Source organism: Streptomyces sp. NPDC059989 (assembly GCF_042736975.1).
Taxonomy (GTDB): Bacteria; Actinomycetota; Actinomycetes; order Streptomycetales; family Streptomycetaceae; genus Streptomyces.
This window is the reverse complement of record NZ_JBHWUO010000011.1, coordinates 46,407-101,204: the sequence shown is the minus strand read 5'-3', so window position 1 is coordinate 101,204 and position 54,798 is coordinate 46,407. Positions and strand designations below refer to the sequence as shown.

51 protein-coding genes, 4 tRNA genes and 2 pseudogenes (1 of these 57 cut by a window edge) are annotated in these 54,798 nt (G+C 73.0%); 25 read left to right on the top strand and 32 right to left on the bottom strand.

Annotation, left to right across the window (positions count from 1 at the left end):
• Both ACFWBN_RS12540 and ACFWBN_RS12535 read right to left on the bottom strand, forming a co-directional pair.
• Positions 1–253 carry the start of a hypothetical protein gene (locus ACFWBN_RS12540; protein ID WP_385174880.1) on the bottom strand. 272 nt of this gene lie to the left of the window's left edge, so only the first 253 of its 525 coding nucleotides appear in the window; it begins with the start codon at positions 251–253; the stop codon falls past the left edge of the window.
• A 60-nt stretch (positions 254–313) separates the two neighbouring features.
• Positions 314–1,909: a beta-N-acetylhexosaminidase gene (locus ACFWBN_RS12535; RefSeq protein ID WP_385174877.1), complete on the bottom strand. Its 1,596-nt coding sequence runs from the start codon at positions 1,907–1,909 to the stop codon at positions 314–316.
• A 221-nt stretch (positions 1,910–2,130) separates the two neighbouring features.
• On the opposite strand from ACFWBN_RS12535, the gene ACFWBN_RS12530 reads away from it, so the two are divergent.
• Positions 2,131–2,406: a hypothetical protein gene (locus tag ACFWBN_RS12530; protein WP_385174874.1), complete on the top strand. Its 276-nt coding sequence runs from the start codon at positions 2,131–2,133 to the stop codon at positions 2,404–2,406.
• A 36-nt stretch (positions 2,407–2,442) separates the two neighbouring features.
• Positions 2,443–4,260: a glutamine--fructose-6-phosphate transaminase (isomerizing) gene (gene glmS / locus ACFWBN_RS12525; protein ID WP_385174871.1), complete on the top strand. Its 1,818-nt coding sequence runs from the start codon at positions 2,443–2,445 to the stop codon at positions 4,258–4,260.
• Positions 4,261–4,332: 72 nt separating this feature from the next.
• Here glmS and ACFWBN_RS12520 read toward each other — a convergent pair whose 3' ends face one another.
• Entirely contained in the window at positions 4,333–4,899 is a 567-nt protein-coding gene (locus ACFWBN_RS12520) for an acetate uptake transporter (RefSeq protein ID WP_385174868.1), read from the bottom strand.
• A gap of 98 nt (positions 4,900–4,997) precedes the next feature.
• Positions 4,998–5,531 carry a universal stress protein gene (locus ACFWBN_RS12515; RefSeq protein WP_385174865.1) on the bottom strand — a complete coding sequence of 178 codons (534 nt, stop codon included), beginning with the start codon at positions 5,529–5,531 and terminating at the stop codon, positions 4,998–5,000.
• Between the two features lie 437 nt (positions 5,532–5,968).
• Here ACFWBN_RS12515 and ACFWBN_RS12510 point away from each other — a divergent pair, with 437 nt between their 5' ends.
• The 4 genes from ACFWBN_RS12510 to ACFWBN_RS12495 all read left to right on the top strand — a co-directional run bounded on the left by ACFWBN_RS12510 (position 5,969) and on the right by ACFWBN_RS12495 (position 8,737).
• The gene (locus tag ACFWBN_RS12510; protein WP_385174862.1) at positions 5,969–6,289 is read left to right on the top strand and encodes a hypothetical protein; all 321 of its coding nucleotides are present in this window, start codon (positions 5,969–5,971) and stop codon (positions 6,287–6,289) included.
• Between the two features lie 376 nt (positions 6,290–6,665).
• Positions 6,666–7,838 carry a helix-turn-helix domain-containing protein gene (locus tag ACFWBN_RS12505; protein WP_385174859.1) on the top strand — a complete coding sequence of 391 codons (1,173 nt, stop codon included), beginning with the start codon at positions 6,666–6,668 and terminating at the stop codon, positions 7,836–7,838.
• Between the two features lie 105 nt (positions 7,839–7,943).
• Positions 7,944–8,546 (top strand): oligoribonuclease, encoded by a 603-nt coding sequence (orn, locus tag ACFWBN_RS12500; protein WP_385174856.1) that lies wholly within the window; start codon positions 7,944–7,946, stop codon positions 8,544–8,546.
• Positions 8,547–8,664: 118 nt separating this feature from the next.
• A tRNA-His gene (locus ACFWBN_RS12495) sits at positions 8,665–8,737 on the top strand.
• Positions 8,738–8,786: 49 nt separating this feature from the next.
• On the opposite strand, the gene ACFWBN_RS12490 is transcribed toward ACFWBN_RS12495, so the two are convergent.
• Positions 8,787–9,824 carry a LacI family DNA-binding transcriptional regulator gene (locus tag ACFWBN_RS12490; protein ID WP_385174853.1) on the bottom strand — a complete coding sequence of 346 codons (1,038 nt, stop codon included), beginning with the start codon at positions 9,822–9,824 and terminating at the stop codon, positions 8,787–8,789.
• A 102-nt stretch (positions 9,825–9,926) separates the two neighbouring features.
• On the opposite strand from ACFWBN_RS12490, the gene ACFWBN_RS12485 reads away from it, so the two are divergent.
• The 5 genes from ACFWBN_RS12485 to ACFWBN_RS12465 are packed head-to-tail and all read left to right on the top strand — an operon-like array spanning position 9,927 to position 15,362.
• Positions 9,927–11,252, top strand: coding sequence for an extracellular solute-binding protein (locus ACFWBN_RS12485; RefSeq protein ID WP_385174850.1), 1,326 nt, complete (start codon positions 9,927–9,929; stop codon positions 11,250–11,252).
• Between the two features lie 16 nt (positions 11,253–11,268).
• Positions 11,269–12,255, top strand: a complete 987-nt coding sequence (locus ACFWBN_RS12480) for a carbohydrate ABC transporter permease (RefSeq protein ID WP_385174847.1) — start codon at positions 11,269–11,271, stop codon at positions 12,253–12,255.
• On the top strand, positions 12,252–13,076 hold the full coding sequence (locus ACFWBN_RS12475; RefSeq protein ID WP_385174844.1) for a carbohydrate ABC transporter permease: 825 nt from the start codon (positions 12,252–12,254) through the stop codon (positions 13,074–13,076). Before ACFWBN_RS12480 ends, ACFWBN_RS12475 begins: the two co-directional genes overlap by 4 nt.
• Positions 13,073–14,458: a GH1 family beta-glucosidase gene (locus ACFWBN_RS12470; RefSeq protein ID WP_385174841.1), complete on the top strand. Its 1,386-nt coding sequence runs from the start codon at positions 13,073–13,075 to the stop codon at positions 14,456–14,458. The genes ACFWBN_RS12475 and ACFWBN_RS12470 overlap by 4 nt, the downstream gene beginning before the upstream one ends.
• A 10-nt stretch (positions 14,459–14,468) precedes the next feature.
• Positions 14,469–15,362, top strand: coding sequence for a hypothetical protein (locus tag ACFWBN_RS12465; protein ID WP_385174838.1), 894 nt, complete (start codon positions 14,469–14,471; stop codon positions 15,360–15,362).
• An 11-nt stretch (positions 15,363–15,373) separates the two neighbouring features.
• Here ACFWBN_RS12465 and ACFWBN_RS12460 read toward each other — a convergent pair whose 3' ends face one another.
• Together ACFWBN_RS12460 and ACFWBN_RS12455 are read right to left on the bottom strand one after the other, a co-directional pair.
• A complete protein-coding gene (locus tag ACFWBN_RS12460) occupies positions 15,374–16,237 on the bottom strand; it encodes a haloalkane dehalogenase (protein WP_385174836.1) in 864 nt (287 codons plus the stop codon).
• A gap of 35 nt (positions 16,238–16,272) precedes the next feature.
• Entirely contained in the window at positions 16,273–17,088 is an 816-nt protein-coding gene (locus tag ACFWBN_RS12455) for an SDR family oxidoreductase (protein ID WP_385174833.1), read from the bottom strand.
• Between the two features lie 84 nt (positions 17,089–17,172).
• Here ACFWBN_RS12455 and ACFWBN_RS12450 point away from each other — a divergent pair, with 84 nt between their 5' ends.
• Both ACFWBN_RS12450 and ACFWBN_RS12445 read left to right on the top strand, forming a co-directional pair.
• Positions 17,173–17,751, top strand: a complete 579-nt coding sequence (locus tag ACFWBN_RS12450; RefSeq protein WP_385174829.1) for a TetR/AcrR family transcriptional regulator — start codon at positions 17,173–17,175, stop codon at positions 17,749–17,751.
• Positions 17,752–17,835: 84 nt separating this feature from the next.
• Positions 17,836–18,420 (top strand): hypothetical protein, encoded by a 585-nt coding sequence (locus ACFWBN_RS12445; protein WP_385174826.1) that lies wholly within the window; start codon positions 17,836–17,838, stop codon positions 18,418–18,420.
• Here ACFWBN_RS12445 and ACFWBN_RS12440 read toward each other — a convergent pair.
• A complete protein-coding gene (locus tag ACFWBN_RS12440; RefSeq protein WP_385174823.1) occupies positions 18,417–19,238 on the bottom strand; it encodes an NAD(P)H-binding protein in 822 nt (273 codons plus the stop codon). The genes ACFWBN_RS12445 and ACFWBN_RS12440 overlap by 4 nt on opposite strands.
• A gap of 123 nt (positions 19,239–19,361) precedes the next feature.
• Here ACFWBN_RS12440 and ACFWBN_RS12435 point away from each other — a divergent pair, with 123 nt between their 5' ends.
• The gene (locus ACFWBN_RS12435; RefSeq protein ID WP_385174821.1) at positions 19,362–19,862 is read left to right on the top strand and encodes a MarR family winged helix-turn-helix transcriptional regulator; all 501 of its coding nucleotides are present in this window, start codon (positions 19,362–19,364) and stop codon (positions 19,860–19,862) included.
• A 107-nt stretch (positions 19,863–19,969) separates the two neighbouring features.
• Here ACFWBN_RS12435 and ACFWBN_RS12430 read toward each other — a convergent pair whose 3' ends face one another.
• From ACFWBN_RS12430 to ACFWBN_RS12405, 6 genes are all read right to left on the bottom strand, one after another.
• On the bottom strand, positions 19,970–20,266 hold the full coding sequence (locus ACFWBN_RS12430) for a DUF3303 family protein (protein ID WP_385174818.1): 297 nt from the start codon (positions 20,264–20,266) through the stop codon (positions 19,970–19,972).
• A gap of 105 nt (positions 20,267–20,371) precedes the next feature.
• A complete protein-coding gene (locus tag ACFWBN_RS12425) occupies positions 20,372–21,034 on the bottom strand; it encodes an NADPH-dependent F420 reductase (RefSeq protein ID WP_385174815.1) in 663 nt (220 codons plus the stop codon).
• A gap of 33 nt (positions 21,035–21,067) precedes the next feature.
• Positions 21,068–21,709: a disulfide bond formation protein B gene (locus tag ACFWBN_RS12420; protein ID WP_385174812.1), complete on the bottom strand. Its 642-nt coding sequence runs from the start codon at positions 21,707–21,709 to the stop codon at positions 21,068–21,070.
• Positions 21,710–21,720: 11 nt separating this feature from the next.
• A complete protein-coding gene (locus ACFWBN_RS12415; protein ID WP_385174809.1) occupies positions 21,721–21,885 on the bottom strand; it encodes a DUF5993 family protein in 165 nt (54 codons plus the stop codon).
• A gap of 68 nt (positions 21,886–21,953) precedes the next feature.
• Positions 21,954–23,342, bottom strand: coding sequence for a sensor histidine kinase (locus tag ACFWBN_RS12410; RefSeq protein ID WP_385174807.1), 1,389 nt, complete (start codon positions 23,340–23,342; stop codon positions 21,954–21,956).
• A 109-nt stretch (positions 23,343–23,451) separates the two neighbouring features.
• A complete protein-coding gene (locus tag ACFWBN_RS12405; protein WP_385174804.1) occupies positions 23,452–24,138 on the bottom strand; it encodes a response regulator transcription factor in 687 nt (228 codons plus the stop codon).
• A 79-nt stretch (positions 24,139–24,217) separates the two neighbouring features.
• Between ACFWBN_RS12405 and ACFWBN_RS12400 the strand changes: the two genes are divergently transcribed.
• Positions 24,218–24,748, top strand: a complete 531-nt coding sequence (locus ACFWBN_RS12400) for a hypothetical protein (RefSeq protein ID WP_385174801.1) — start codon at positions 24,218–24,220, stop codon at positions 24,746–24,748.
• A gap of 10 nt (positions 24,749–24,758) precedes the next feature.
• Here ACFWBN_RS12400 and ACFWBN_RS12395 read toward each other — a convergent pair whose 3' ends face one another.
• The 3 genes from ACFWBN_RS12395 to ACFWBN_RS12385 all read right to left on the bottom strand — a co-directional run bounded on the left by ACFWBN_RS12395 (position 24,759) and on the right by ACFWBN_RS12385 (position 26,867).
• Complete coding sequence (locus tag ACFWBN_RS12395) at positions 24,759–25,391, bottom strand: class I SAM-dependent methyltransferase (RefSeq protein ID WP_385174798.1); 633 nt, start codon at positions 25,389–25,391, stop codon at positions 24,759–24,761.
• Between the two features lie 139 nt (positions 25,392–25,530).
• The gene (locus ACFWBN_RS12390; RefSeq protein WP_385174795.1) at positions 25,531–26,418 is read right to left on the bottom strand and encodes a spermidine synthase; all 888 of its coding nucleotides are present in this window, start codon (positions 26,416–26,418) and stop codon (positions 25,531–25,533) included.
• Positions 26,419–26,453: 35 nt separating this feature from the next.
• Positions 26,454–26,867 (bottom strand): hypothetical protein, encoded by a 414-nt coding sequence (locus tag ACFWBN_RS12385; RefSeq protein WP_385174792.1) that lies wholly within the window; start codon positions 26,865–26,867, stop codon positions 26,454–26,456.
• A gap of 255 nt (positions 26,868–27,122) precedes the next feature.
• Here ACFWBN_RS12385 and ACFWBN_RS12380 point away from each other — a divergent pair, with 255 nt between their 5' ends.
• Positions 27,123–28,430 (top strand): tetratricopeptide repeat protein, encoded by a 1,308-nt coding sequence (locus tag ACFWBN_RS12380; RefSeq protein WP_385174789.1) that lies wholly within the window; start codon positions 27,123–27,125, stop codon positions 28,428–28,430.
• Positions 28,431–28,646: 216 nt separating this feature from the next.
• On the opposite strand, the gene ACFWBN_RS12375 is transcribed toward ACFWBN_RS12380, so the two are convergent.
• Positions 28,647–29,243, bottom strand: coding sequence for a histidine phosphatase family protein (locus ACFWBN_RS12375; RefSeq protein ID WP_385174786.1), 597 nt, complete (start codon positions 29,241–29,243; stop codon positions 28,647–28,649).
• A 147-nt stretch (positions 29,244–29,390) separates the two neighbouring features.
• On the opposite strand from ACFWBN_RS12375, the gene ACFWBN_RS12370 reads away from it, so the two are divergent.
• From ACFWBN_RS12370 to ACFWBN_RS12345, 6 genes and pseudogenes are all read left to right on the top strand, one after another.
• On the top strand, positions 29,391–30,560 hold the full coding sequence (locus tag ACFWBN_RS12370) for a hypothetical protein (protein ID WP_385174782.1): 1,170 nt from the start codon (positions 29,391–29,393) through the stop codon (positions 30,558–30,560).
• Positions 30,548–32,119 (top strand): hypothetical protein, encoded by a 1,572-nt coding sequence (locus ACFWBN_RS12365; protein ID WP_385174779.1) that lies wholly within the window; start codon positions 30,548–30,550, stop codon positions 32,117–32,119. The genes ACFWBN_RS12370 and ACFWBN_RS12365 overlap by 13 nt, the downstream gene beginning before the upstream one ends.
• A complete protein-coding gene (locus tag ACFWBN_RS12360; RefSeq protein ID WP_385174776.1) occupies positions 32,116–33,450 on the top strand; it encodes an AAA domain-containing protein in 1,335 nt (444 codons plus the stop codon). The genes ACFWBN_RS12365 and ACFWBN_RS12360 overlap by 4 nt, the downstream gene beginning before the upstream one ends.
• Positions 33,451–33,564: 114 nt before the next feature.
• On the top strand, positions 33,565–33,903 hold the full coding sequence (locus ACFWBN_RS12355; protein ID WP_385174773.1) for a hypothetical protein: 339 nt from the start codon (positions 33,565–33,567) through the stop codon (positions 33,901–33,903).
• 429 nt (positions 33,904–34,332) lie between these two features.
• A pseudogene (locus ACFWBN_RS12350) lies at positions 34,333–34,906 on the top strand (bifunctional DNA primase/polymerase).
• Positions 34,897–34,970, top strand: a tRNA-Lys gene (locus tag ACFWBN_RS12345). Before ACFWBN_RS12350 ends, ACFWBN_RS12345 begins: the two are co-directional and overlap by 10 nt.
• A gap of 77 nt (positions 34,971–35,047) precedes the next feature.
• On the opposite strand, the gene ACFWBN_RS12340 is transcribed toward ACFWBN_RS12345, so the two are convergent.
• Positions 35,048–36,283: a M6 family metalloprotease domain-containing protein gene (locus ACFWBN_RS12340; RefSeq protein WP_385174770.1), complete on the bottom strand. Its 1,236-nt coding sequence runs from the start codon at positions 36,281–36,283 to the stop codon at positions 35,048–35,050.
• Between the two features lie 346 nt (positions 36,284–36,629).
• Here ACFWBN_RS12340 and ACFWBN_RS12335 point away from each other — a divergent pair, with 346 nt between their 5' ends.
• Complete coding sequence (locus ACFWBN_RS12335) at positions 36,630–38,570, top strand: putative bifunctional diguanylate cyclase/phosphodiesterase (protein ID WP_385174767.1); 1,941 nt, start codon at positions 36,630–36,632, stop codon at positions 38,568–38,570.
• Between the two features lie 68 nt (positions 38,571–38,638).
• On the opposite strand, the gene ACFWBN_RS12330 is transcribed toward ACFWBN_RS12335, so the two are convergent.
• Positions 38,639–40,336, bottom strand: a complete 1,698-nt coding sequence (locus tag ACFWBN_RS12330; RefSeq protein ID WP_385174764.1) for a glycosyl hydrolase family 18 protein — start codon at positions 40,334–40,336, stop codon at positions 38,639–38,641.
• Positions 40,337–40,591: 255 nt separating this feature from the next.
• A complete protein-coding gene (locus ACFWBN_RS12325) occupies positions 40,592–41,704 on the bottom strand; it encodes an LLM class flavin-dependent oxidoreductase (RefSeq protein ID WP_385174761.1) in 1,113 nt (370 codons plus the stop codon).
• 228 nt (positions 41,705–41,932) lie between these two features.
• On the opposite strand from ACFWBN_RS12325, the pseudogene ACFWBN_RS12320 reads away from it, so the two are divergent.
• Positions 41,933–42,690 (top strand): annotated as a pseudogene (locus ACFWBN_RS12320) (IclR family transcriptional regulator).
• Between the two features lie 67 nt (positions 42,691–42,757).
• Here ACFWBN_RS12320 and ACFWBN_RS12315 read toward each other — a convergent pair.
• The 8 genes from ACFWBN_RS12315 to ACFWBN_RS12280 all read right to left on the bottom strand — a co-directional run bounded on the left by ACFWBN_RS12315 (position 42,758) and on the right by ACFWBN_RS12280 (position 52,119).
• Positions 42,758–42,831: transfer RNA gene (locus tag ACFWBN_RS12315), tRNA-Lys, on the bottom strand.
• A 48-nt stretch (positions 42,832–42,879) separates the two neighbouring features.
• Entirely contained in the window at positions 42,880–43,536 is a 657-nt protein-coding gene (locus tag ACFWBN_RS12310; protein ID WP_385174758.1) for a LuxR C-terminal-related transcriptional regulator, read from the bottom strand.
• The gene (locus ACFWBN_RS12305) at positions 43,518–44,807 is read right to left on the bottom strand and encodes a sensor histidine kinase (protein WP_385174754.1); all 1,290 of its coding nucleotides are present in this window, start codon (positions 44,805–44,807) and stop codon (positions 43,518–43,520) included. Before ACFWBN_RS12305 ends, ACFWBN_RS12310 begins: the two co-directional genes overlap by 19 nt.
• Before the next feature lie 98 nt (positions 44,808–44,905).
• The gene (locus ACFWBN_RS12300; protein ID WP_385174751.1) at positions 44,906–45,463 is read right to left on the bottom strand and encodes a hypothetical protein; all 558 of its coding nucleotides are present in this window, start codon (positions 45,461–45,463) and stop codon (positions 44,906–44,908) included.
• A gap of 87 nt (positions 45,464–45,550) precedes the next feature.
• A complete protein-coding gene (locus ACFWBN_RS12295) occupies positions 45,551–47,230 on the bottom strand; it encodes an AMP-binding protein (RefSeq protein ID WP_385174749.1) in 1,680 nt (559 codons plus the stop codon).
• Positions 47,231–47,256: 26 nt separating this feature from the next.
• Complete coding sequence (locus tag ACFWBN_RS12290; RefSeq protein ID WP_385175126.1) at positions 47,257–47,850, bottom strand: lytic polysaccharide monooxygenase; 594 nt, start codon at positions 47,848–47,850, stop codon at positions 47,257–47,259.
• Positions 47,851–48,025: 175 nt separating this feature from the next.
• On the bottom strand, positions 48,026–50,764 hold the full coding sequence (locus tag ACFWBN_RS12285) for an SPFH domain-containing protein (RefSeq protein WP_385174746.1): 2,739 nt from the start codon (positions 50,762–50,764) through the stop codon (positions 48,026–48,028).
• An 11-nt stretch (positions 50,765–50,775) separates the two neighbouring features.
• Positions 50,776–52,119 (bottom strand): peptidoglycan-binding protein, encoded by a 1,344-nt coding sequence (locus tag ACFWBN_RS12280; protein ID WP_385175123.1) that lies wholly within the window; start codon positions 52,117–52,119, stop codon positions 50,776–50,778.
• Positions 52,120–52,334: 215 nt separating this feature from the next.
• On the opposite strand from ACFWBN_RS12280, the gene ACFWBN_RS12275 reads away from it, so the two are divergent.
• Positions 52,335–52,408 (top strand) — tRNA-Lys (locus tag ACFWBN_RS12275).
• Between the two features lie 87 nt (positions 52,409–52,495).
• Here the strand turns inward: ACFWBN_RS12275 and ACFWBN_RS12270 are convergent.
• The 3 genes from ACFWBN_RS12270 to ACFWBN_RS12260 all read right to left on the bottom strand — a co-directional run bounded on the left by ACFWBN_RS12270 (position 52,496) and on the right by ACFWBN_RS12260 (position 54,621).
• Positions 52,496–53,152 carry a class F sortase gene (locus ACFWBN_RS12270; RefSeq protein ID WP_385174743.1) on the bottom strand — a complete coding sequence of 219 codons (657 nt, stop codon included), beginning with the start codon at positions 53,150–53,152 and terminating at the stop codon, positions 52,496–52,498.
• Entirely contained in the window at positions 53,145–53,759 is a 615-nt protein-coding gene (locus ACFWBN_RS12265) for a hypothetical protein (RefSeq protein ID WP_385174740.1), read from the bottom strand. The genes ACFWBN_RS12270 and ACFWBN_RS12265 overlap by 8 nt, the downstream gene beginning before the upstream one ends.
• Before the next feature lie 82 nt (positions 53,760–53,841).
• Positions 53,842–54,621, bottom strand: a complete 780-nt coding sequence (locus tag ACFWBN_RS12260) for an HAD-IIA family hydrolase (RefSeq protein WP_257556193.1) — start codon at positions 54,619–54,621, stop codon at positions 53,842–53,844.
• Between the last annotated feature and the right edge of the window lie 177 nt (positions 54,622–54,798).

Below are 54,798 nucleotides of genomic sequence, written 5' to 3'. Positions count from 1 at the left end.
GCCGACCCGTGCCCGCGGTGAGCTGCTCGTGGACGTACACCGCGCATTCGGCGCCCATCCCGGCCAGCCGTTCGCGCACCGTCCCGCGCTCCAGCAGGCTGGCCGACGCGATCGAGCCGACCGGGTCCGGCCGCGGGAAGCGGAACGCCCAGACCGCCTCCGGCACGGTCCACCGGGTGCGCGCCTCGGCGCACGCCCGGCGGAAGGCGTCCTCGTGGATCCGCTGGAAGAAGTGCTCTTCGCCACCCGTCATGCGTCAAGTGTGGGCCGTAGGACAGCAGTTGTGGAGGCTATTTCTAGAAAGGTTTTCTAGTTAGCGCTGCCAGGGCACCTCCGGGTCCCGGAAGTAGGCGATGTCCTGCGCGTCCAGCCGGGCGCCCTGCGCGGCCAGCCGCTCCCGGTACGCGTCCCAGCCGAGCGCCCCCGCGGGGGACCAGCCGAGCTCCGCCAGGCCCAGGACCCGCGGGAACGCCATCAGCTCCCAGTCGCCCCGGTTCGCGATCGTCTCCGTCCACAGCGGGGCCTCGACGCCCAGGACCGAGGACTCCGGCACGCCGGACAGGTAGGCCCCCGGGTCCCAGGAGTACGCGCGCCGCACCGGGACGTAGCCCGCCCAGGCCAGCCCCGGCTTGGTCGCGCGGTCGTACTTCATGTCCAGATACAGTCGGTCGGCCGGCGACAGGATCACCGGGTGCCCGGCCTTCGCGGCCGCCGCCACGGCCGCCTTCTCCGCCGCGGCCGTGCGGTCGTGGCCCCAGTACTGGAGCACCGCGCCCGCCGCCGGCCGCGCCGACGCCAGCTGGTGCCAGGCGACCACCGTCTTCCCGTGCCGGCCCACCACCGCCTGCGCCCGGTCCATGAAGGCCGCGTAGTCCGCCGCCGGGGTCGAGTTGGCCTCGTCGCCGCCGATGTGCAGGTAGCGGCCCGGCGTCAGCTCCGCCAGCTCGCCGAGCACCTCGTCGATGAACTCGTACGTCCGCTCCCTGCCGACGCACAGCGAGCTGAAGCCGACCTTGATGCCGGTGTAGCGGTCCGGGGCCTTGCCGTCGCAGTTCAGTTCCGCGTAGGAGGCGAGCGCCGCGTTCGTGTGCCCGGGCATGTCGATCTCCGGGACCACGTCCACGTACCGGTCCGCCGCGTAGGCCACCAGCTCCCGGTACTGGTCCTTGGTCCAGTGGCCGCCCGGTCCGCCGCCGACCTCGCTGCCGCCCCCGTAGGCGGCGAGCCGCGGCCAGGAGTCCACCGCCAGGCGCCACCCCTGGTCGTCGGTCAGGTGCAGGTGCAGCGTGTTGACCTTGTACTGGGCGAGCTGGTCCACGTACCTCTTCACCTGTTCCACCGTGAAGAAGTGCCGTGCGATGTCCACCATCGCCCCCCGGTAGGCGAAGCGCGGCCTGTCGGTGACCGTCCCGCCCGGCACCGCGCCCGGTCCCGCCACCGGCACCAGCTGCCGCAGGGTCTGCCCCGCGTGGAACAGCCCGGCCGGGGTCCGCGCGGTGAGGGTGACCCCGGTCGGGCCGGATTCCAGCCGGTACCCCTCGTCCCCGGTCCCCTCGGCCTCCTCGTCGATCCGGAGCCGGATGCCGTCCCCCTCCGCCCCGTCGACCACCGGCAGCGGCAGCCCGCTCGGGCCGCGCAGCTGCTCGGCGAGGAGCTCGCCGACCTTGCGGACCTCCTCGTCGTGTCCCGGTCCGGTACGGATGACCGTGCCCGCCCCGAAGGCGTACCCGGGACCTTCGGCGCGTGCGGAGGCCGGCGCCGGCAGGAGCCGTTCGAAGGGGGCCGGGGCGGCTCGGGGCGCATCGCCGGGTCTGGCGTCGTCACCCCGGGCGGTGGTGCAGGCCGTGACGAGGGCCGGGCCCGCGCAGAGGAGCAGGAGGGTGCCGAGCGTGCGTCGCAGGACTCTCATGCGCCCAGGTATAGGCCAAGTGGGCCGTCCTGGACCCCGCATGGACGGCCGGGGGGCGGAAATCATCCGGAAGGACGGCACACGGACCGCCGGCGAGCGCGCCGTGCATTTGTCCCGATTCTGACCGGATCCCACCATTCCGCTGGTCCAGACCAGGCGGATCCTGCCCGGATTCGGGCAGGATCTTTGCGTTCGGCGGCCTGACCCGTCAGTATCTACGGGTGCTCGACCGCCGCCCGTCGCATGACGATCTTGTCGACCACCTGGTGCGCAGCACCTCGCTCCAGCGGGGCGAGGCCGCCCGGGTGGTGCTCGACGTGCTCGCGTACTTCGACGAGACGACCGAGGACTTCGTCCGCCGCCGCCACCGCGAACTGCAGTCCGGCGGCGCCGTGAACGCGGAGATCTTCGAGCGGATCGCGGCGGAACTGCCGCACCGCGCCGTGGCGCCCCCGGAGCTCTCGCTCCGGCAGCTGCGCCGCATCGTCTACGGCTGAGAGAGACACCGGAACTTCAGGAGGGGTAACACTTTTATGTGCGGAATCGTCGGTTACATCGGTAAGCGTGACGTGGCACCGCTGCTGCTGGAGGGTCTGCAGCGGCTCGAATACCGCGGATACGACTCCGCGGGCATCGTCGTGAACAGCCCGAAGGCCGCCGCCCTCAAGGTGGTCAAGGCCAAGGGCCGGGTCCGTGAACTGGAGTCCCGCGTCCCCAAGCGCTTCGCCGGCACCACCGGCATCGCCCACACCCGCTGGGCCACGCACGGCGCCCCGAGCGACATCAACTCGCACCCGCACCTCGACGCCGACAACAAGGTCGCGGTCGTCCACAACGGCATCGTGGACAACGCCTCCGAGCTGCGCGCCAAGCTCGAGGCCGACGGCGTCGTCTTCGTGTCGGAGACCGACACCGAGGTCATCGTCCACCTGATCGCCCGCTCCGAGGCCGAGACCCTGGAGGACAAGGTCCGCGAGGCGGTCCAGGCGATCGAGGGCACCTACGGCATCGCCGTCATGCACGCCGACTTCGCCGACCGCATCGTCGTCGCCCGCAACGGCTCCCCGGTGGTCCTCGGCATCGGCGAGAAGGAGATGTTCGTCGCCTCGGACGTCGCCGCGCTGGTCGCCCACACCCGCCAGGTCGTCACCCTCGACGACGGCGAAATGGCCACCCTGAAGGCCGACGACTTCCGCACCTACACCACCAGCGGTGCCACCACCACCGCCACCCCGGAGACCGTGGAGTGGGAGGCCGCCTCGTACGACATGGGCGGCCACGACACCTACATGCACAAGGAGATCTCCGAGCAGCCCGACGCGGTCGACCGCGTGCTGCGCGGCCGGATCGACGACCGCTTCAACACCGTGCACCTGGGCGGCCTGAACCTGGACCCGCGCGAGGCGCGAGGCATCCGCCGCGTCAAGATCCTGGGCTGCGGCACCTCGTACCACGCCGGCATGATCGGCGCCGGCCTCATCGAGGGCATGGCCCGCATCCCCGCCGACGCCGAGCCGGCCTCCGAGTTCCGCTACCGCAACCCGGTCGTGGACCCCGACACCCTCTACATCGCGGTCTCCCAGTCCGGTGAGACGTACGACGTGCTCGCGGCGGTGCAGGAGCTCAAGCGCAAGGGCGCCCGCGTCCTCGGCGTGGTCAACGTGGTCGGCTCCGCGATCGCCCGCGAGGCCGACGGCGGCGTGTACGTGCACGCCGGCCCCGAGGTCTGCGTCGTCTCCACCAAGTGCTTCACCAACACGGTCGTGGCCTTCGCGCTGCTGGCCGTGCACCTGGGCCGCATCCGCGACCTGTCCGTCACCGACGGCAAGCGGATCATCGAGGGCCTGCGCCGGCTGCCCGCCCAGATCGAGGAGATCCTCAAGGGCGAGGAGGACATCAAGAAGCTGGCGGCCGAGTACGCCGAGGCCAAGTCGATGATGTTCATCGGCCGCGTGCGGGGCTACCCGGTGGCGCTCGAGGCCTCCCTCAAGCTCAAGGAGATCTCCTACATCCACGCCGAGGCCTACCCGGCCTCCGAGCTCAAGCACGGTCCGCTCGCGCTCATCGAGCCCTCGCTGCCGACGGTCGCGATCGTCCCGGACGACGACCTGCTGGAGAAGAACCGCGCGGCGCTGGAGGAGATCAAGGCCCGCAGCGGCCGGATCCTCGCGGTCGCCCACCGCGAGCAGGAGAAGGCCGACCACACCATCGTGGTGCCGAAGAACGAGGACGAGCTGGACCCGATCCTGATGGGCATCCCGCTCCAGCTGTTCGCCTACCACACGGCCCTGGCCATGGGCCGGGACATCGACAAGCCGCGCAACCTGGCGAAGTCGGTCACCGTCGAGTAGTCCACGGACGACACGAAGACCCCCGTGCACCCTGCGCACGGGGGTCTTCGTGTCGTCGCGCCGATCCGCCACTCAGCCCGCGGCGACCGCGCCCCGACCGGCCTTGCCCACGGCCATCGGCCAGTGCGCGAGGGTTGCGGTGGCCCCGTACCAGGCCAGCAGGCCGGACACGGCGGCGACCCAGCCGCCGGCCTTGGCGAGACCGCCGCTGTCGGCGAAGGCGCCTATCGCGAGCAGGAGGAGGGACAGGGTCAGCAGGGCGTAGACGCCCTGGCTGAACAGACCGCTCGCCGCGGCGACCGTGAGGGTCAGTGCGAGCATCGCGAAGAGGACAAGAAACGTTCCGGCTGCTTCGTCGGAGACCGAAGCTCCGGCGCCCTTGGCCCACGTGAACCAGAAGATGCCGAGGCCCGCGAAGGCGGTGCCGTTGAACCCGTTCCCGCCGCGGTACTCGAGGAGCCCGAGGAGGAACAGGGCCGCGCCGCCGACGTACATCGCGAGCGACACGGAATTGGCGGCGGACACTCCGTCGATGACACCGGTGTGGCCGATACCGAATGCGAGAAGGGTGAGACCCAGGGCGATGTTCCCCAGGGTCGAAGTCGAGGCCGTGCTTCCCGCAGAGACACCATTGTCCACGGCGGGCTCCCTTCGATCTGCAGTTGTTTGCTGCGTCCCAGCAGCATTTATCTACCCTTTACACGGGTGCACAACCGCACAATCGGCTTAACAGGCGGTCACGGAATGACAACGACCGGTCGCTGTGCGCGCTTGGCGAGCCGGCCCGCCACGGAGCCGAAGACCCGGCCGATGATTCCGTGCGTGGAGCCGACCACGATGGCGTCGGCCGAATACTCACGGCCGACCTCCTCCAGCTCATGGCAGATGTCACCACCGCGCTCGACCAGGATCCACGGCACTTCGGCCAGGTAGTCCGCGCAGGCGAGCTCCAGTCCGAGCACCTCGGTGCGGTGGTCCGGCACGTCCACGAAGACGGGCGGCTCGCAGCCGGCCCACACGGTGGTGGGCAGGCGATTGGCGACATGGACGATGATCAGACCGGATCCGGAGCGACGGGCCATGCCGATCGCGTACGCGAGCGCGCGCTCGCTGGAGGTGGATCCGTCGAATCCCACAACGACCCCGTGCCGGAAGGCCGGATCGCAGGGCAGGCGTGTCTGTTCCACCGCGCGCAGATCGGCGGCCGACGCGGGGTCGGCGAGGCGTTTGCGCTTGCGGTCCGCGGGTTCGGAGAATTCGTGACCGGCCATGGGTGTCTCGGCGAAGAGGTCCTTGGAGGAAGCAACAGGGGCGAAATTCGGCGACGCTGTGTTACGGAGCTCTGTCCGGGAAGCATCTTCCCAAGCCCATACCCACCAGGGTACGGCGACACTCCTGTCCTGCACAGGGCTTGCCGCCCTTGGAGAGCGTCCCAGGGAGCATGCCGGAGCGAGCCCGCCTTGGCAATGGCCGCTGCCCCCTACAGCCAGTGACGATCCGGCCGGGCGCCACCCGTGCGCGCAGTGACCGAGCCCCGCCGAGCGGCGTTGGGCATGAGTCCGACCGTCCAGGAAGAGCCCGCAGGGAGCACGCCGTGCCCGGCCATCCGGTTCACCCCGTCCAGCCAGCTCAGCCGACGCAGTCCGTCCACTACGCCGACACCATTCCGCACTTCGCCCCTTCCCCCCGCACTCCCCTTCACTCGTCCGTGCAACCCGCGAGACACCACCAGGACGACCCCGCGGGTGACGTCGTCCGGTGGGCCGCCTTCAGCTGCCTACTCGTTCCCGTGGTCCTCGTCGTCTACGGAACCTCCTTCGGCGGGGCCGCCGTGGCCACCCTCGGCCTGTTCGCCGTCACGGCCGCCTGCCGGGTGCTGCTGCGCTATTCGGAGCGGACGGAGCGGGCCGCCGCCCGGGTGCGGGCGGAGGAGCGGATTCCGTCCGGCCACCGCGGCCGGCACTCCCGCGGCGGGCCCGGGAACCACCGCGGCTGCGGCGGCTCGGACCCCGTCTCCCCGCACGACTGACTGGTTCGCACACCCACACCCGCATGTTTTCAGCCAACTTCCCGGCAAGGTGCCCTCCTTGCCGGAATGTCCCCCCAACCCCCCTACCACCAGCGACGACAGACCTCGGGGGGCGCCGCGACCCTATGGGTACTGGCCACAGGCGGACGGAACGCTTCCCACCCCGGTAGCGGAGTGGAACGCTTCCTGATCGAATGCTTTTCGCCAAGTTGAGAAGTCGACATAGCGCTGCGTGCTGAACTTGTCACGCCGACACCACGGGACGCAGTAGATTCGATCATGTATTTACGGCGGGGGATCCACGTGCAAGGCCGAGGGGAAACGTGCAGGTGCGACCAGACCAAGGAGTCGCGACACCCAAGGGGGGCTTAGCGCCATGAGCCAGGATTCCACCGCCGTCGTCGCGGACGCCGGCCGGAAGCTCGCGGGGCGTCGCCGCAGGGAGATCGTCGCGGTGCTGCTCTTCAGCGGCGGGCCGATCTTCGAGAGCTCCATTCCACTTTCCGTGTTCGGCATTGACCGGCAGGACGCGGGAGTTCCACGCTACCGACTACTCGTGTGCGCCGGTGAGGACGGTCCGCTCAGGACCACCGGCGGACTCGAACTGACCGCGCCATACGGGTTGGAGGCGATCGCCCGGGCAGGCACGGTCGTCGTGCCCGCCTGGCGTTCCATCACCTCACCGCCGCCTCCGGAGGCGCTCGACGCACTGCGTCTGGCGCACGAGGAGGGGGCCCGGATCGTCGGACTGTGCACGGGAGCCTTCGTGCTCGCCGCCGCAGGCCTGCTCGACGGCCGGCCCGCGACGACGCACTGGATGTACGCGCCGACGCTGGCCAAGCGGTACCCGTCCGTCCACGTCGATCCGCGCGAGCTGTTCGTCGACGACGGCGACGTGCTCACGTCCGCGGGCACCGCGGCCGGAATCGACCTGTGCCTGCACATCGTGCGCACGGACCACGGCAGCGAGGCGGCCGGGGCCCTGGCCCGCAGGCTCGTCGTCCCGCCGCGCCGCACCGGCGGCCAGGAGCGCTATCTCGACCGGTCGCTGCCGGAGGAGATCGGCGCCGATCCGCTGGCCGAGGTCGTCGCCTGGGCGCTGGAACACCTCCACGAGCAGTTCGACGTGGAGACCCTGGCGGCCCGTGCGTACATGAGCCGGCGCACCTTCGACCGGCGGTTCCGCTCGCTGACCGGCAGCGCGCCGCTCCAGTGGCTGATCACCCAGCGGGTGCTCCAGGCACAGCGGCTGCTGGAGACCTCCGACTACTCGGTCGACGAGGTCGCCGGGCGCTGCGGGTTCCGCTCGCCGGTCGCGCTGCGCGGGCACTTCCGGCGGCAGCTGGGGTCCTCCCCGGCCGCCTACCGCTCGGCCTACCGGGCGCGCCGACCGCAGGGCGACGTGGCGCAGGTCTCCGAGCTCTCGGGGTCTCCGGTGCCGCACCAGCGCACTCCGCAGCCCCAGCGGGCGGCGGCGGCCCTGGCCGCGTCCGGCCCGTCGGTGACCGAGCTGTACTCACCCGGGCGGGTCCTGCGGGAACACGCGTAACCCTCACAACGGGTACGGCACGGAAGGTCCTCCATCGGTCACCACCGATGGGGGACCTTCCGCTTATGCGGTCCGCTCCCGGGGCTACCGCATAAGGTGGGACACATGAACGATCGCATGGTGTGGATCGACTGCGAGATGACCGGGCTCTCGTTGACGGACGACGCACTTATCGAGGTGGCCGCACTGGTCACCGACTCGGAGCTCAACGTGCTCGGCGAAGGCGTGGACATCGTGATCCGCCCGCCGGACGCGGCCCTGGAGACCATGCCCGACGTGGTGCGCGAGATGCACACCGCCTCCGGTCTGCTCGACGAGCTGGCCGGCGGGACCACCCTCGCGGATGCCGAGGCGCAGGTCCTGGCGTACGTACGGGAACACGTGAAGGAGCCCCGCAAGGCGCCGCTCTGCGGGAACACGGTCGGCACCGACCGCGGCTTCCTGCTGCGCGACATGGCCGCACTGGAGGGCTACCTGCACTACCGGATCGTGGACGTGTCCTCGATCAAGGAGCTGGCCCGCCGCTGGTACCCGCGGGCGTACTTCAACAGCCCGCCGAAGAACGGCAACCACCGGGCGCTCGCGGACATCAAGGAGTCCATCGCCGAGCTGCGCTACTACCGGGAGGCGGTCTTCGTTCCGCAGCCCGGCCCCGACTCGGACACGGCGCGGACCATCGCCGCCAAGCACGTCGTGCCCGCCGAGTAGCACCGCCGGAGACGGGCGCGGGAGGACCGGGGAGGGGGGCGGGAGAGAAGGGGGGAGCGAGCACCCTCCCGGACCCTGTACCCTTTTCTTCGGCCGGTCGGTTTTCCGACCGGACATGGTGGGTGTAGCTCAGTTGGTAGAGCACCTGGTTGTGGTCCAGGTGGCCGCGGGTTCAAGTCCCGTCACTCACCCTGATGAGAAGGCCCCGGTTCGCGAAAGCGGACCGGGGCCTTCTGCGTTTTACGAGGATTCCCGGACCACCAGGCGGTTGGGCAGGACGACGGCAGCCTCGCCCGGCTCCGCCGCGCTCCCCTGGCGGATCCTGTCCAGCAGCAGCCGCGCCATGGTGCGGCCCATCTCCTCGATCGGCTGCCGGACGCTGGTCAGCGGCGGGTCCATGTGCCGGGCCACGACCGAGTCGTCGAAGCCGACCAGCGCCACGTCCTGCGGTATCCGCCGCCCGGCCGTGCGCAGCTCCAGCCGGGCGCCCGCCGCCATGACGTCGGAGGCGGCGAAGACGGCGTCGAGCGCGGGGCGGCGCTCCAGCAGCTCGCGCATGGCCCGGCGGCCGCCCTCCTCGGTGAAGTCGCCGACCGCGATCAGCTGCTCGTCGACGGGGTGTCCGGCGGCCGCCAGGGCCTGCCGGTAGCCGTCCAGGCGGCACTGGGCGCCGTAGACGTCCAGCGGTCCGGTGATCGTGGCGATCGCGCGCCGGCCCCGGCCGAGGAGGTGGCGTACGGCCTCGGCCGCGCCGGCCAGGTTGTCGGAGTCCACGCTGGGCAGGGTCTCCGCCGCGGAGCGGCGGCCGCTGATCACCGTCGGGATGCCGAGCTCGGCCAGCAGGTCCGGCAGCGGGTCCCCGGCGTGGACGGAGACGAGGAGCACCCCGTCGACGCGGTGCCCGGACAGGTACTGGGAGAGGCGGCGGCGCTCGCGGTCGCTGCCCGCCAGGGTGAGGACGAGCTGGACGTCGGTCTCGGCGAGGGCGGCGCCGACCCCGCGGACCACGTCGGAGAAGTACGGCTCGGCGAAGAAGCGGGCCTCCGGCTCGGGGATCACGAGGGCGATGGCGTCGGTGCGGTTGGCGGCCAGCGCCCGGGCGGCCCGGTTGGGCACGTACCCCAGCTCGGCGACGGCCGCCTCGACGGCGGCCCTGGTGTGCTCGCTGACCTTGGAGGACCCGTTGATCACCCGGGAGACGGTGCCGCGCCCGACTCCGGCGCGCGCCGCGACCTCCTCCAGGGTCGGCCGTCCCCCGCCGCGCCCTTGACCGTTCATGGCTTCCTCCCGGTTGTGAATCTACCTCTTGACGACGATGGGAGCGCTCCCACACTGTGTCACACGACACCCGGCACGTTCCGTCCCTCAGGGAGGACTCAGATGCGAGCCCGAAGAAAACTCGTCACCACGGCCGGTCTGCTCGGCGCGACGGCCCTGCTGCTCGCGGGGTGCGCACAGGATCCGGCCGAGTCCCCCGAGAAGGGCGCCCCCGCGGACGGGAAGGCGCAGACCACCCTCACCGTCGGGGTCTTCGGGGCCTTCGGCCTCCAGGAGGCCGGGCTCTACGACGAGTACATGGTGCAGAATCCCGGGATCCGGATCGAGCAGACCTCCATCGAGCGGAACGAGAACTACTACCCCCAGCTCCTCACCCACCTGGGCACCGGCAGCGGGCTCGCCGACATCCAGGCCGTCGAGGTCAACAACATCGCCGAGATCACCGCCACCCAGGCCGACAAGCTGGTCGACCTGGGCAAGGCGCCGGGCGTGGACAAGGCCGCCTACCTGCCCTGGAAGTGGGCGCAGGGCACGGCGAGCGTGGCGAAGGGCGGGGCCACGGTCGGTCTCGGCACCGACATCGGGCCGCAGGGCATCTGCTACCGCAAGGACCTCTTCGAGGCGGCCGGGCTGCCCACCGACCGGGCGGCGGTCGGGGCGCTGTGGGCGGGCGACTGGAACAAGTACCTGGAGGCGGGCAAGGCGTACAAGGCGAAGGCGGGCGAGGGGAAGGCCTTCGTGGACTCCGCGTCGGGTGTGATGGCGGCGGTGACCGGGAGCAGCGCCCAGCGGTTCTACGACGAGCGGGGCGAGGTCGTCTACAAGACCAACCCGGCGGTGCGCGGGGCCTTCGACCTTGCGGCCTCCTTCGCCGGCGAGGGGCTGAGCGCCAGGCTCCAGCAGTTCACCCCGGCCTGGGACCAGGGCTTCGCCAACGGCTCGTTCGCGACGGTCTCCTGCCCGGCCTGGATGCTCGGCTACATCCAGGACAAGGCGGGCCCGTCGGGCAAGGACAAGTGGGACGTGGCGCAGGCGCCGAAGCCGAGCAACTGGGGCGGCTCCTTCCTGGTGGTGCCGAAGGCGGGCAAGCACGCGGAGGAGGCGGCGAAGCTGGCCGCCTGGCTGACGGCGCCGGCGCAGCAGGCGAAGCTCTTCGAGAAGCGGGGCAGCTTCCCGAGCGCGAGCGCCGCGTACAAGCTGCCGTCGGTCTCGGGCGCGAAGCACGACTACTTCGGCGGGGCCCCGATCGGCGAGATCTTCGCGAAGGCCGCGGAGGGCGTGCCGGTGACGGTGGTCGGCCCGAAGGACCTGGTGATCGCGCAGAACCTGGCGGACATCGGGATGCTCCAGGTCGACCAGAAGGGCCGTACGCCGCAGGAGGGCTGGGACGCCGCGGTGAAGGCGATCGACAACGCCCTGGACCGGTGAGGGCCGGTGCTCGCCGATGACTGACGAGACGGCCGTCCTGTCCCCCTCCGCCGCCGGCGCGCAACGGCCTGCGGCGGAGGGGGGCGGCCGGCGCCAGGTGTGGCGCTCCCGCCGCTACCGGTGGGACCTGCGCTGGAGCCCGTACGCCTTCGTGGCGCCCTTCTTCCTCTTCTTCGCCGCTTTCGGGCTGTTCCCGCTGCTGTACACGGGCTGGGCGGCGCTGCACCAGGTGGAGCTGACCGATCCGGACTCCATGACGTGGGTGGGGCTGAGGAACTTCACCCGGCTGTGGGACGACGCGTTCTTCTGGAACGCGCTGCGCAACACCGTGACGATCGGGCTGCTGTCCACGGTGCCGCAGCTGGCGATCGCGCTGGGCCTGGCCCATCTGCTGAACTACAAGGTGCGCGGCTCCGCCTTCTTCCGGGTCGCGGTGCTCACCCCGTACGCGACCTCGGTGGCGGCCGCCACGCTCGTCTTCGTACTGCTCTTCGGCCGGGACTACGGGATGGTCAACTGGGCCCTGTCGGCGGTCGGCTTCGACGCGGTGGACTGGCAGAACGGCACCTTCGCCTCGCAGTTGGCGGTGTCCACCATCGTGATCTGGCGGTGGACGGGCTACAACGCGCTGATCTACCTGGCGGCCATGCAGGCGGTGCCGGGCGAGCTGTACGAGTCCGCGGCGCTGGACGGGGCCTCGCGGTGGCAGCAGTTCCGGCACGTGACCGTGCCCTCGCTGCGGCCGACGATCTTCTTCACCTGCGTGGTGTCGACGATCGGGGCGACGCAGCTGTTCGGCGAGCCGCTGCTGTTCAACGGCGGGGCGGGCGCGACGGGCGGCTCGGACCACCAGTTCCAGACGCTGGGGCTGTACCTGTACGAGCAGGGCTGGGTGAACCTGCACCTGGGGCGGGCCTCGGCGATCGCGTGGGCGATGTTCCTGATCCTGCTGGTCATCGCGGGCGCGGCGCGGCTGCTGCGCGGACGGGAGGGATCCCGATGAGATCACTGCGCGCGGGCCGGCTCACGTACGTGGTGCTTGCCCTGTTCACCGCGGGCTCGCTCTTCCCGCTGCTGTGGACGGCCGTCGCGGCCTCCCGGAGCAGTACCCGCCTGGCGCAGACCCCGCCGCCCTTCTGGTTCGGCGGGAACCTGGGGCGCAACCTCCAGGTGGCCTGGACCGACGCCAACATGGGCACGGCCCTGCTGAACACCGTGGTCGTGGCGGGCACGGTCGCGGCCGGCACGGTGGTGTTCTCCACGCTGGCGGGCTTCGCCTTCGCCAGGCTCCGCTTCCGGGGGCGCCGGCTGCTGATGGCGCTGGTGGTCGGGACGATGCTGATCCCGCCGCAGCTGAGCGTGGTCCCGCTGTACATGCTGATCGCGCAGCTGTCGTGGACCGACCGGCTCCAGGCGGTGATCCTGCCGACGCTGGTCTCCGCCTTCGGGGTGTTCTTCATGCGCCAGTACCTGGTGCAGTCCCTGCCGGTGGAGCTGGTGGAGGCGGCGCGCACGGACGGGGCGAGCTCGCTGCGGATCGTGTGGCACGTGGTGTTCCCGGCGGCCCGGCCGGCGATGGCGGTGCTGGCCATGCTGACCTTCGTCATGGCCTGGAACGACTTCTTCTGGCCGATCGTCGCGCTGACCCAGAACGGCAGCCCGACGGTGCAGGTGGCCCTGACCGGGCTGGGCCGGGGCTACATCCCCGACCAGTCGGTGATCATGGCGGGCGCGCTGCTGGGCACGCTCCCGCTGCTGCTGGTGTTCCTCGTCTTCGGCCGCCAGATCGTCGGCGGCATCATGCAGGGAGCTGTGAAGGGTTGACGGACACGCCAACGAACGCGACGGACACGACGGACACGCTGGAACTGCGGTTCCCGGACGGATTCCTGTGGGGTGCGGCCACGGCCGCCTTCCAGATCGAGGGCGCGGCCGCCTCGCGCGGCCCCTCGATCTGGGACACGTTCTGCGCCACCCCGGGCAAGGTGCACGGCGGGCACACGGGCGAGGTGGCGGTCGACCACCACCGGCTGTGGCGGCAGGACGTCCGGCTGATGGGCGAGCTGGGGCTCGGGGCGTACCGCTTCTCGGTGTCCTGGCCGCGGGTGCGCTCCGGCGGGATCGGCTTCTACGACGCGCTCGTGGACGAGCTGCTCTCCCACGGGATCCAGCCCTGCGTGACCCTCTACCACTGGGACCTGCCGCAGGAGCTGGAGGCCGCCGGGGGCTGGCCGGAGCGGGAGACGGCCTACGCCTTCGCGGAGTACGCGGCGCAGGTCGCGCAGGTGCTGGCCGACCGGGTGGAGCTGTGGACCACGCTCAACGAGCCCTGGTGCAGCGCCTTCCTCGGCTACGCCTCCGGGGTGCACGCCCCGGGCCGCACCTCCCCCGCCGACTCGCTGCGCGCCGCGCACCACCTGAACCTGGCCCACGGGATGGCCGCCGCCGCGCTGCCCGCCTCGGCGCGGGTGGGGATCGCGCTCAACCCCAGCGCGGTGCGGCCGCTGACCGGCTCGGCGGCCGACCTGGACGCGCAGCGCCGTATCGACGCCCTGGCCAACCGGATCTTCACCGGGCCGCTGCTGCACGGCGCCTATCCGCAGGACCTCCTCGCGGACACCGGGGCGCTCACCGACTGGTCCTTCCTCCGCCCGGGCGACGAGGCGCTGATCCACCAGCCGTTGGACTTCCTCGGCGTGAACTACTACACCCCGACGGTGGTTTCGGCGGCCCCCGGCGGCGCCGGCCCGCGCGCCGACGGCCACGGGGCGACGGCGCACTCCCCCTGGCCGGCGGCGGACGCGGTGGCCTTCCACCAACCGCCGGGGGACCGGACCGACATGGGCTGGTCCATCGACCCGACGGGCCTGTACGACCTGCTGATGCGCTTCACCCGCGAGGCGCCCGGCCTGCCGCTGCTGGTCACCGAGAACGGCGCGGCGTACGCCCCGGACCTGCACGACCCGGCGCGGATCGACTACCTGGAGGCCCATCTCGCCGCCCTCCACCGCGCCCTGGCGGACGGCGCCCCGGTGGGGGGCTACTTCCTGTGGTCGCTGATGGACAACTTCGAATGGTCCTACGGCTACAGCAAGCGCTTCGGCATCGTCCACGTCGACTACGAGACCCAGGCCCGCACCCCGCGCTCCAGCGCGCACTGGTACGCCCGGCTGGCCCGGACGGGGGCGATGCCGGCGTCCTTGTAGATTCGGCGCCATGCGCCTCACCACTCCGCCGCGCCCCCTGGACGTGGAGGCCCTCTTCCCCGAACTGGCCGCCCACCGCCGTACGACGACCCGGCTGCACCCGCGCGCCGGGTCGCCCGGGGTGCGCGACAGCCACGTCGGCGGGCCGCTGCTGTGGCCGGCCGACGAGCCGTGGCCGGTGTGCGAGGCCCCGCACGGGCGCGGCCCGTCCGCGGCCGGCCCCCGGCCGCTGCTCGCCGTGGCCCAGCTCTACGGCCGGGACGTGCCCGACCTGCCCGCCGGTCCGGACGGCGGCGATCTCCTCCAGGTGTTCTGGTGCCCCTTCGACGCCCACGGGCCCACGGGCGCCGGCATGTACGTGCACCTGCGGTGGCGCCGTGCCGCGGAGGTGCGCGAGGTCCTGACCGAGCAGCCGGCGCCCGGTGCCGTCGGCTTCGACGGCTATGTGCCCAGCCCCTGCGTGCTGCACCCGGAGCAGGTCGCCGAGTACCCGTACATCGAGCTGCTCACCGGGGCTCTCGGCGAACTCGTCGAGGAGTGGGAGGGCGCCCAGGAGGAGGCCGCCTACGAGGCCGACGAGACCGAGGGTGACGGCGACGCCTTTCCGAGCTACCAGTGCGACCTGTCCATCGCCCCGGGCTGGAAGGCCGGCGGGCACGCCGCGTGGAACCTCACCGGGCCGGGGACGCTGGACTGCCGCACCTGCGGCTCCGCGACGGAGCTGCTGCTGACGGTCGCCACGCGCGAGTGGCAGTCCGACGGCACGAGCTGGATCCCGCTGGAGGAGCGGCCGGAGGACCAGGCGCAGAGCCCGACCGGGGTGGTCGTCGGTAACCACGGCAAGCTCAACATCTTCGCCTGCCCCCAGGACCCGGCCCACCCGCACGAGTTCAGCGTGCAGTAGTCCCGCCCGGCCTAGCGGAGGCCGTGCTTGTCGGCCCAGGCGGCGACGGTCGCGGCCAGCGCGAGGGGCTGGTCCTCCGGGGTGTGGTGGCCGGCGGGCAGGTCGTGGTGGGCCATCTCCAGGCCGGCGATGTGCTCCGCGCACCAGTCGATCACGTCCGGTCCCATCATGACCCCGGGTCCGGGGGCGAAGGTGAGCAGCAGCTTCGGTATCTCCCCGCTGGTCGCCAGCCACGCGTCGTAGGCCTCCACCCGGGCCACGACATCGGCGGGTTCGCCGCCGAGCGGCATCGAGCGCGGCCACTGGAGCAGCGGTCGGCGGCTCTCCCTGGTGGGGTACGGCCGGCCGTATACGGCCAGGTCGGCCGCGTCGAGGGGGAGGGCGACGGTGCCGGGCAGTGCCTGTCGGATGAAGGCGTTGTCGTCGAGGATCATCGCCTCGCCCACCCCGGGCGTCTTGATCGCCTCGAACAGCGGGCGCCCGCCCTCGGGGAACTCCTCCCAGGACATCGGCTTGACGATGGTCTCGGTGAAGGCGATGCCGCGTACCCGCCCGGGGTGGCGGGAGGCCCAGTCGAAGGCGAGTGCGCCGCCCCAGTCGTGGCCGACGAGCAGTACGCCGTCCAGCCCGAGGGCGTCGAACCAGGCGTCGAGGTAACGGGCGTGGTCGGCGAAGGTGTAGTCGATGTCGGGTTTTCCCGACTCCCCCATGCCGATCAGGTCCGGGGCCAGTCGCCGGCCCCGGTCGCCGACGGCCGGAAGGACCTTGCGCCACAGGTGGGAGGAGGTGGGGTTGCCGTGCAGGAAGACCATCGGGGTACCGGTGCCGAGCTCCCGGTAGGAGATCGTCGAGTCGAGTACGGGCTGTACGGGCATGGCGGATCCTGTCCGGTGGTGGGGCGCGGCGGCGGTCAGCGGAAGGCCGGGGCGGAGCGTGCCGCCCAGTCGGCGAAGGGCCGGGGAGGGCGGCCGAGTATCCGCTCCACCGCGGGGCTCGGCGCCCGTTCGGCCGGCAGGGGTGCACCGAGGATCGCAAGGGTGCCCTCCACGACGGGCTCGGGCATGAAGGCCGACATCTGGGCGCGGGCCTCCTCGCGGGTCTGCTCGACGAACCGCACGGGCTCGCCCAGGGCCGCGCCCATCGCCGCTGCCCGCTCCCGCGGGGTGGTCAGGGCAGGTCCGGTGAGCTCGTAGGTCCTGCCGGTGTGGCCGGGTTCGCGCAGGACGGCGGCCGCGACCTCGGCGACGTCCGCCGGGTCGACGGTCGGCAGCCCGATGTCCGCGAAGGGTGCGGTGGCCGTGCGCCGCGTACGGATCGTCTCGGCCCAGGCGAAGGCGTTGGAGTTCAGGCCGCCGGAACGCAGGACCGTCCAGTCCAGGCCGGACCGGCGGACGGCCGCCTCGAACCCGGCGGGGTGCCGGTAGACCTCGGGGCGGGTGCCGACGCCTTGGGAGGAGAGCAGAACGACCCGTCCGACCCCGGCCGCCCGTGCCCGGTCGAGGATGCCCTGGGGGTCATCGCCGGCGACGAGCAGGAACAACGCGTCCGCGCCTTCGAGAGCGGGCCGCAGCCCCTCCGGTACGCCGAGGTCGGCCTGATGGTGGCGAACCCCGTCGGGCACTTCCGCGGGCCCCCTGGACACGGCGGTCACCTGCTCGCCCGCCGCGACCAGGATCCGCACGAGCTCCCGTCCGACATTGCCCGTCGCACCCGTCACCACGATCACGGCTCCCCCTGAAATTAGTTAGTTAGCTGGCTGACTCACTTCTGACCATAGCCGCCCGCCACCCATCCGTCTACAGTCAGTCAGGTGACTGACTCAAAGAAGGCCCGGCGGACGTCCGGCAAGCGGGAGCGGCTGGCGGCCGCCGCGGCCCAGGTGCTCCACGAGCAGGGCATCGCCCAGACCACGCTCGCGGACATCGCCCAGGCGGCGGACGTCCCGGTGGGCAACGTCTACTACTACTTCAAGACCAAGGACCAGCTCGTCGAGGCCGCGATCGACGCCCACGCCCAGAACCTCCGGGGCCTGATCGACGCGCTCGACGGACTCCCCGCCCCACAGGACCGGTTGAAGGCCCTGGTGAACGGCTGGGCCGAACAGCGCGACCTCACGGCCCGGTACGGCTGCCCCACCGGCACCCTCGCCTCGGAACTCGACAAGCGCGCCGACGGACTCGACCAGTCCATCGCCCAGGTCATGCGGGTCCTGCTCGACTGGACCGAACTGCAGTTCCGCGCGATGGGCCGCACCGACGCCCGCGAACTCGCGGTCGCCCTGCTCGCCGCCTACCAGGGCATCTCGCTGCTCACCAACACCTTCCGCGACCCGGACCTCATGACCACCGAAGCCCGCCGCCTAGAGCTCTGGATCGACTCCCTCACCTAGGGGGTGGGCACCCCGTCATCTCGGGGTCGCCTCGGGGCGGGTACCCGATGCCGTTCAGGGCGCCGCACTCATAGCGTCATGGCCATGACCACACCCCGCACCGCCTTCCTCGCCGCCCCCGCCCTGATGGGCGCCTACGGCCTGATCCGCATCGCCGACGGCCTCGACGGCGACCACGGCCCCGGGGTCGCATGGACCGCCGGCCACCTGTGCTTCCTGGCCGGGCTGGCGTTCTTCGTCCAGGGCTTCGCCGCGATGCGCACGATGGCCGGCCGCAACCGGCTGTCCACCGCGGGGTTCTGGACCGCCACGGCCGGGGCGGTCACACTCGGCGGGCAGTTCCTCATCGACATCGCGGTCGGGTTCGCCTCGGCCGACCGAGCCGAGATGCAGGAGCTCTTCGCCCGCATCCAGGACACGCCCGGCATGCTTCCGGTGTTCTACGACTTCGGCCCGCTGCTGTTCTTCGTCGCCCAGCTGGTCCTGGCCGTCCAGCTCGCCTCGCGCCGCATCCTCAAGCCCTGGGCCCCCGTTCTGATGCTCGCCGGCACCGCCCTTCCGCTCGTCGACAAGGACCTCATCCCGGTCACGGCGGTGCTCCTCCTGATCTCCTTCGCCCCTCTCTATCGCGGCCGTCCGAGCCCCCGCCCGGAAACCGCGTCGGCCTAGACGCCGAACGCGTCGGCGTGGTCCGCCACCCAGGTCTCGAAGGTGCGGGCCGGGTGGCCGGTGAGGTGTTCCACAGCGCCGGTGACCTCGACCGGGAGGCCGTCCGATGAGGCCCAGTAATCGAGCAGGGCGTCGGCATAGGGGCCGGGTATGTAGCCGTCGACCTCGGACTTCCACTGCTCGGCGGAGACCGCCTCGAAGGGTAGGGGCCGGCCGAGGACCTGGCCGAGTATCGCGAGCTGGGTCGCGAACGTCAGCGACTGCGGGCCGGTCAGGGTGTAGGCGCGCCCGCCGAGGGCGGGGTCGGTGAGGACGGCGTAGGCGGCCTCCGCGAGATCGGCCTCGTGGACGGGATCGCAGTAGGCGCCGGGGTAGGGCAGGCGGACCGGGCGGCCGGACTTCAGTGACCAGGCCCAGCCGAGGGCGTTGCTCGCGAAGGACCCGGGGCGCAGCAGGGTGGTGCGCAGCGGGGAGGCCGACAGGGCCTGCTCGACGGCGAGATGGGACGCGGACAGCGGGCTGTCGGCGGCGCCGGGGGCGAGCACCGAGGAGGAGGACAGGAGCACGACGTGCTCCACCCCGGCGGTGACGGCCTCCTTGACGAAGGCGTCGATTCCGGCGGCCTCGGCGTAGAGGAAGACGGAGCGGACGCCCTCCAGGGCGCCGGCGAAGGTCGCCGGATCGGAGAGGTCGCAGTGGACGGTATCGGCGCGGTCCGGCTCGCGGGAGGCGAGGCGGTGCGCGATGCCGTGGGAGGTGAGGAGGATGGAGAGTCCGCGGGCAACGGCACCGCGGCCGCCGGTGACGAGGATCGACATGGCGAGCGAGTCCTTCTTTCTGTTCTGGGTTGCCCAAATTCTGGCTACGATGGATACGTGGCACAGATTCTGCGTTGCACATTCTCTGCGCCACACAGATAAATTTGGAGCATGGAGAAGCCGATGTCAACCGATTCCCCTCGTACGGGTGATGAGTGGAGCCGCGCCGAGCTGCTCGCCCGCATCGTCACCGAGAGCCAGCGGCACTACGCCGACTACTCGCTCTTCAACCAGGCCATGGCCGACCACGTCGGCCTGCACCCCACCGACATGCAGTGCGTCGCCCTCCTCGACATGGAGCCCGAACCCGTCAGCACCGGCGACATCGCCCGCCTCACCGGCCTGACCTCCGGCTCCGCCACGCGCCTCGTCGACCGCATGGTCAAGGCGGGCGTCGTCGAGCGGCACGCCGACCCCCACGACCGCCGCCGCTCCCTCGTCTCCCTCTCCCCCGAGGCCCGCACGCGCATCGGCGCCGCCTGGGACACCCCCGGCCGGGCCTTCGGAGCCGTGCTGGAGAGCTACTCCGACTCCGAACTCGCCGTCATCGCCGACTACCTGCACCGCGCCGCCGAGGTCGGCCGGGCCCAGGCCAAGCGGCTGACCTCGGGCGAAAGCGACTGAACGGGGCCCCAAAAGGACGAGGCCCGGGCCCACATCCCGGCCCGGGCCCGCCCCGCAGCCCTCGCGGCCCCGCCGCCCCCGCCGCCCCCGCCACCCCCGGCGGCTTCCTACGAGGACTGCAACGCCCCCAGCGCCTTCGCCAGCTCCTCGGGCCGCATCACCGGACCGACCTCGATCTCGGCGTTGAAATCCTGGAACAGCTCCCACGTCAGCGACGGCATCATCGCGCTGTCCTGCAGGTCGAAGACGATCCAGCAGGAGCGCACGCCCTCGTGCAGCCCGAAGTACGCCGCCTCCGGCTTCACCTTGTCCATCAGGTTCTTCACCGCCGCCGGCAGGGACCCGGTCTTGATGCCCTCGTTGGTGGCGGCCGTGTCGAAATGCGCCCTGAGCATGACTCTCATGCGTGACTCCTTCCGTCACGGCCACCCTGGGCGGGGCCGCCGGACGGGGCAACATCTCCGCCACCGTCCGGGCGGCGGCCGTACGGGGAGCCCCGCGAGGAGGTACTACGCGCCCTGGATGTGGAAGTTGAAGTCCGTGTGCCCGAGGCTGCCCATCAGCCGGAGCCACACGGGGAGCATCATCTCGGTCCCCCGGGCCGTCTCGATGCCGCCGAGGTCGAGGATGCTCCGCTCCGGCCAGCCGAAGGAGTGGAGCAGCTCCCGTACGGCCTTCTTCGCGTCCGCGTCCTCGCCCGACAGGAAGACGTGGTGCTCACCGACGACCCGCGCCGGCTCGACCATGATCCGGCAGTTCATCGTGTTCAGCGTCTTGACCACCCGTAGCCCCGGGAAGGTGCGCTGGATCAGCTCGCCCAGGCTGTCGGTGTCCACCGGGTCCAGGCTCGGCGGGAACCCCCGCGAGAAGTCCAGCGGGTTCGCCACGTCGATCAGGACCTTGCCGTCCAGGTGCGCCGCGTCCGCCACCGTCAGGGCCTCGATGCTGACCTGCCCGCCGGTGGCGTTGACCAGGGTGTCGCCGTCCCGCGCGGCCTCCGCGAAGGCGGCGAGCCGCACCTGGCGCTGCCCCGCCTGCCACTCGGCGTACTCGGCGCGCCCTGCGGTCGCCCCCGGGTCCCGGGTGCCGATGATCACCTCGTGGCCCAGGGAGGCGAGCCGGGCGGCCAGCGTGCGGCCGACGATCCCGGTGCCGAGGACTGCGTAGCGCATGCCTGATTCCTTCCGCTCGCCGGAGAGGCCCGGCTAGTCCAGGATTCCCACGTCGTAGAAGAATTGATACCGCGTCGGATCGTCCGGCAGGAACCAGTGGAAGCCCTCCTCGAAGAAGACGGCCACGACGTTGACGGCGATGACGAGCCCCAGGAACCACAGCGCGAGCATCCCCGCCGTCCGCAGCGGCCCGGGCCCGGTCGCCGGCACGGAACGGTCCGCCGTCTGGTGGGCGAAGGCCAGGGCGATGCCGACCGCGACCACCGAGGCCTGGAAGAGGATCCAGGCCCACACGTACAGGTGCAGGCCGAAGACCTCGCTCCCGTACCCCTTGTCGCCGGGCAGGACGTGCAGCATCGTCTGCCGCCACGAGGCGAAGGAGCCCGCGATCACCGCGACGAGGGACAGGCCCCAGCCCATCATGTAGTCGCGGCCGGTCACCACGCCGTGCCACAGGGCCGTCCGGACGATGTACGCGGCGCCCATCGCCGCCAGCAGCATGAACATCCGCTGCACGATGCAGAGCGGGCACGGGTACTCCCACAGCCCGAACTGGTAGAAGAGGCCGCCGCAGACCACGCCCGTCCAGCCGATGGCGAAGACGCAGGCGAACCAGTACTGGCCGCGCCCGAGCAACCCGCCCGTCGGTGCCTCCTCCGGGAGGAGGCTGTGCATGACGGCCACCGTCAGTAGCTCAAGGTCAGGGCGAGGCTGCTGGCGATGTGGTGCGCCATCAGCAGGATCACGGCGAGCAGCATCACCCACCACGCTCCGAGCACGACCATCCGGGACGACTCCCGGTACATGGCGATCAGCGTGGCGAGGAGGCCGCCGAAGATGAGGGTGTCCATGCCGCGGACCGTACCGATCCACGGACATACCGCCCGCGAGGCGCGCCCCCGGCCCCCGCCCCGTTACGTCAGTTGCTGCGCCGCTTGCGCCGGCCGCGCCGGGTCCGGACCCCGCCCGAGCCGCCCCGGGTCCGGCCGTCCAGGCCGATCCAGACCCGCACCTCGGTCCCGCCGAGCACCGAGCGCCCCAGCCGTAGGTCGCCGCCGGTCGACTCGGCGACCCGGCGCACGATGTCCAGGCCGAGGCCCGTCGAGCCGTCGCGGGCGCCGTCGTTGCCGCGGCGCAGGGCGGCGTCCGGGTCCGCGATGCCGGGGCCCGCGTCGGAGACGAGCACGATGACCGCGTCCGAGGCGTCGTGCACGTCCACCGCGAAGGGGGTGCCCTCGGGGGTGTGCCGGAAGACGTTGCCGAGCATGGCGTCGAGGGCGGCGGCCAGTTCGGGCCGCGCCACGGGGATCCGTACGGTGCGGTCCACGCCCGCGAGCCGCACCTCGCGGCCCTCGTCCTCCGCCAGCGCCGACCAGAAGGCCATCCGGTCGCGGATCACCTCGGAGGCGTCGCAGCCGGCGCCCGCGCCCGCGCCGGTCAGGCCGGTGGCCGGGCGCTGTTCGCGGGCCGTACGGATGATCGTGTCGACCTCCCGCTCCAGCTGCTCCACGGCCGCCCGGGTCTGCTCGGCGGCCGGGCCGTCCCCGAGCGAGGCCGTGTTGAGCCGCAGCACCGTCAGCGGCGTCCGCAGCCGGTGCGACAGGTCGGCGGCCAGCTCCCGCTCGTTGGCGAGGAGTTCCACGACCTGGTCCGCCATCGCGTTGAACGCGACGGCCGCCGAGCGGAGTTCCTTCGGTCCTGCCTCCGGTACCCGGGCCCCCAGCCGGCCCTCGCCCAGCTGGTGCGCGGCGTCCGCGAGCCTCTCGGCCGGCCGGACCAGCCGTGCGCCGAGCCGGTCGGCGACCGCCACCGAGCCGACGATGAGCGCCAGACCGACGCCCGCGAGCACCAGCCAGGCGGTCGTGACGCCGTTGCTGACCTCGCTCTCCGGTACGTAGACCTCCACGACGGCGATGTCCCCGGACCCGAGCGCGATCGGCTGGAGCAGCGCCGAGCCGCCGCCCGCCACCGAGGCCGTCGTGGCCCGCCCCATCCGCCGGGTCTCGGCGACGGCGCGCTCGCCCGCACGGCCCTCGCCGATGTCCACCGGCGCGCTGCCGCCGATCGCGGGCACGTGGACGGCCATCCGCCGGGCCGCGCCCATCTGCGTGGACTCCACGGCCTTGCGCAGCTGCACCGGATCGGTGGTGATCGACAGGGTCGGCCCGATGGTGGCGGCCTGCCGTTCCGCGTTGGAGAACGCGCGGTCGCTGGCCATCTCCTTGACGACGAGCCCGAGCGGCACCGCGAAGGCCACGACCACCATGACCGTGACCGCGAGGCACACCTTGACCAGCGCCCACCTCATCTCCTGTGGCTCGCTCCGCCGCGGCAGCGGCTGTTGTCACGGTCGCCCGCGCGGCGCACCACTGCGGCCATCGCGGTCGTCTGCGGCCCGGTGGCCGCGCGTGCGACGCTCACTGGGGCGGCTCCAGCTTGACGCCCACACCCCGCAGCGTGTGCAGGTAGCGCGGTCGGGCGGCGGTCTCGCCGAGCTTGCGGCGCAGCCAGGACAGGTGGACGTCGATGGTCTGGTCGTCCCCGTACGACTGCTGCCAGACCTCGGCGAGCAGCTCGCGCCGGGCCACGACCACCCCGGGCCGCCCGGCCAGGAAGGCCAGCAGGTCGAACTCCCGGCGCGTGAGGTCCAGCACGGTCCCGTCGAGCTCGGCCTGGCGGCGCAGCGGGTCGATGGCCAGCCCGCCGACGTGCAGGACGCGCGAGGGGGGCTCGGCCGCGGCGGCCTGGGAGCGGCGCAGGACGGCGGCCATCCGGGCGGAGAGGTGCTCGACGGAGAAAGGTTTGGTCAGGTAGTCGTCGGCGCCGTCGTTGAGCAGCCGGACGATCTCCGTCTCGTCGTCGCGCGCGGTCGCGATGATCACGGGTACGTCGGTGATGCCGCGCAGCATCTTGAGCGCCTCCGACCCGTCGAGGTCGGGCAGCCCGAGGTCGAGGATGACCACGTCGAAGCGGTGGTGGGCGACCTCGCGCAGGGCCTCCAGGGCGGTCCCGACGCTCCGCACGGTGTGCGAGGCCTCGGTCAGGTGCCGGATGAGGGCGGAACGTACGAACTGGTCGTCCTCGACCACGAGCACACTTGCCATGGCCCGCACCGTAGCCCATTCGGGGGACCGGGGGAGGGGCCGAGCGGCTCTTGTGGCAGGTGGTGCAGTATGTCCCCTGATGCTTCGAGGACTTGTACATGCCGTGGCTTGGACGCTGGCGACCGGGGCGGCGGTGACGCTGTCCTGGTGGGGCGTGCACACCGTCATGTCGGGCACGGCCTACGATCCGCCGCTCGCGGTGCCGCTGGCCGGGCAGCCGCTGTCCTCCTCGACCCACCGCGCGCAGCTCGCGGAATCGCCGTCGCCCGCGCCGTCGGCCTCCCCCAGCCCCTCCGCCTCGCCGTCCGCGGGGCCCTCGCCCGCCAAGCCCTCGCAGAAGGCCTCGCCCAGCCCCCGCGCGAGTCAGCCGACGGACGACGGGGACCAGGGCAACGTGAAGGCCTACCCCGTCTCCGGCGGACGGGTCGTCTTCTCCCTCGGGGCGTCCTCGGCCGAGCTGGTCTCCGCGACCCCGGCGGCCGGCTGGCGGATGCAGGTGTGGAAGCAGGACTACTGGATCCGGGTCACCTTCACCAAGGACGGCCGCGAGGTGTCGGCGTTCTGCACCTGGCACGACCACCCGCCGGTGGTGGAGATCGTCGACCCCTAAGCGCGGGGCGTCAGCCGGTCGCCGGGACCGTGCCCACCAGCACGAACTCGTTGTACGGGAAGACCTTGCCCATGGTGCGGGGGAAGGGGAAGGAGTAGGTGCGCCGCACCGAGACCCCGGCCTTGCCCGCGTGGCTGCGCAGCTCCTCGAAGCCGACCCACCGGACGTGGGTGGCGTCGGTGCGGTAGCCGACCTCCTGCGGGGTGATCAGGACGAGGGAGCCGCCCGGCTTCACCAGCGGAAGGTACTGCTCCAGCAGCGCGGCCGCGGTCTCCTCGTCGACGTGCTCCAGCACGTGCGCGACCAGCATGCTGTCGAAGGACCCGGGCCCGCAGTCCGGAGCGGCGGCCAGCTCGTCGGGCGTGTAGGCCGTCAGTCCGCGCTCGCGGCAGGTCTGCACCGAGTGCGGGTTGTGGTCGACACCGACGCTCTCGGGCCCGCAGTTCAGCAGGTTGCGTCCGATTCCGCAGCCGACGTCCAGGACCCGGCCCAGCTGCAGCCGCTGCAGGTTCCACCGGTACGGCGCCTGCGTCGGCAGCAGCCGCTTGATCCCGGACTGTTCCAGTCGGGCGAGCCGACGCGTGTAGTCCGAGCCGGCGGTGCTGGGGGTGGGCGCACCGGGGGTGGCGGGGGAATCAGACATGGGCTTTGCCGTCTCCTGAACGCTTACGTGAGAAGGGAGCGATCCCTCTCAGGGAACCACAGGCTACGCAGCCCCGGCTCCCACCGGGAGACCTGGGCGGTCTTTGCCCGCCGGCCCCGCGATGTCCCGCGCCGGCCGGCTACCGGAAGACCGAGGGCGGCGGCTGCGGCGAGGCCACCGCCGAGGCGTCGGCGACCGGCGCCGCGCCGCCCGCGAAGTCCGCCAGGGCCCGGCCGTGCTCGACCCGGCCCGGGTGCGGATCGCTCGCGACCCGGCGGGTGAACTCCGCCACGGGCAGCTCGCGGTCAGCGGCCACCAGGACCGCGTTGCCGAAGCGTTTCCCCCGCCACACCACGGGATCGGCCGCCAGCGCCAGCTCCGTGAACCGGGACGCGGCCGTCGCGATCTGCCCCCGCAGGTGCGCGAGCGGCGGACCGTCCGCGAGGTTGGCCACGTACCACCCGGTGGGCGCCAGGGCACGGCGTACGTCGTCGAGGAACTCGGTGCTCGTCAGGTGCGCCGGGGTGCGCGCGCCGCTGAACACGTCCGCGATCACCAGGTCCGCCCAGCCGTCCGGCACCTTGGCCAGGCCGGCCCGCGCGTCCACGGCCCGGACCCGGACCCGCGCCTGCGGATCCAGCGGCAGGTGTTCCCGTACGAAGGCCACCAGCGCGGCGTCGATCTCCACGATCTGCTGGGTGGAGCGGGGGCGGGTGGCGGCCGTGTAGCGGGCGAGGGTGAAGGCGCCGCCGCCCAGGTGCACCACGTTCAGCGGCTGCCGGGCGGGGGCGACGAGGTCGATGAGGTGGCCGATCCGCCGCTGGTACGCGAAGTCCAGGTACCCGGGGTCGGCCAGGTCGACGTGCGACTGCGGGGCACCGTCGATCAGCAGGGTCCAGGCGTCGGCGCGCTCCCGGTCCGGCTCCAGCTCCGCCCGGCCGCCGCCCACCTGCCCGACGACCGGTTCGGCGGCGCCGCGTCCGCGCTGCTGCTGCCTGCTGCCCTTGCCTCTGTCCTTGCCTGCCACGACCCCATTGTCGCCGGTCAGCGGCGGTCGCCCGGTCAGCGGCAGTTGTCGGCGGCCTCGATCAGCCGGGCCGCCTCGCCCAGCGCCGCCCGCAGCACCTCGGGGTCGGTGACCGGCCCGACGGCCTCCGGCGGGAGCAGCCAGCCCGTGGCGCCGGCGGTCGGCGAGACCGCGTCGCCGAAACGCATCCCGCGCCCGTTGGTCTGCGTACACGCGCTGCCCGGCAGGTCCCAGGCGTCGGCGGTGCCGGGCGGGACGAGGAAGCCGAGGGTGCCGCCGGAACCGTCGTGCAGGACCGGGCCGACCCCGCCGGCCTGGCTGGCGGCCCGGCGGATGATGTCCACCGCCTCCAGCCCCTGCCGGGCGGGCACGGTCACGAGGTCCAGGTCCAATTCCGGGGCCGGGGCCGCGCCGGGCGCGGGCGCGGTGTTCGTTCCAGTGCTCTCCATGCCGCCCTCCACCAAGGGAACCCCTCCTCGATCCGTATCCGCATGGGTTCAACGCACGGGAACGTCAACGGGTGCGGCGGCAAGACGCTGCAAAGGATGGCAGTTCATGGCGGATGGCGGGTGAGATATCCGTTTTGTAGCCAAACACCGCATGAACAAGCCCTCGCTGGCGGTACGTTCATGCGCGCCGGACCCCAGCTTCGCATCACATGTCACAGCCCCGGCACTGCGTTCCTTGCCAGAGAGGCCACGTCCATGGCGGCGTCCCCCCACTCACCCAACTCCACGTTCCGGCGGCTGCGCGGGCAGCACTCCCCGGCCGAGTTCGCGGCGCTGGTGCGCCGGGCGGCGAAGGAGATCGGCGAAACGGTTTCCTGCGACGCGCGCTACATCGGCCGGGTCGAGTCCGGCGAGATCCGCTGCCCCAACTACGCCTACGAGCGGGTCTTCCTCCACATGTTCCCCGGCCGCACCCTGGCCGACCTGGGGTTCTCGCCGCGCGAGGCCGTCCGCGGCCGCTCGGCGCAGCTCACCAGCCGTTCCGGTTCCGGTACCAGCTTCAAGGAGAGCGACGTGCTGCGTCGCGCGTTCATGGCGGGCGGCTCCGCGACCGTGGCGGCCGCGACGCTCAGCCTCACCCTGCTCGGCGACACCCGCCGGCTCCCCTCCCGCGCCGGCGAGTCCGAGGCCGCGGCCGTCGAGGACGCCGTACGCCAGATCCGGCTCCTGGACGACCGGCACGGGGCCGACGCCCTCTACCGCAAGGCCGCCGAACCCCTGCGCACCGCCTACGCCCTGCTCGACGCGGGGGCCACCCGGCAGTCCACCGAGGACCGGCTGCACGCGGGCGCCGGCGAACTGGCCGTCTCGGTCGGCTGGCTGGCCCACGACTCCGGCCGCTTCGAGGACGCCCGCTCGCACTACGCGGAGGCCCTCGCCACGGCCCGGGTGTCGGGGGACGCGGGCCTGGAGGCGCACGCGTTCAGCAACATGGCGTTCCTGGCGCGGGACTGCGGCCGCTCGCGCGAGGCCGTACGGGCGGCCCAGGCGGGCCGCCGCGCCGCCCGCTCGCTGGGTTCCCCGCGGCTGCTCTCCCTGCTGGCGCTCCGGGAGGCGGGGGGCTGGGCGGGCCTGGCCGACCGCAAGGCCTGCGAGGAGGCGCTGACCCGGGCCCACACGGAGTTCTCCCGGGGGGAGGCGGGCGCGGACCCCGAGTGGATGTCCTTCTTCGGCGAGGCCGAGCTGGAATCCCTGGAGGCCAGGTGCTGGGCGACCCTCGGCGAGCACGCCCGCGCGGCCCGGCACGCCCGCCGGGCCGCCGACCTGCAGGATCCGCACTTCGCCCGGAACGTGGCCCTCTACACCGCCGAGCTGGCCGGTAACCTGGCCCGTGCGGGAGCCCCCGACGAAGCCGCGTGGGCCGGCGGGCGGGTGCTGGACCTCCTGGCCGAGGTCCAGTCCACGCGGATCCGCTCGATGCTGTCGGAAACGGCCCGCACGCTGGTTCCGCACCAGCGGTCGCCCCGGGTCGGGGCCTTCCTGACCCGGCACGCCACGGTCTGAGGCCGCGCGCCGCTGTTGGGGCTCCGCCCCAAACCCCGCGCCTCAAACGCCGGCGGGGCTGGATGTGGCCTGGGTCCAGCCGTCGGGTGCGGCGCCGCTGCTGGGGCTCCGCCCCAGACCCCGCGCCTCAAACGCCGGCGGGGCTGATTTTGGCTCAGCTGCGCTGCACAGTGCCGGCCAAGACCAGCCCCGCCTGCGTTTGAGGCGCAGGCCCGGCTATACGTCCAGGTGCCCCGTGTCGTTCCAGCGCTCCAGTGCCGGCGCCCCGTACGCCCAGCCGAGGACCGAGAGCGAGGTGGGGTCGAGGCGGATCCGGGCTCCGAAGGAGGCCTCGAAGCCGAGCCAGCGCGCGGCCAGCGTGCGGAGGATGTGCCCGTGGGCGAAGACCAGGACGTCGCGCTCCGCCGAGCGGGCCCACGCGACGACCTCGTCCGCGCGCGCCGCGACATCGGCGACGGACTCGCCGCCCGGAACCCCGTCGCGCCAGATCAGCCAGCCGGGGCGGACCGCCTGGATCTCGGCCGGGGTCATGCCCTCGTAGTCGCCGTAGTCCCACTCCATGAGCAGGTGCCACGGATCGGCCTGGGCGCCGAAGCCCGCCAGGTCGCAGCTCTCGCTCGCGCGCACCAGCGGGCTGGTGCGGACCTCGACACCCGGCAGGCCCTTCCACGGATCGCGGGCCAGCCGCTCGCCGAGCAGCTTCGCGCCCTGCTTGCCCTCCTCCAGCAGGGGCACGTCCGTGCGCCCGGTGTGCTTGCCGAGCTGGGACCACGCCGTCTGGCCGTGGCGGGCCAGCAGGATGCGGGGGGCCATGTAGTTTCTCCCGGTCCATGAGAGTTCGTGCTGTTTATGGTGGTTGAGTCGCCCGTCCATCATCCATCACATGAACACCAGCCCGCCCCGCGACCGCTTTCCTGTGTAAGTCCACGATTGTCAGTGGCGGATGGGACACTTCCGCCCGTGAGCTCCTACCCGCCCAGCAGCCCCGCGCAGCCGACGGCGCCGCCGACGACACTGCGGCAGCGGCTCGCAGGCCTGCGCGGCCCCGCCGTGCCGCCCCGCCCGCTCGACGCCCGGGCGCTGGCGGCCCTCGCCGCCAACCCCGGCTGCGGCAGACGCGCCCTGCTCGACGGCGCCGGCGTGGACAAGACCGCCCTCGCCTCGGCCCTCGGCTCCCCCGCCTCCTTCGGGCAGTCGCAGTTCGCCATCGTCCGCGGGAACTCCTTCGAGGCCAAGGTCAAGGGCGACGGCGGAGCCGAACTGCTCCGGCTGGTCCACGGACACCTCGACCCCGCCGCCGAGCCCCCCGGCCCCGACGCCCGCGTCCCCGACCTGGCCGCCGCCGGGCCCGAGGGCCGCGCCGCGCGGACCGCGCTCGCCCTGCGCGAGGCCACCGCCGCCGGGCGGGAAGCCGGGGCCTGGACCCTGCTGGACCACCCGATGCTGGCCCTGGAGGTGGCCGGCTCCCCCGCCTACCTGGAGCCGGACGCCGTCGTCGTGCATCCCGACGGCCGCTGGACCGTCGTGGAGATCAAGTCCTTCCCGATGATCGACGGCGCGGCCGACGCCGCGAAGGTGGGCGCCGCCGCCCGCCAGGCCGCCGTCTACGTCCTCGCCCTGGAGAAGACCGCCGAGAAGCTGACCGGCGCCGAGGTCGGGCACACCGTCCTGCTGGTCTGCCCCAAGGACTTCTCCAACCTGCCCACCGCCTCGCCCGTCGACGTCCGCCGCGAGCGCTCCGTGACCCGGCGCCAGCTCGACCGGCTGACGCGGGTCGAGGAGCTGGCCGCGGCGCTGCCCGAGGGCCTCAGCTTCGACCCGTCGCGGACCGCCGATGAACTGGCCGAGGCGGTCGCCGCCGTGGACGCCTCCTACGCACCCGAGTGCCTGGCCGCCTGCGAACTGGCCTTCCACTGCCGGGACCGGGCCCGCGCCGCCGACGAGGTGACCGCGCTGGGCCGTTCCGTACGGGGCGAGCTGGGCGCGCTGACCACCGTCGAGGCCGCCCTCGCGGCGGCCGCCGGGCACGGCCCCGCCGACGATCCCACCGCGGCGGCACTGCACCACGCGGCCCGGCTGCGCACCGAGGCGCTGGGCCTGGCGGCGGAGGCTAGCGCATGTCCCTCCTGAGCACCCTGGCCCGGCTGCAGGCCCTCAAGTCGGGCCGCGCCCAGCCGCTCGCGACCGTACGGCACCGGCATCTGAGCGAGCGCCCGCTGGTCTTCGTACCGCTGACGACGGCGGGCGAGGCCGGGGCCCCGCTGGGCGCCCTCGTCGGCACGGATCCGCAGGAGCCCCGGCTGCTGGTCGTGCCGCAGCCGCGCGACCGGAATCTGCGCTGGTCCTTCCTGGCCGACCTCGCGGACGAGGTCCTGCCGTACGTGGACGCCTACGGCGACGAGGTCGAGCTCGTGGAGCGCAGCGAGGCCGACCCGGAGACGGGCAGGAAGGTCAAGGTCGAGGCCGAACTGTGCCTGGACGCACCGCAGCTGATCGTGCCGAGCCGGGCGGGCATCGAGTACGTACGGCTGCTCGGCCGGTCGATGCGGTTCCGGCGGACGGCCGAGGAGGATCCGGAGAATCCGTATCCGGCGCCCGCGCGGGTGCCGATGCTGGGGCGCTGGTTCACGCACCTCGCCGAGCGCTCCCGCGTACCCGGGTCCTCGATGCTGCTGTCGGCGACGGACCTGCTGTCCCGGCACTGGGCCACCGGCCAGAGCAATCTGGAGGACCAGCACCTGGGGGCGCTCCTGGCGTGGATAAGCCCGCCGGAGGGCGCGTCCGGCGCGGAGGCGGCCCTGCGCGCCGAGCTCGCCCGGGACCGGGACGGCTCGCTGCTGGTCCCGCCCGCCGGTCCGGCCACCGATCCGGCCTTCGACAACAAGCTGCTGGCCCCGGCCGTGGCCCGGTACGACGCCGCGCGCTCCGCGGACCCCCGCAACGAGCGCGTGCTCGAACGTGCCGACGCCGAAGTACGGGCCCTCGTCGCGGCGCAGATGCGGCCCACCTGGGACGCGGTGTGGCGCTCCGTCGACCTGCTCCGCGCCCTCCCGCCCGGCGAGCGGGCCGAGGAGCGCTGGACCCGCGACCGCTGGTCCTACACCGGCCACCGGGACCGCGTACGGGCGGGCGAGCCGCCGCAGCCGCGCCGGGACGACGTGGTGACGGCGGCGCAGAAGCTGGCCACGCGGGAGACCGAGCAGGTGCGGCTCGACGCCCAGGAGGCGCTGGACGACCCCCTCGTCATGGCGGGCCGGCGGCTGGCGGGCGAGGCCTTCGCCGGCGAGGTCACCGAGGTGGTGATGGAGTGGACGGAGTCGAAGCGGCCGAGCCCCCGCCCGCTGGTGACGGTCGCGACGGAGGACCGGCCGCAGCTCGCCGAGGACGGCGGCGGGAAGGTCTACCGCTCGCTGGACGGACGTCCGCAGAGCGCGCAGTTCGTACGCTTCGAGGAGGACGGCGGGCTGGTGCTGCGCCTGCTGGACAAGATGGGCCGCGGCCGGGACCCGGAGCCCGGCTCGGTGCCGGAGAAGGGCGACCGGGTGTGCTGGACGCTCTTCGAGCACGACGCGCGCGGCGGCCCGAAGCTCCCGGACCGGGAGCAGACCCCGTGGACGCACGGGGGCCCGCCCGGATCCGCCACCGCCACCCCGCTGCCCGACGCCGTGACCGACGAGGACCTCCTGTGACCGCGCTCTTCGACCCGGGGGCCGCTGCCGCCGAGGCGACCGCCGCCATCCTGCACGACACGCTGCACGGGACCGAGCGGGGCGTGGTCGTCGACTCCCCGCCCGGGGCCGGGAAGTCCACGCTCGTCGTGCGGGCGGCCCGGGAGCTGGCCGCGGCCGGGCGCCGGCTGATGGTGGTCGCGCAGACCAACGCGCAGGTCGACGACCTGGTGCTGCGGCTCGCCGACAAGGACCCGGAGCTGAAGGTCGGCCGGCTGCACAGCAGCGAGGGGGACGCGTACGACCCCGCCCTGCGGGACCTCCCCTCGGTCACCCTCTCGGCCAAGCCCGGAGACCTGGCCGAACTCCCCATCACCATCTCCACGGCGGCGAAGTGGGCCTTCGTCAAGGACGTCGAGCCGTGGGAGCACGCCATCGTCGACGAGGCCTACCAGATGCGCTCCGACGCGCTGCTGGCCGTGGCCGGGCTGTTCGACCGGGCGCTGTTCGTGGGCGACCCGGGGCAGCTGGACCCCTTCAGCGTGGTCGGGGCGGAGCAGTGGGCGGGCCTGTCCTACGACCCCTCCGCCTCGGCGGTGAGCACCCTGCTCGCCCACAACCCGCAGCTGCCGCAGCACCGGCTGCCGGTGTCCTGGCGGCTCCCGGCGACGGCGGCGCCGCTGGTCTCCCGCGCGTTCTACCCGTACACACAGTTCCGCAGCGGTACGGGTCCGGGCGAGCGGCGGCTGTCGTACGGGGTCCCCTCGGACGGGTCGGGCCCCGACCGGGTGCTGGACGAGGCCGCCGAGTCGGGCTGGGGCCTACTGGAGCTGCCCGCGCGGCACACCCCGCGCACCGACCCGGAGGCGGTGCGCGCGGTGGCCCTGGTCGTCCGCCGCGCGCTGGACCGCGGGGCGGTCACCAGCGACGAGCAGTCCCCGGACGCGTCCCCCCTGACGCCCGACCGCATCGCCGTCGGCACCGCCCACCGCGACCAGGCGGCCGCGGTCCGCGCGGCACTGGCCTCGCTCGGGGTCGCGGGGGTCACGGTGGACACCGCGAACCGGCTGCAGGGCCGCGAGTACGACCTGACGGTGGTGCTCCACCCGCTGTCGGGCCGCCCGGACGCGACGGCCTTCCACCTGGAGACGGGCCGCCTGTGCGTCCTGGCCTCCCGGCACCGGCACGCGTGCGTGGTGGTGGCCCGGGCGGGCATAGCGGAACTCCTGGACGACCACCCCTCGACGGAGCCGGTCCAGCTGGGCGTGACGGTGAAGTTTCCGGACGGCTGGGAGGCCAACCACGCGGTGCTGGCCCACCTCGCCGAACACCGCGTGCCCTGGCGGCCCTGAGGGTGTCGCTCCCGCTTGCGGGCGATCCCCCGTGCGCCGCTGTGCGGTCTTGCGCGGCGTTGGACAATGGACGGTGGCCCGGAAGCATTTCGTACGCGCAGCAGGAGGACACGCATGGCAGAGCCCGAGCGGAGGCTGCGGCCCGCGCCGCTGCTCTTCGAGCCGTCGGAGGCCGCCACGGACCCGGAGCACTTCTTCGACCTGGAGTCGATAGAGGACCCGCAGGAGCTGCTGGCCCGGGCGACCGAGCTGACGCTGGCCTTCCGGGCGGCGCAGGAGCGGGCGGTGGAGTTCCAGGCGCTGGCCGCGGCGCAGCTGGCGGATCCGCGGCGGTTCGACCGGTTGTCGCCGGGGGCGATCGCCGAGCAGGCGGAATGGACAGAGGACTACGCCCGCAAGATGATCGAATTCGGCGAGTCCCTCCAGCGGGGCGCGGGCCCGGACGCCGACTAACCCTTGGCCTCCGGCGGGGTGCGGGTTGCCGCTGCGCGGGGCTTCCCCCACCCCACCCCTTCCCGAAACTGGGGGCTCCGCCCCCAGCCCCCCGTCGGGGGCTCCGCCCCCGGACCCCCGCGCCTCAAACGCCGGCGAGGCTTGATGTTGGCGGTTTCGGTGGGGCCGGGTGTGCGGTGGGGCGCCCCCGCAGGGCGCCGAACACAACAAGGCCGCCACTCTCCGACCCCTGGTCACGTTCGGCGCCCGAGGAGGTGCCCCGCCGCGCGCCCGGCCCCGCCGGAACCGCCCCAGCTCGGCCTGGGCTGCGGTGGCCAAGCGCAGCGGATTGGCATATGCGGGGCGCAACATACCCCACCCCGGCCCGCCCTGTCCCGGTTTCCGGTAACTCCTGGAAACCGGAACGTTACGCCCGGTAGACCTGGATGCATGACGACCTGCCCCGCCCTCGATGTGCGCACCGCGTCCGCCACCCACGTCACCCCGCAGGGTGCCGCCTGGCTCGCCTCGGCCTCCGCGCATCCGGAGCGCACCCTCACCCTGTGGCAGGCCCAGCCCGGCTCGCCGGCCGTGCTGCCCTGCGGGAGCGCCTTCGACGTCGTCAACGTCCCGCTCGTCCTCGGGCGGCGCCTCCTGGACCTGCTCTGGGCCGACGGCCCCGGTTCCGGCCCGGTCGCCGTGCACCGCGGCCGGATGCTGCTCTTCGCCGCCACCGGCACCGCTCACCGGCTGCCCGCCCTGCTGGCGTGGGAGGAGTGGGGAGGGTCCCGTACCGTCCCGGCGCCGCTGTGCCACGGGCTCGGCGACGCCGTCACCGTGCCGCCGCTGGCCGGGACCCCGGGCCCGTCCCGCTGGCTGGTGGCCCCTGACGCCCGCGCGCCGTGGCTGCCCGGGCCCGAGGCCCTGCTCTGGGCGTTCGTCCGCGCCGCCCGAGCTGCGGATATCGATTTTTCGTTCCGCGGATCCGGATGCTAATGTCTACGACGTCAGCAAGCGCCGCTAGCTCAGTTGGTTAGAGCAGCTGACTCTTAATCAGCGGGTCCGGGGTTCGAGTCCCTGGCGGCGCACAGACAAGAGAAGGCCCCCACTCGTCAGAGTGGGGGCCTTCTTCGTGTCCCGGCACCGTGTCCCGGCACCGTCCCGCCTACGTCGTGATCTTCACCGTGTACGCGCCCGACTGGGTCCGGTCCGCCACCTCGATGGTGATCCGCTCCCCCGGCACGGTGAACGTCTCGCCCACCTCCAGCGGCGCGTCCGCGAGCGGCGGGTACACCGAGCGGTCCCAGCAGGCCTCCGTCGCCGGATGCGCGTCCAGCACCTCGATCGGACCGCCGCCCGAGGCCGCCTCGTTGCGCACCCGGTAGACCAGGACCCCTTCCGTGCAGGTGTCCCCGTCGTTGCCCGATGAGCCCCGCGCCTCGACGGCGATCGCGCTGCCGGGGCCCGTGCGGATCACCGCGAGCCGGGTCCCGCCCGTGCCGCCGTTCGGCGGGGTCTCCGCCAGCGGCAGGAGGGTGTGCAGCGAGGAGCCCGACTGCACGCAGTCCACCTGCCCGGAGTCCAGCCAGCCCAGCTTCCACTTGTGCCAGGCGAAGAGGTCGGGGGCCATCCCGAACTGGCTGCCCATGACGTCCCAGTCCCCGACGTACGTGTCCCAGTCGCCCTTGCCGTCCGTCGGCCGGTGGTAGAGGTCGGGCAGGTCGAAGACGTGCCCGGTCTCGTGGGCGAGCACGTTGCGGTCCGGCGGGTGCCGCTCGAAGACGGTGACGATCCGCCGCAGGTCGGTGCCGTCGGCGCGGATCGGGCGGTCGAAGTTGACGACCTTCGTGGCATCGGAGTCCACGCCCGGCGCGTCCGGATCGGCGACGAAGTAGACGACGTCGTACCGGCTGAAGTCCACCGCGGCGTCGGCGGTGGTGACCGCGTCCCGCAGGTACGCCGCCCGGTCCTCGGGGGCCCAGTCGCGCTGTATCCCGTACGCGGTGGACGGCTTGGGCATCCGGATCCACTGCTTCTGCGGGTGCGGCGCCAGGCGGAAGCGCCCGTACGAGGCCCGCTCGAAGAAGTCGCTGGTGGCGGGGAAGTAGTCGCCCGCGATCTGGCTGGGCGTGAGGGTGGTCCGGTGGTCCGGGAAGGAGAGGAAGACCATGACCGCGTTGAGGGTGCGCACGGGCCGCGGGTAGGCGCCGTTCCAGCTGTCGAGGCCCAGGGAGTGGTGGGCCGCGGTACGGGTCAGCGCGCACGGCCCGGCTCCGGGAACGGCCACCGCGGGCCCCGCGACGAGCGACATGGCGGCGAGCGCCGTCAGGGAAGTGAGCGCTGCAGCCGTACTTCGGATGCGGGAGCGTTCCACTCCCCCGGGTGTCTGCTGTCGCGGCACATCGACCTCCGGTGGTGGATTCGTACCTGTTCATCCACCTTGGGGCGATTGTCTTACTAATGCCCTGTTCCGCTGCCCCACACGAGTGAGCGATACGGCAAGCCGGTGACCCCCGGACTTCACGCGCCTGCCTACAGAACGTCACGACCGATCACCCGAGATCAGCAGGGGTCTCCGCGTGCTCACAGCCGCGCAGAAACGATCACGCGATCTTGGACGGGCAATCCGTCATCACGCCGAACTCCCGCGTCCCGCGCGGCGACGCCGCTGGATAGGGCCTCCCGGCAGCCTCTATGATCGGCACACTTTCCTGCACGGACACTCACGAGCACTGCGGGAGCCAACGGTGAGCGGAACCTCAGAGGGAACCGGTTCGGCGGCCGACAGCATCCGATCGGCCATTACGGAGCGTCACCCAGCAGTGCCGGCAGGGGCATCCCTGTCGCGCGCCGAATCCGATCTGCGCGACTACAAGGCCGCCTTCAACGCGGCCCACCTCGCCATGGCCGTCGTCGACCGCGACGGCTATGTCGTCGCCGCCAACCAGGCCTTCGCCGGACTGCTGGGCACCGAGCCGCACGCACTGGTCCACCGGTGCGCCGCCGACCTGGTGGACCTGGCCGCGGAGGCCCGCACCTGGGCCGCGTACCAGGAGGTGCTGCGCGGGCGCCAGGCCCGGCTGCGCTGCACCCGACGCCTCAAACACCCCGACGGCCATTCGCTGTGGACGGAGGTGACGCTGGGGCCGGTGCCCGGGACCGGCGAAGTCCTGCTGTCCGTCGCCGACATCAGCGACCGGCGCGACCTCCAGGCGCGGCTGCGCCACCTCCAGATGCACGACCCGGTGACCCGGCTGCCCAACCGGGCGCTGTTCTTCGAGCGGCTCTCCGCCGCCCTGGAGGCCTCCTCGTACGAACACGGGGGCGGCACCGGCCGGATCGGGCTGTGCTACCTGGACCTCGACGGGTTCAAGGCGGTCAACGACACCCTCGGCCACCGGGTCGGCGACCGGCTGCTGGCCGCCGTCGCGGCCCGGCTGACCCAGTGCGCCGACCAGTCCGGATACGGGCGCACGGGCGGGCACCTGGTGGCACGGCTCGGCGGCGACGAGTTCGCCCTGCTGGTCGAGGACTCCTCCGGCACCGAGCAGCTCGCCGACCTGGCGCGGAGCGTACTGGCCGCCGTACAGGAGCCGTTCGACCTGGCCGGGCAGCGGCTGTCGGTCTCCGCCTCGATCGGGGTGGTGGAGCGGGCCGTGGCCGGCACCTCGGCGACCTGTCTGATGCAGGCCGCCGACACGACCCTGTACTGGGCCAAGGCGGACGGCAAGGCGCGCTGGACCCTCTTCGACCCGGAGCGCAACGCGCACCGCATGACCCGGCAGGCGCTCTCCTCGACGCTGCGGCCTGCCGTGGAGCGCGGGGAGTTCGCGCTGGAGTACCAGCCGCTGGTGGACCTGGAGAGCGGCGCGCTGCGCGGGGTCGAGGCGCTGGTGCGCTGGAACCACCCGCAGTTCGGCACGTTGACGCCGAATCGGTTCATCGGGATCGCCGAAGAGGACGGTTCCATCGTCCAGTTGGGGCAGTGGGTGCTGCGCACGGCCTGCCGGCAGGCGCGGCGATGGCAGATCGAGCAGCCCAGCGACGCCCCGGTCTTCGTGTCCGTCAACGTCGCGGTGCGGCAGGTGTGGGACTCGGACCTGGTGGGCGACGTCGCGGAGATCCTCGCCGAGACGGGGCTGGCTCCGCAGCTGCTCCAGCTGGAGCTGACCGAGTCGGCCGTGATGGGCTCGGCGGGCCGGCCGCTCCAGGCCCTCCAGGCGCTGAGCGACATGGGCGTGCGGATCGCGATCGACGACTTCGGCACCGGGTACTCGAACCTCGCCTACCTCAGCCGGCTGCCGGTCTCGGTGCTGAAGCTGGACGGCTCCTTCGTACGGGGCTTCCGCTACGAGGAGGGCACGCACCCGAACCCGGCGGACGAGACCATCGTCGAGGCGCTGGTCCAGCTCGCGCACCGGCTGGGGCTGACGGTGACGGCGGAGTGCGTGGAGACCGCCGGGCAGGCGGCCCGGCTGCGGCGGGTCGGCTGCGACACCGGGCAGGGGTGGCTGTACTCCCGGGCGGTGGCCCCGGACGTGATCGCCCGCATGATCGCCCGCCAGGTCGCCGCGACCGCCGCCTCCGCGGCACCGCCAGCGGCGCCGGCCTCCGCCCCCGCTGCCGGATCCGCATCCGCATCCGCATCCACCGGACAGGACGGGCCCGCCCCGCACCCCCTCGTCTGAGCACACGGCCGCCCCCGGCCTCCGGAGAGGACGGGGGCGGCCGGCGCTCGGCGCGGGGTGGGGGGAGATCAGCAGGCGCCGAGGTCCTTCCAGACACCCCATTCACCGGTGGTCCCCGGCGTCTCGTTCTGCGTCCACCACTGGGCCTTCCACTTGTGCCCGCTGTGGGAGACCTCGTTGCCGGCCGTGTAGATCGTGCCCGCGACGTACGCCGGGGTCGTACCGCAGCCGGTGGGCGGCTGGGTCGTCGGCGGCGTGGTGGTCGGAGGCGTCGTGGTCGGCGGGGTGGTCGTCGGAGGCGTGGTGACCGGCGGCTGCGTGGCTCCGCCGAGGGCGTCCGAGATCTGGTTCAGCAGCGTGGTGTTGGCGTCCAGGCCGAGCAGGGAGTACATCATCGCGCCGGCCAGGCCGCGCTGCTTGCCGTAGTCGACCCGGGCCTGGATGGACTTCTGGTTCAGGCCGGTGAAGAACTCGCCGTCCTTGTAGAAGTACGAGGCCTTGGCCTGGTCGTCCCAGAAGGTCGTCGCGGGGTTGTCGACGATCCCGCCGAGCTCCTTGTACATCGCGATGCCGGCCTGCTGGCTGGTGGGCCGGGCACCCGAGGCGCCGGTGGCGGTCTGGGCGAGGCCGTTGGCGGTGCCCGCGGGCACGCCCTTCCAGCCGCGGTAGTAGAACTCGTAGCCCAGGGTCAGCTTGTTGGCGGGGAAGCCGCCCGCGATGCCGTAGGCCGCGTTGCCGTCGATCCAGGAGTCGATCGCGTTGTCGATGCTGTACTTCTGGGTGCCCGGCGCGATCGGGTCGGTCGGGTCGGCCGCCGAGGGCTGGAGCGGGGACTGGTGGTACGTCGGCCCGTCGCCGTCCCAGGCGCCGTGCATGTCGTACGTCATGATGTTCGCGTAGTCGAGGTACGCGCCGATCTTGTCCGTCTCGATGTACTTGATCTTGTCCTGGCCGGCCGGGAGGGCCGAGGTCAGCAGGTACTTCTTGCCGCCGTTGGCCTGGCCGTAGGCGTCGAGCTGCTCGCGGAACTCCTTGAGCAGGAGCGTGAAGTTCTGCTTGTCCTCGGGGGCGTAGTGGTTGCCCAGGTGGCCGCCGGACGAGCCCGGGTACTCCCAGTCGATGTCGATGCCGTCGAAGATGCCGGCCGCGGTGCCCGCGCCGCCGTATCCGCCCTCGACCGGCAGGTTGCCCTTGATGTACTGGTCGATGCAGGAGGAGACGAGCTTCTTGCGGGAGGCGTCGGTCTTCGCCGCGTCGCTGAAGTACTTCGAGTAGGTCCAGCCGCCCAGCGAGATGTTGATCTTCAGCTGCGGGTACTTGGCCTTGAGCTGCTTGAACTGGTTGAAGACGCCGACGATCGGCTGGTCCCACTTGTCGGCGACCCCGCTGACGCTGTCGGCCGCGCTGAAGGACTTCTGGTAGTCGGCGTACGAGTCGCCCGCGCCGTCACCGGCGTTGGGGTTGTTGTCGTCGCCCGCCGCCTTGTTCGCCTCGAAACAGGTGAGGTTGGTGGGGTGGATGTTGCCGAACGAGTAATTGATGACGTCCAGCTTGCCCGCTATGCCGCGGGTGTCGAGGTGCTTGGGGTAAAAGGCGTTCCCGTACACGCTCCACTGGTCGTAGTAGGCGATGCGGACGCCGCCGGCCGCGGCGGTCGCCGAGGCGTCCGCGGCCTGGGCCGTGCCGAGCCCCGCGAGGGAGGCGAGCGCTCCGGCTGCCAGCGCGGCGGTGGCGGCGGCCGCGATGAGGGGTTTACGGATGTGCATGAGCTGTCTCCGTGGGGGTGGGAGGGGAGAGCAACAAGTCCAGGTGGGAGAAGTGATAGCGATCACCGCCCGCCCCAGTCAATGGTTTGGACCAAAGAAGGACTAGACCACTCCCGGCGTAAATGCCCTCGTCAGAGACCTGAGCGCACATCAGAAACCGCCCGCCACCCCGGGTGACGAGCGGTTTAAGGGTGCCCTAAGACATCCCGCGGCAAGGTTTCGGCAACAAACCAGCCGAACCCCGTTCGCATGCGGTCAAGCAGCGGCAGGAGCCTCCACCGGCAGTCCGTACGCATCTGCGATGAGACCGTAGGAGTGCAATCTGGCGGTGCCGCTGTGGGCGTTGGCGGTCAGCATCAGCTCGTCCGCACCCGTCCGCTTGGCGAGCTCGTCGAGCCCCGTGCGCACCTCGTCGGGGGTGCCGTGGACGATGTTCGCGAGCCAGCCGTCCACGAACTCCCGCTCCATCGGGGAGAAGGGGTACGCCGCCGCCTCCTCCGGCGTCGGGATCAGCCCGGGCCGCCCGCTGCGCAGGCGCAGCATCGACAGCGCGCCCGTGAGCACCTGGGCGCGGGCCTCCGCTTCGGTGTCGGCGGCGAGTGCCGCGACCCCGATGACGGCGTACGGGGCGTCCAGGACGGCCGAGGGGCGGAAGCTCTGCCGGTAGAGGTCGAGCGCGGGCAGGGTGCCGGCCGCCGAGAAGTGGTGGGCGTAGGCGAAGGGCAGCCCGAGCTCGCCGGCGAGGCGGGCGCTGAAGCCGGAGGAGCCGAGCAGCCACAGCGGCGGCCGCCCGGCGGGCCCCTGCACCGGGCCCGGTACGGCGTGCACGCGGGCGTACGGGTGCCCGTCGGGGAAGTCGTCGTCGAGGAAGCGGGTGAGCTCCGCGAGCCGCCGGGGGAACTCGTCCGCGGCCTCGTCCAGCCGCCCGGGCCCGCGCAGCGCGGCGGCCGTGCGCCCGTCGGTGCCGGGGGCCCGGCCGAGCCCGAGGTCGATCCGGCCCGGGGCGAGCGCCTCCAGGGTGCCGAACTGCTCGGCGACGGCGAGCGGGGCGTGGTTGGGCAGCATGACCCCGCCCGAGCCGAGCCGGATGCGGGAGGTGTGCGCGGCGAGGTGGGCGAGGATCACGGCCGGGGAGGAGCTGGCGACCCCGGGCATGGAGTGGTGCTCGGCTACCCAGTGGCGGTGGTAGCCGCGGGACTCGGCGAGCCGGGCTATGTCCACGCTGGTGCGCAGGGAGGCGTGGGCGGTGCTGCCGGCGCCCACGGTGACGAGGTCCAGGACCGAGAGCGGTACCGGTGCCCGGCCCCTCGCGGTGCCGCGGATCCCGTCGCGGCCCTCCTGCCGATGCCCGTCCCCGGTGTCACTCATCGTCGCTCCCGTCTCGGTTCCCATCCGTACGAAGACTTCGAACCGTGGGCGGGCCCCGGGCATTCCCGGCACACCGGGGCGGTGCGCGTGACCATGGCATATGCCAGAGGAGTAGGTCCTGGCAGAGTGACGTGATTGAGCCATCAATCTCCTCAACAGGCGCTCCACATGGGCCTCTTGATGGCTATCGTGGTAGGGCAAGCGGTAACAACCTGCTAGGGGGAAACCGTGGCGCTGAAGCCCGAGCCGACCGCGCCGTTCCACTCGGTGCAGTACGCACTACGCGTACTCGAAACGATCGCACGGCACACCGGTGGTGTGACCGACGTGCAGATCGCGCGTGAGACCGGCCTGCCCGCAGTCCATCTCGCCCCGATGCTGCTCATGCTGCGCCGGGAGGGATATGTCCTGCAGGTGTCCGACGGCGCCTACGCCATAGGGATTCCCTCGTCCTGCTCGGCTCCGGCGTCGACCGGCAGCAAGCCCTGACGGACAAGCTCCAGGAGACCCTGGACCGGCTGCGCGACTCCGTCGGCGCGGCCGTCTACATCAGCCGGTACGTGGACGGCGAGGTCAGGATCACGCAGTTCGCGGACAGCCCGCGCACCCCCAAGGTGCACGAGTGGGTCGACTTCCGCTCCGCCGCGCACGCCAGCGCGGTCGGCAAGTGTCTGCTGACGCAGCTCGACCTGAACGGACGGCGCGACCACCTGTCCCGCCACAAGATCGCCCGGCTCACGTCGAAAACGATCGTGAACGAGCGGATCCTGTTCTCCAAGCTGGACGCCCAGCCGGCCACCGTGCCGATGCTGGACCTCCAGGAATACGCCGTGGGCACGGTCTGCGCGGCCGTCCCGATCACGGCCGGGGCCTCGGTGGGCTGCCTGGCGCTGTCGATGCCGGTCGAGCACGCGCACCGGCTGCGGGCCGCGGCCGACACCCTGAACCGGAAGGCCGCGCCGCTACTGCTGTCGCTCACGCTCTAGGGGGGCGGGCGGCCCGGAAAACACTTCGGGCGGTTCCCGGTGAACCGGAAACCGCCCGAAGGACAGGTGCGCCGCCAGGGACTCGAACCCCGGACCCGCTGATTAAGAGTCAGCTGCTCTAACCAACTGAGCTAGCGGCGCCTGCTGACAGAGAAAATACTACCTGGTCCTCAGGGGTGCTCAAAACCATTACCCGCGGAGGTACGCGAGGACCGCCAGGACCCGGCGGTGGGTCTCCTCGGCGGGCGGCAGGTCCAGCTTTCCCAGGATGTTCCCGATGTGTTTGCCGACGGCCGCCTCGGAGACCACCAGGTCCCGGGCGATGGCCCCGTTGGACTTCCCCTCCGCGACCAGCCCCAGCACCTCGCGCTCGCGCGGGGTCAGCGCGGAGAGGGGATCGCGCCGCCGGCGCAGCAGCTGGCGTACGACCTCCGGGTCCACCACGGTGCCGCCGCCGGCCACCGTGACCACCGCGTCGAGGAACTGCTCTACCTGCCCGACGCGGTCCTTGAGCAGGTAGCCGACGCCGCTGCCGTCCCCCGAGTCCAGCAGGTCGGAGGCGTACGCGCGTTGCACGTACTGGCTGAGCACCAGCACCGGCAGCGCCGGGCGGGCGGCCCGGAGCTCGACGGCGGCGCGCAGTCCCTCGTCGGTGAAGCCCGGGGGCATCCGCACGTCGGTGACGACGATGTCCGGATCGTGCGCGGCGACGGCGGTGCGGAGCCCGTCCGCGTCGCCGACGGCGGCCGCCACGTGGTGGCCGAAACGCGTCAGCAGGCCGACGAGCCCTTCGCGCAGGAGCACTCCGTCCTCGGCGAGGACGATTCTCAGGGGCTCACCGGGCACGGGATCTCCAGGCTCAGGACGGTCGGCCCGCCGGGCGGGCTGGTGATCGTCAGTGTGCCATCGAGGACCGCGATCCGGTCGGCGAGTCCGGTCAGGCCGGAGCCGGCGGCCGGATCGGCGCCGCCGCGGCCGTCGTCCCGTACGTCGATCAGCAGCGCGGCGCCGGTGTGCCGGGCGGCGACGGCGGCGCGGGAGGCGCCGCTGTGCTTGCCGATGTTGGCGAGGGCCTCGCAGACGCCGAAGTAGGCGGCGGCCTCGACGGACTCGGGCAGGCGGGGCAGGCCGGGGTCGACGGCGTCGGTGTCGACGGGGAGGGCGGACCGGTCGGCGACGTCGGCGAGGGCGCCGGTGAGCCCGTAGTCGGTGAGGACCTGGGGGTGGATGCCGTGGATCAGCTCGCGCAGTTCGGTGAGGACCCGGCCGGCTTCTTCGTGGGCGGTGGCCAGCTGGTCGGCGAGCGGGCCGGGGGGAGCGTCGAGGCGGGCGAGGCCGAGGGTCATGGTGAGGGCGACGAGCCGCTGCTGGGCGCCGTCGTGGAGGTCGCGCTCGATGCGGCGGCGCTCGGCCTCGAAGGCGTCGACGAGGCGGGCCCGGGAGCGGGTGACCTCGTCGAGGCGGCCCCGGAGCTCGCGCTCGCGGGGGACGAGGAAGGCGCGGGCGAGGGCGGCGCGGGCACCGGCGTAGGCGGAGAGGGGGTAGAGGAGGGCGGGGAGGAGCACGGCGCCGGCGGCGGCGCACGCGAAGGCGGCGGGGTAGGCGGTGACCAGCCAGAGCTTGACCACCTTGACCTCGTGGTCGGCGGCGAGGGCGAGCTGCAGCGGGGTGGTGAGGAGGAGCAGCGGCAGGCCGAGGAAGGCGGCGAGGACGGTGAGGTCCACCCACCAGAGGAGGAAGCCGTGCAGGACGGCGTAGCCGAGCTCGCGCCAGGTGGCCTGCTCCCGGTAGCGCAGCCGGGCCCACGCGGCGAGGCCGGGCTCGGCGGGCGTGCGGTGCGGCCCGGGGGCGGGCTCGGTGTCGACGAGCCGCAGCCGGCGGCGCTCGACGGCGCCGGTGGGGATGCCGACGAGGCCGAGCAGGGCGAGGAGGGGCAGGCCGATGAGGGCGGGGCCGAGGGCCGCGCCGAAGCCGGCGAGCAGGACGAGGGCGAGCAGGACCGGGATGCCGGTGAGGGCGCTCCCTGCGAGGTAGCCGGCGGCGCGCCAGGGCCATGCGGAGCGGAGGTGGCCGGGGCGGGCCAGGGCCTGCCAGGTGCTGCGGGGGGCGTCGTCCATGCGGGCACGCTAGCCGTGGGCGGCCCGGTCGGACCATGGCCCCAGGGGGCGTGCGGGGGGTGGGGCCGGCCCTACCCCCCCCGTACGCCGGGCAGGCCCTACGACTTGGTGGCGGCCGGGAGTACGCGGAAGCGGTGCAGGGTGCCGCCGGCGTAGGCGGTCTGCTGGGCGTCCGTGCCCGCGTGCGCCAGCAGGATGCCGGCGGTGACCTTCGCGGAGGCGGTGAACCGCAGGCGCAGCTGGACGGTGGTGACGCTGCCCGCGGGGACCTTCTGGTAGCCGACGGCGCCGCTGAGCGCGCCGCGCAGGTCGTGGGCTGCCCAGCGCTTCCAGGTCGTGCCGTCGCGGTATTCGAGGACGGCGTCCTTCGGGCCCAGCCTGGTGTCCATGGCGAGGATGGCGGAGCGCCTGACCTGGTCGAGGTCCTGGGTTCCGGCGCGATTGTCGAGGACGAGGCGGAAGGTCGACCAGCCGCCACCGGCCTGGAACTCGGCGGGTACGTCCACGAGGGACAGCCGGATCGAGCGCTGCGACGCCTCGGCGGCGGGGGCCGGCTGCGGCCCCGGGGCGGCGGCGGCCGGGGTGGCCAGGAAGGCGGCCGGGACGAGCAGGGCGGCGGCGGCGATCGCGGCCGCGCGGCGGTGTGTGGTGCGCATGTGGGACTCCCCCGTGCAGGCAAAAGCCCGTGGACGCGGCGTCCACGGGCCGAGATGGTCTGGACCATCTTATGAGGGGGGGGTCCGTCAGCGTTCCAGCAGGTCCGCGCGGCCGTGGGCCTCGTACCGCGCGAGGAGGGCGGAGCGGGCCGGGCCGTCCAGTGGCTCGTAGTGCCCGCCCGGGGCGCGCTGCCAGACCGGGTCCGGGCACAGGAAGCCCTCGCGGCGCAGGGCGACCCGGTGGACCTTGTTCGTCGCGGTGACCGGCATCGCGGGGACGACGCGGACGTAGCGCGGGGCCATCTTGGTGCCCAGGTCCGGCTGGGAGGCGAGGAAGGCCTCGAAGGCGGCGGGGGAGAACTCCGCTCCCTCCCGGAGGGCGAGGGCCGCCATCACCTGGTCGCCCGCCACCTCGTCCGGGACCGCGTAGACGGCGACGGCCGCCGCCTCGGACCAGCGGGCCAGGATGTTCTCGATCATCGCGGCGGCGAGGTTCTCGCTGTCCACGCGGAGCCGGTCGTCCGTGCGGCCCGCGAAGTACAGGAAGCCCGCCGTGTCCCGGAAGAACAGGTCTCCCGTCCAGTACCAGCCGTCCCGCGTGCGGTCGGCCTCCGCGTCCGGGTTGCGCCAGTACCCCTCGAACAGGCTGCGGCCGCGGTTGACCAGTTCGCCGATGGCCGAGGAGCCGTTCAGCAGGCGGCCCTGCGGGTCCAGGAGCGCCGGCGGGCACTCCCGGCCCGTCTCCGGGTCGATCACCGCCAGGTCGTCCCCGGCTCCCGCCCGGCCCAGGGCGCCCGGCGGGGTGTCCGGGGTGTGCTGGACCGAGGCGCCGCCCTCGGTGGCGCCGTAGCCCTCCACCAGCCGGGCCCCGAACCGCTCGGTGAAGCGGGCCGCGTCCACCGCCCCGGCCTCGGTGCCGAAGCCGAGGCGCAGGGTGTGCTCGCGGTCGTCGGATCGCGGCGGCGTGGCCAGCAGGTACTGGATCGCCCGCCCGACGTACGTGAAGTACGTCGCCCCGTAGGCCCGTACGTCGTCCAGGAACGCGGAGGCCGAGAAGCGCCGGCGCAGTGCCACCGCGGCTCCGCCGACCAGGGCCGGGAGCCAGTCCGCGATGACGGCGTTGCCGTGGAAGAGCGGCATGCAGACGTAGTGGACGTCGTCCGGGGCGACGGAGAACCGGCCCGCCAGCGCGGAGCCGGCCGCCGCCAGCCGGCCCTGGGTGCAGATGGCGGCCTTGGGGGCGCCGGTGGAGCCGGAGGTGAAGTAGAGGAGCAGCCGGGAGGCCGGGGCGGGGGCGGCCATCACCGCCTCGCCGGGCTTGGCGGCGGCGTACGGCGCGAGCAGGGCCTCGTACTCCTCGGTGCCGGTGACCAGGATGCGTACGCCCGGCAGGTCGAGGCCGCGCAGCAGCGGCAGGTGGGCGCGCTCGGTGATCAGGAGACGGCAGTCGGTGTGCAGGATGTCGCGGGCCAGCTCGGGGCCGCGGCGGGTGGGGTTGATCCCGGCGACGGCGGCCCCCGCGAGGGCCGCCGCGCCGAGCCAGAAGGGGAACTCGGGGGTGTTGTCCAGGAGCACCCCGAGGTGGGGTTCGGCCCCCGGAGGCATGAGGTCGACGAGGAGCGCGGCGCGCGCGGCGGCCTCCTGGGCGGTCCGGTGGTGGCTGAGGACGTGCCGTTCGGCGTCCCCGTACATCAGCCCGGGCCGGTGGTCGCCCCATTGGCGCGCTATGAGCTCCGCGACGGTTTCGGGTGCAGTCGTCGTCCGCATGCCGCCGGAGGGTATCTGACGTTGCGTCAGAATTGAATGTCGGAGCAGGCGTAGAAGGCCATCGGGGTGTCGTTGACGGTCCAGACGGCCAGGATCATGTGCCGGCCGGACTTCCCGCTCGGCATGGCGCCCTGGTGGACGGTGGTCATGGCGGGGCGGGCGCCGTTGTAGGCGACGGTGAGGAAGGGCTGGGGGTCGAGGTCGGCGCGGGTGAGGGCCTTGGTGCCGGTCCAGCCGTTCTTGGTGACGTAGTACTTGAAGTCGGTGGTGGAGTGGTTGGCGGTGAACTGCCACCGGAAGCTGTAGCTCTGGCCGCTGGTGACCTTGGTGGTGGGCCAGGCGCCGCCGCGCGGGTCGTCGAGCTCGGCGAACTGGGACAGGCCGGCGGAACATATCTTGCCGTCGGCCGGACCGGCCGCAGGGAAGCCCTTGAAGCCCTCGACGCTCTGCGGCTCCCACTGGATGGCGCCGCAGTTCGAGACGGTCCGGTTGGCGCAGAGCTTCTGGCGGCTGATGGGGGTGTCGGTGTATCCGTGGCTGCTCGCGGTGGGGGCGCTGAGCACGGACACGCCGGCGATGAGGCCGAGACCGAGCAGGGCGGCGCCGGCTCGTCCGGGCATGCGGAGGCTACGCATGATGCTCCTTGAACGTGGGGGGAGTTCGGGGAGTGCGCGCACTGTTATTCAGGTCTAGACCAAGTCCCAGATTATTGACGGGAGTTGTCCGTGTCCATACCAAAGGGGGAACGGGTGGTCCGGTCGGTTCCGGCCACCCGTTCCCGTGGTTCCTCCCGCGCTACTCGGCGCGTCCCGTGTAGAAGGCGACGGTGAGGTCCTTCACCAGGGCCTTGCGCTCGTAGTCGTCGAGCTCGACGAGCCCGCGCGAGGTCAGCCGGTGGACGGTGTCGTCGACGGCATCCACGACCGAACTCAGCACGGTGTCCCGGTGCTTGGCGTCGATCGCCGCGACCCGGCGGCGGCGCATGGCCTCCGCGACCTCGGCCGCGTACTCGATCCGGGTCGGCTGGGCCGAGAACACCTCGATCCCGACGGCCTCGGTCTCCGCCGCCAGCATCCGGGTCAGCGCGTCGCCGACGGCCTCGGCGTCGCGCAGGGTCGGGGCGTCCTCGTGGAAGGCGTCGGCGGGGAGCTGGGACAGGACGCGGGCCATGGCCGATTCGACCTGTTCGGCCAGGTAGTCCACGTGGTCCGCGACGGCGAGGGTGGCCCGGGCGGTGTCCTTGACCTGCCAGACGACCTGGACCACGACCTGGAGGGCGAGGCCGCCCGAGTCCACGGCGGGCATGGGGTCGCTGCGCCAGTGCCGCAGGCGTACGTCGACCCGGCGGCGCAGGAGCAGGGGGCTGACCCAGGTCAGGCCGGTACGGCGGACCGTGCCGCGGTAGCGGCCGAAGAGGGTGAGCACCCAGGCGTGGCCGGCGCGGGCGCGGCCGAGGCCGCCGAGGGCGAGCAGGGCGACGATGCCGAGGAAGGCGAGCGGGGGCCAGTGGGTGGCGCGCAGGCCGTGGTAGGCGCGGGGGGCCGCGCCGAAGGCGGCGACGATCGTCGCGGGGACGGCGCCGGCCCGCCAGAGCACGGCCGCGCAGCCGGCGAGGGCGAGGCCGCCGATGCCGACCCCGATCCAGCCGGGCAGGACCGGGCCGCGGTGCTCCCGGAGCCGCTCGTCGCCGGGCGGGACCCGGCGGCCGGGGGCCGGGCGCGGGGTGGCCGGCGCGGGCCGGGCGGCGGGCCCGGCGGGTCGGGGCAGGCGCTTCGGCTCACCGCGGAAGGGCAGGTGCACCGGCACCTCGGTGACGGCGGTCCCCCGGTACGGGCCGACGCGCGGGATGTCCTGCGTATCGTCCTCCTCTTCCTGGCCCTGGCCCTGGCCGTGCCCGTGCCGCTGCCCCTGCTCCAGGCCGCGCGCCACCGCCCGGGCGACGATCTCGGCCACGTCGGGGCCGGGTACGCCGGAGTGCGGGGGGTCCGGCTCCGGGTCCGGGTCCGGCTCCGGCGCCGCTTCGACGGCGAGGTCGGGCTCCAGGTCGGTTTCGAGGTCGGGTTCGAGGTCGGTCTCGAGGTCGAACTCCGGGTCCGGCCAGGGCTCGGGGGCGGGCCCCGGCCTGGTGGGCTCGGGGTCCTGTGGGTGCGGGATCGCGGAATCGCCGTCGGCGGTCCGCAGGCGCAGGGTGGCCACCGGGACGGGGGCCGGCGCCTCCTCCTGCGGGTGCGGGATGTCCGCGTACGGCTGCACCGGCTCGGGTTCGGCCTGGAGCCGGGCAGCGGGCAGCCCCACCGGCGACGCCGGGTGAGCGGGCTGGGACTCCGCTCCGGGCTGCGGCTCCGGCCCCGGCCGGACAGCCCGGGCCGGGGCCTCCGCCAGGAGGGCCGTCGGCACGGTGGCCCAACCCATCGAGGTCTCGGCCGCGGCCGCCGGTACCGGCGCGGCGCCCGGCTCGACCGCCTCGCGGGGCGCACCGACGCCCCACGCAGGCAGCGGCTCCGCGGCCGGGGCCGGGCCCTGGGGTGCGCGCGGGGGCGCGAACTCCGCCGCCCGGTCCGGGGCGGAGACCGGATGGGCGCGCGGGGGCGCCGGCTCGGCCGGGTCCGGCTCAGCGGCCGCGTGCACCCGCAGGTGCGCGGGGTGCGCGCCCGCAGCCGGGAACTCCGCCGCGGCCGCGCCGGCGGCGTGGGCCGGCTCCGCTGCCCGGCCGGGGCCCGGAACAGCGGCCGCGGCGGGCTCCGCCCTCCGGTCGAGGGCCGTTGCCGGGGAGGCGTACGGGTGCGCGTACTCCGCCGGGGCGGAGGCGGAGTACGTACCCAGGGTCGCCGCCGCGGCGGGCACAGAGGCGGCGGCCCGGTCCGGGGCCGGGTAGGCGTACGGGGGCACGGACTCCGCCCGGGCGTGAGCCGAGTTCGCCCGAAGCGGCGCGAACTCCACCGGGGCCTCGGTGGCGGCGACGGCCCCCTCCACCGCTCGATCCGGAACCGCGGCCGCGTAGGCGTGACCGGGCGCGGGATCAGCCGGGGCGGGAGCCGAATGCGCCCGAAGGGGCCCGAACTCCGCCGGGGCCTCGGTGGCGGCGCGGGCCGGCTCCGCCGCTCGATCCCCGGTCTGGACGGCCGCCCAGGCCGGGACCGGGAAGGCGTGGCCGGGTGCAGGGTCCGCCGGGGCGGGGGCCGACTGCGCCCGAAGCGGCGCGAACTCCGCCGGGGTCTGGGCGGGGGTGGCCGCTGACCGGGCAGGGTCCGCTGCCCAGGCCGGGGCCACCGGCGCCCGATCCGGGGCCACCGCTCGGTCCGGGGCCGCGGCCGGGTAGGCGGGGCGGGGGGTGGGGCTCGCCGAGGCCGCTGCCTGGTCCGGGGCCCCTGCTCGATCCCGGTCCGCGGCCGGGAAGGTGTGGCCGGGTGTGGGGTTCGTCGGGGTGGGGGACGGGTGCGGGCTCGGGGGGGTGTGTTCCGCCCGGGCGGGGGTGGCGGTCGTGGGTGGTACCCGGAGGGTGCCCGTCGTCGAGGTGGTGCGCGTGGGGTACATCGTTTCCTCCGTCATGCGAAGAGCCGTCGCCAGGTTTCCGGGCCCGGGTAGCCGTCGGCCGCGGCCCCGCGCCAGCCCTGCGCGCGCTGGAAGGCCTCGACGTTGCGGCGGTCGGCCTCGCCCCAGCGGGAGCCCGGGCCGGATGTGTAGTGCTTGCCGAAGCCCTTCTTCACCAGCTGGCGGCCCAGGGCGGCGATGGCCTCGTGCGACCGGCCCGGGCGGAACACCGGGGACCCCGGGTAGGCCCGTACCCCGCCCGGACCCGGCGCGCCGACCACCGTCGGCGGGATGTCCCTGCCCTGCCGCTCCACCAGCAGCCGCCAGGTGTGCGTGCCCGGGATGCCGTCGGCGTCCGCGCCCGTCCAGCCCTGCGCGGCCTGGAAGGCCTGGGTGGCCAGCCGGTCGTGGTCGCTCCACGTCCGGTCGGCGACCCCCTTCGGGTAGAACCGGTACGCGCCGCGCTCGATCAGCATCCGGCCCAGCTGGGCGACGGAGTCGTTGGTCTGCCCCGGGGCGAACTTCTCGGCGCCCGGGAAGACCGTCGACTCCCCCGGCTTCGGCCCCGGCGCCGGCTCCTCGGGCAGGATGCCGCCCGTGACCCCGTTGAACCGGTACGGGACGTACTTGGTCGCGTTGGCCCAGTAGCCGTAGGGCGTGGCCAGCTTCCGCGTCGTGGGCCGCGTCTGCTCGTAGGCGATGTAGTGCGTCTGCGTCTCGTCGACCCAGCCGCCGAAGAGGACCACGTGCGAGCCGTTGTTGGGGTCCGCCGGGTTGTGGAAGAGCAGCATGTCCCCCGGCAGCAGCTCCGCCTTGGTGATCTTGGTGGCGAACTTGTCCAGGCTGCCGGTCCACTCGTTCGTGCCGAGGTTCCACGCCATGGAGACGTAGCCCGAACAGTCCTGCCGGTAGCCGTCCTCCCAGTACTCGGACATGCTGTACGGGACCTTCGCGTCCAGCCACAGCTTCGCCCGGTTGATGATCGCCGTCCGGTCGATCCGCTTCACGGCGGCGGGCGCTCCCGGCTTGCCGACCGGGCCCTTCTTCGGGCCGTGCAGCGGGCCCCGGCCGCCCTGCGGGGATCCCGGGTCGTCCTGGGCCACCGGGCCGGGGGCCGGGCCGGGAGCCGGGGTGGGGGCCGGGGTGGTGACCGCCACCGCGGCTCCGCCGCCACCGCCCAGGACCACTCCGGCGGCGGTGGCCAGCACCAGCGCCCGGCGGGCCCCGCGCGCGGCGGGGTGTCCCCCGTCGCGAAGCGGTATGGCCCGCGCGCGGGCGAGGGAGCGGCGGCGCTGGGCGCAACCCCGGCACACGCAGTCGCCCGCGGGCTCGTACTCCTCGAAAACGGGCATCGGCATCTGCACGTGCGTCGGCGGCTGCATCGTCATGCGGTTCCGTCCACTCCCCTGCTCGTCCACTGGTCGGCCACGACCGCATCTGGCGGGGCGTCAGATGTGGCACGGCCAGACATATCGTGCACGATAAACCCCTCAAACATGGGTTAATCGGACAAGGCGGGCGTGGCTGGTCACGAGCACCCGCGGAGGTGGGGTAGAGTTTTCCCTGTCAGCAAGCGCCGCTAGCTCAGTTGGTTAGAGCAGCTGACTCTTAATCAGCGGGTCCGGGGTTCGAGTCCCTGGCGGCGCACAGACGGAGGAAGCCCCTCGCAGCGAAAGCTGCGGGGGGCTTCTTCGTTTGCTCCGGGATTCCTGCGGACTTCCTCCGAACGGCGGGCTACACCGCCGTCCCCGGGCGGACTCCCGCGCCCGTCAGGTAGGCGGAGACCACCACGTTCGCCGTGTACTCCTTGGCCGCCTTGTCGTAGGAGCCCCCGCAGGTCACCAGCCGCAGCTCGGCCCGGCCCGCGACCCGCTGCCCGTACGCCTTGTGCGGGTCGAAGCCCGCGCGCTCGTAGACCCGTACGTCCTCGATGGTGAACTCGGCGACCGAGCCGTCCGCGCGCACCACCCGCACCTTGTCGCCCGGCTGCGCCGAGCTCAGCCCGTAGAACACCGCCGGCTTGGACCTGGTGTCCACGTGCCCGACCATCAGCGCGGCCCCGGCGGCCCCCGGCAGGGTGCCCTTGCCCCACCAGCCCACGGTGCCCGGGCTGTCGTACGGGGGCGGCTCGATCGCACCGTCGGCGTCCAGGCTCCGGGAGATCACCGGGGCCTGGATGCCTATGGAGGGCACGTCGACCCGCTGGGGCAGGGCTCCGGCGAGGGGGGCGTGCGCGGCCGGCAGGCCCGGGCCCACCGCGCCGCCGGCCTGGCCGGTGAGCGGGGCCGGGACCCCGGTGATCTGGCGGCCCCAGAGCCACAGGCCGAGCACCAGCACCGACCAGGCCGCGAAGGTCAGCAGCCGGCCTCCGGAGGCCTTGCCCTCAGTCACCGTTGCGGCGGCGGCGCAGGGTCAGCGCCCGGCCCGCGACGGCCAGGGTGGCGGCGGCGGCCAGCACGGCGCCGATCACGGTGTGCGGCAGCCCCGGGCCGTCACCCCCGTGGTCCTTCTTCGCCGCGGCGGCCAGCCGGGAGGTCTCCTGGATCTCGGCGGACATGCCGCCGCCGCCCGCGTGGACCGGCCAGACCGGCGAGGCGTGGTGGCTCGGCTGGTGCCGGCCGATCTCGATGGAGCCGCTGATCTTGTCGTGACCGTCGCACGTCACCCGGATGGAGTGCCGGCCGGGCTCGGCGTGCGCGCGGATCAGCGCGTCGCCGTACAGCGGGCTGCGGCCGCCGTCGCGGCCGTACAGGTCGACGTCCGCCACGAAGACGGAGGACTTGGCCGCGCCCCTCGTGCCGTCACAGCCCTGGACGCGAAGCTTGACCTGCGCCCCCGGGTGGGCCGGGTCCGGATCGACCGAGATGCTGCCGCGATCGCCGCCGCTCCCCCAGCGGTCCTCCTCGCCCGCGAGGGCGGTGGGCGCTGCCACGGCGGTCAGGGCCGTCAGGGCGACGGCCACCCCGGTGACACGGAGCGCGATCAGAACACTGCGCATGGTGAACCTCCTCAACAAGGAGATTCACGCGCGCCACGCCGCTCCGCATCCGGAGCGGCGCCGTACGTGTCAGCCGAACGACTTAAACGAGGTCCACCAGGTCGGCGATCGAGTCAACCGTCCTGGTCGGCCGGTACGGGAACTTCTCGGTGTCGGCGACCGAGGTCAGACCGGTGAGGACGAGGAAGGTCTGCATGCCCGCCTCCAGGCCCGCGAGGACGTCGGTGTCCATCCGGTCGCCGATCATCGCGCTGGTCTCGGAGTGCGCGCCGATCGCGTTCAGGCCGGTCCGCATCATCAGCGGGTTGGGCTTGCCGGCGAAGTACGGCTTCTTGCCGGTCGCCTTGGTGATCAGCGCGGCGACGGCGCCGGTGGCCGGGAGCGGGCCCTCGGTGGAGGGGCCGGTCTCGTCGGGGTTGGTGCAGATGAAGCGGGCGCCCGCGTTGATCAGGCGGACCGCCTTGGTCATGGCCTCGAAGCTGTAGGTGCGGGTCTCGCCGAGGACCACGTAGTCGGGCTCGTGGTCGGTCAGGATGTAGCCGATGTCGTGCAGGGCGGTGGTCAGGCCCGCCTCGCCGATGACGTACGCGGTGCCGCCCGGGCGCTGGTCGTCGAGGAACTTGGCGGTGGCGAGCGCGGAGGTCCAGATGTTCTCGACCGGGACGTCGAGGCCCATGCGGCTGAGGCGGGCCTGGAGGTCGCGGGGGGTGTAGATCGAGTTGTTGGTCAGCACCAGGAACGGCTTGCCGGATTCGCGCAGCCGCTTGATGAAGGCATCGGCGCCGGGGATCGGGGTGCCCTCGTGGATGAGGACCCCGTCCATGTCGGTGAGCCAGGATTCGATCGGCTTGCGCTCTGCCACGGACTTCTCTCCACTCTGGGGGGCCTCTGACCTGTGGTCTGTGGTCTGTACCACCACCCTAGCGGGAGCGGGGCGGGGGGGGGGCGGGGGGGGCCGCCCCGGGCCCCCCGCCCCCCCGCGGCGGGTGGGGCGGCGCCACGCACACGCTGTTAAAAAAAAAAAAAAACACCCCCACAC

Excerpts from the sequence above, each read along its gene's own strand:
- ACFWBN_RS12300 (WP_385174751.1), bottom strand. The coding sequence starts at position 45,463 with ATGCGCACCACACACCGCCGCGCGGCCGCGATCGCCGCCGCCGCCCTG.
- ACFWBN_RS12435 (WP_385174821.1), top strand. The coding sequence starts at position 19,362 with ATGTCAACCGATTCCCCTCGTACGGGTGATGAGTGGAGCCGCGCCGAG.
- ACFWBN_RS12420 (WP_385174812.1), bottom strand. The coding sequence starts at position 21,709 with ATGCACAGCCTCCTCCCGGAGGAGGCACCGACGGGCGGGTTGCTCGGG.
- ACFWBN_RS12375 (WP_385174786.1), bottom strand. The coding sequence starts at position 29,243 with ATGGCCCCCCGCATCCTGCTGGCCCGCCACGGCCAGACGGCGTGGTCC.
- ACFWBN_RS12410 (WP_385174807.1), bottom strand. The coding sequence starts at position 23,342 with ATGAGGTGGGCGCTGGTCAAGGTGTGCCTCGCGGTCACGGTCATGGTG.
- ACFWBN_RS12505 (WP_385174859.1), top strand. The coding sequence starts at position 6,666 with ATGAGCCAGGATTCCACCGCCGTCGTCGCGGACGCCGGCCGGAAGCTC.
- ACFWBN_RS12290 (WP_385175126.1), bottom strand. The coding sequence starts at position 47,850 with ATGCCCGGACGAGCCGGCGCCGCCCTGCTCGGTCTCGGCCTCATCGCC.
- ACFWBN_RS12440 (WP_385174823.1), bottom strand. The coding sequence starts at position 19,238 with ATGTCGATCCTCGTCACCGGCGGCCGCGGTGCCGTTGCCCGCGGACTC.
- ACFWBN_RS12480 (WP_385174847.1), top strand. The coding sequence starts at position 11,269 with ATGACTGACGAGACGGCCGTCCTGTCCCCCTCCGCCGCCGGCGCGCAA.
- glmS (WP_385174871.1), top strand. The coding sequence starts at position 2,443 with ATGTGCGGAATCGTCGGTTACATCGGTAAGCGTGACGTGGCACCGCTG.
- ACFWBN_RS12395 (WP_385174798.1), bottom strand. The coding sequence starts at position 25,391 with ATGTCTGATTCCCCCGCCACCCCCGGTGCGCCCACCCCCAGCACCGCC.
- ACFWBN_RS12285 (WP_385174746.1), bottom strand. The coding sequence starts at position 50,764 with ATGTACCCCACGCGCACCACCTCGACGACGGGCACCCTCCGGGTACCA.
- ACFWBN_RS12365 (WP_385174779.1), top strand. The coding sequence starts at position 30,548 with ATGTCCCTCCTGAGCACCCTGGCCCGGCTGCAGGCCCTCAAGTCGGGC.
- ACFWBN_RS12485 (WP_385174850.1), top strand. The coding sequence starts at position 9,927 with ATGCGAGCCCGAAGAAAACTCGTCACCACGGCCGGTCTGCTCGGCGCG.
- ACFWBN_RS12535 (WP_385174877.1), bottom strand. The coding sequence starts at position 1,909 with ATGAGAGTCCTGCGACGCACGCTCGGCACCCTCCTGCTCCTCTGCGCG.
- ACFWBN_RS12465 (WP_385174838.1), top strand. The coding sequence starts at position 14,469 with ATGCGCCTCACCACTCCGCCGCGCCCCCTGGACGTGGAGGCCCTCTTC.
- ACFWBN_RS12305 (WP_385174754.1), bottom strand. The coding sequence starts at position 44,807 with ATGGACGACGCCCCCCGCAGCACCTGGCAGGCCCTGGCCCGCCCCGGC.
- ACFWBN_RS12490 (WP_385174853.1), bottom strand. The coding sequence starts at position 9,824 with ATGAACGGTCAAGGGCGCGGCGGGGGACGGCCGACCCTGGAGGAGGTC.
- ACFWBN_RS12325 (WP_385174761.1), bottom strand. The coding sequence starts at position 41,704 with ATGAGTGACACCGGGGACGGGCATCGGCAGGAGGGCCGCGACGGGATC.
- ACFWBN_RS12475 (WP_385174844.1), top strand. The coding sequence starts at position 12,252 with ATGAGATCACTGCGCGCGGGCCGGCTCACGTACGTGGTGCTTGCCCTG.
- ACFWBN_RS12425 (WP_385174815.1), bottom strand. The coding sequence starts at position 21,034 with ATGCGCTACGCAGTCCTCGGCACCGGGATCGTCGGCCGCACGCTGGCC.
- ACFWBN_RS12265 (WP_385174740.1), bottom strand. The coding sequence starts at position 53,759 with ATGCGCAGTGTTCTGATCGCGCTCCGTGTCACCGGGGTGGCCGTCGCC.
- ACFWBN_RS12385 (WP_385174792.1), bottom strand. The coding sequence starts at position 26,867 with ATGGAGAGCACTGGAACGAACACCGCGCCCGCGCCCGGCGCGGCCCCG.
- ACFWBN_RS12430 (WP_385174818.1), bottom strand. The coding sequence starts at position 20,266 with ATGAGAGTCATGCTCAGGGCGCATTTCGACACGGCCGCCACCAACGAG.
- ACFWBN_RS12460 (WP_385174836.1), bottom strand. The coding sequence starts at position 16,237 with ATGCCCGTACAGCCCGTACTCGACTCGACGATCTCCTACCGGGAGCTC.
- ACFWBN_RS12515 (WP_385174865.1), bottom strand. The coding sequence starts at position 5,531 with ATGGCCGGTCACGAATTCTCCGAACCCGCGGACCGCAAGCGCAAACGC.
- ACFWBN_RS12280 (WP_385175123.1), bottom strand. The coding sequence starts at position 52,119 with ATGCCGATGCCCGTTTTCGAGGAGTACGAGCCCGCGGGCGACTGCGTG.
- ACFWBN_RS12415 (WP_385174809.1), bottom strand. The coding sequence starts at position 21,885 with ATGGACACCCTCATCTTCGGCGGCCTCCTCGCCACGCTGATCGCCATG.
- ACFWBN_RS12445 (WP_385174826.1), top strand. The coding sequence starts at position 17,836 with ATGACCACACCCCGCACCGCCTTCCTCGCCGCCCCCGCCCTGATGGGC.
- ACFWBN_RS12330 (WP_385174764.1), bottom strand. The coding sequence starts at position 40,336 with ATGCACATCCGTAAACCCCTCATCGCGGCCGCCGCCACCGCCGCGCTG.
- ACFWBN_RS12355 (WP_385174773.1), top strand. The coding sequence starts at position 33,565 with ATGGCAGAGCCCGAGCGGAGGCTGCGGCCCGCGCCGCTGCTCTTCGAG.
- ACFWBN_RS12405 (WP_385174804.1), bottom strand. The coding sequence starts at position 24,138 with ATGGCAAGTGTGCTCGTGGTCGAGGACGACCAGTTCGTACGTTCCGCC.
- orn (WP_385174856.1), top strand. The coding sequence starts at position 7,944 with ATGAACGATCGCATGGTGTGGATCGACTGCGAGATGACCGGGCTCTCG.
- ACFWBN_RS12380 (WP_385174789.1), top strand. The coding sequence starts at position 27,123 with ATGGCGGCGTCCCCCCACTCACCCAACTCCACGTTCCGGCGGCTGCGC.
- ACFWBN_RS12400 (WP_385174801.1), top strand. The coding sequence starts at position 24,218 with ATGCTTCGAGGACTTGTACATGCCGTGGCTTGGACGCTGGCGACCGGG.
- ACFWBN_RS12295 (WP_385174749.1), bottom strand. The coding sequence starts at position 47,230 with ATGCGGACGACGACTGCACCCGAAACCGTCGCGGAGCTCATAGCGCGC.